General features: G+C 42.0%; 32 protein-coding genes (2 of these 32 running past the window's edge). 1 reads left to right on the top strand and 31 read right to left on the bottom strand.

Annotated features, from left to right (window positions below; genetic code table 11):
- The 10 genes from B3C94_RS07750 to B3C94_RS07705 all read right to left on the bottom strand — a co-directional run.
- Nucleotides 1–3015, bottom strand: the 5' portion of a protein-coding gene (locus B3C94_RS07750; RefSeq protein ID WP_293901507.1) for a SusC/RagA family TonB-linked outer membrane protein. It extends 159 nt beyond the left edge of the window; the window shows 3015 of its 3174 coding nt (coding positions 1–3015); its start codon is at nucleotides 3013–3015; the stop codon falls past the left edge of the window.
- Between the two features lie 279 nt (nucleotides 3016–3294).
- On the bottom strand, nucleotides 3295–6036 hold the full coding sequence (locus tag B3C94_RS07745; protein ID WP_293901504.1) for a glycosyl hydrolase: 2742 nt from the start codon (nucleotides 6034–6036) through the stop codon (nucleotides 3295–3297).
- A 12-nt stretch (nucleotides 6037–6048) separates the two neighbouring features.
- The gene (rhaM, locus tag B3C94_RS07740) at nucleotides 6049–6360 is read right to left on the bottom strand and encodes an L-rhamnose mutarotase (protein ID WP_293901501.1); all 312 of its coding nucleotides are present in this window, start codon (nucleotides 6358–6360) and stop codon (nucleotides 6049–6051) included.
- Nucleotides 6361–6401: 41 nt separating this feature from the next.
- The gene (locus B3C94_RS07735) at nucleotides 6402–9359 is read right to left on the bottom strand and encodes a sugar-binding domain-containing protein (RefSeq protein ID WP_293901498.1); all 2958 of its coding nucleotides are present in this window, start codon (nucleotides 9357–9359) and stop codon (nucleotides 6402–6404) included.
- Between the two features lies 1 nt (nucleotide 9360).
- Nucleotides 9361–10515, bottom strand: a complete 1155-nt coding sequence (locus B3C94_RS07730; protein WP_293901495.1) for a glycoside hydrolase family 88 protein — start codon at nucleotides 10513–10515, stop codon at nucleotides 9361–9363.
- 16 nt (nucleotides 10516–10531) lie between these two features.
- Nucleotides 10532–12142, bottom strand: a complete 1611-nt coding sequence (locus B3C94_RS07725; RefSeq protein WP_293901492.1) for an arylsulfatase — start codon at nucleotides 12140–12142, stop codon at nucleotides 10532–10534.
- A 1-nt stretch (nucleotide 12143) separates the two neighbouring features.
- The gene (locus tag B3C94_RS07720; protein WP_293901489.1) at nucleotides 12144–12923 is read right to left on the bottom strand and encodes a rhamnogalacturonan acetylesterase; all 780 of its coding nucleotides are present in this window, start codon (nucleotides 12921–12923) and stop codon (nucleotides 12144–12146) included.
- 8 nt (nucleotides 12924–12931) lie between these two features.
- The gene (locus tag B3C94_RS07715; RefSeq protein WP_293901486.1) at nucleotides 12932–13702 is read right to left on the bottom strand and encodes a rhamnogalacturonan acetylesterase; all 771 of its coding nucleotides are present in this window, start codon (nucleotides 13700–13702) and stop codon (nucleotides 12932–12934) included.
- A 57-nt stretch (nucleotides 13703–13759) separates the two neighbouring features.
- The gene (locus tag B3C94_RS07710; protein WP_293901483.1) at nucleotides 13760–15610 is read right to left on the bottom strand and encodes a rhamnogalacturonan lyase; all 1851 of its coding nucleotides are present in this window, start codon (nucleotides 15608–15610) and stop codon (nucleotides 13760–13762) included.
- Between the two features lie 36 nt (nucleotides 15611–15646).
- Nucleotides 15647–16969: a rhamnogalacturonidase gene (locus tag B3C94_RS07705; protein ID WP_293901480.1), complete on the bottom strand. Its 1323-nt coding sequence runs from the start codon at nucleotides 16967–16969 to the stop codon at nucleotides 15647–15649.
- 696 nt (nucleotides 16970–17665) lie between these two features.
- Here B3C94_RS07705 and B3C94_RS07700 point away from each other — a divergent pair.
- The gene (locus B3C94_RS07700; RefSeq protein WP_293901477.1) at nucleotides 17666–19006 is read left to right on the top strand and encodes a glycoside hydrolase family 28 protein; all 1341 of its coding nucleotides are present in this window, start codon (nucleotides 17666–17668) and stop codon (nucleotides 19004–19006) included.
- Between the two features lie 163 nt (nucleotides 19007–19169).
- Here the strand turns inward: B3C94_RS07700 and B3C94_RS07695 are convergent, their stop codons facing one another.
- The 21 genes from B3C94_RS07695 to B3C94_RS07595 all read right to left on the bottom strand — a co-directional run.
- A complete protein-coding gene (locus B3C94_RS07695; protein WP_293901475.1) occupies nucleotides 19170–21986 on the bottom strand; it encodes a glycoside hydrolase family 2 protein in 2817 nt (938 codons plus the stop codon).
- Nucleotides 21987–22396: 410 nt separating this feature from the next.
- Nucleotides 22397–23821, bottom strand: a complete 1425-nt coding sequence (locus tag B3C94_RS07690; protein WP_293901473.1) for a sialate O-acetylesterase — start codon at nucleotides 23819–23821, stop codon at nucleotides 22397–22399.
- Nucleotides 23822–23834: 13 nt separating this feature from the next.
- Nucleotides 23835–24773: a glycoside hydrolase family 43 protein gene (locus tag B3C94_RS07685; RefSeq protein ID WP_293901470.1), complete on the bottom strand. Its 939-nt coding sequence runs from the start codon at nucleotides 24771–24773 to the stop codon at nucleotides 23835–23837.
- Between the two features lie 61 nt (nucleotides 24774–24834).
- Nucleotides 24835–27249, bottom strand: coding sequence for a glycosyl hydrolase 115 family protein (locus B3C94_RS07680; RefSeq protein WP_293901467.1), 2415 nt, complete (start codon nucleotides 27247–27249; stop codon nucleotides 24835–24837).
- 15 nt (nucleotides 27250–27264) lie between these two features.
- Nucleotides 27265–29793, bottom strand: a complete 2529-nt coding sequence (locus tag B3C94_RS07675) for an alpha-L-arabinofuranosidase C-terminal domain-containing protein (protein ID WP_293901464.1) — start codon at nucleotides 29791–29793, stop codon at nucleotides 27265–27267.
- 439 nt (nucleotides 29794–30232) lie between these two features.
- Nucleotides 30233–31543, bottom strand: coding sequence for a rhamnogalacturonan acetylesterase (locus B3C94_RS07670; protein ID WP_293901461.1), 1311 nt, complete (start codon nucleotides 31541–31543; stop codon nucleotides 30233–30235).
- Nucleotides 31544–31887: 344 nt separating this feature from the next.
- Nucleotides 31888–33258 (bottom strand): FGGY-family carbohydrate kinase, encoded by a 1371-nt coding sequence (locus tag B3C94_RS07665; protein WP_293901458.1) that lies wholly within the window; start codon nucleotides 33256–33258, stop codon nucleotides 31888–31890.
- A gap of 14 nt (nucleotides 33259–33272) precedes the next feature.
- Entirely contained in the window at nucleotides 33273–34547 is a 1275-nt protein-coding gene (locus B3C94_RS07660; RefSeq protein ID WP_293901455.1) for a sugar isomerase, read from the bottom strand.
- A gap of 80 nt (nucleotides 34548–34627) precedes the next feature.
- Entirely contained in the window at nucleotides 34628–36736 is a 2109-nt protein-coding gene (locus B3C94_RS07655) for a bifunctional aldolase/short-chain dehydrogenase (protein ID WP_293901452.1), read from the bottom strand.
- Between the two features lie 23 nt (nucleotides 36737–36759).
- Nucleotides 36760–37836 carry an L-rhamnose/proton symporter RhaT gene (rhaT, locus tag B3C94_RS07650; RefSeq protein WP_293901449.1) on the bottom strand — a complete coding sequence of 359 codons (1077 nt, stop codon included), beginning with the start codon at nucleotides 37834–37836 and terminating at the stop codon, nucleotides 36760–36762.
- Nucleotides 37837–38106: 270 nt separating this feature from the next.
- Complete coding sequence (locus B3C94_RS07645) at nucleotides 38107–40431, bottom strand: DUF5703 domain-containing protein (protein ID WP_293901446.1); 2325 nt, start codon at nucleotides 40429–40431, stop codon at nucleotides 38107–38109.
- A 6-nt stretch (nucleotides 40432–40437) separates the two neighbouring features.
- Nucleotides 40438–41859 carry a sialate O-acetylesterase gene (locus B3C94_RS07640; protein ID WP_293901443.1) on the bottom strand — a complete coding sequence of 474 codons (1422 nt, stop codon included), beginning with the start codon at nucleotides 41857–41859 and terminating at the stop codon, nucleotides 40438–40440.
- 18 nt (nucleotides 41860–41877) lie between these two features.
- Nucleotides 41878–43896 carry an aceric acid hydrolase gene (locus B3C94_RS07635; RefSeq protein WP_293901440.1) on the bottom strand — a complete coding sequence of 673 codons (2019 nt, stop codon included), beginning with the start codon at nucleotides 43894–43896 and terminating at the stop codon, nucleotides 41878–41880.
- A 7-nt stretch (nucleotides 43897–43903) separates the two neighbouring features.
- A complete protein-coding gene (locus B3C94_RS07630; RefSeq protein WP_293901437.1) occupies nucleotides 43904–47305 on the bottom strand; it encodes a glycosyl hydrolase in 3402 nt (1133 codons plus the stop codon).
- Between the two features lie 153 nt (nucleotides 47306–47458).
- On the bottom strand, nucleotides 47459–50737 hold the full coding sequence (locus B3C94_RS07625) for a glycoside hydrolase family 2 TIM barrel-domain containing protein (RefSeq protein WP_293901434.1): 3279 nt from the start codon (nucleotides 50735–50737) through the stop codon (nucleotides 47459–47461).
- Between the two features lie 19 nt (nucleotides 50738–50756).
- On the bottom strand, nucleotides 50757–52916 hold the full coding sequence (locus tag B3C94_RS07620; RefSeq protein ID WP_293901431.1) for a trehalase family glycosidase: 2160 nt from the start codon (nucleotides 52914–52916) through the stop codon (nucleotides 50757–50759).
- A 132-nt stretch (nucleotides 52917–53048) separates the two neighbouring features.
- Nucleotides 53049–54344, bottom strand: coding sequence for an L-fucose:H+ symporter permease (gene fucP / locus B3C94_RS07615; RefSeq protein ID WP_293901428.1), 1296 nt, complete (start codon nucleotides 54342–54344; stop codon nucleotides 53049–53051).
- Between the two features lie 11 nt (nucleotides 54345–54355).
- On the bottom strand, nucleotides 54356–54808 hold the full coding sequence (locus tag B3C94_RS07610) for a MaoC/PaaZ C-terminal domain-containing protein (RefSeq protein ID WP_288809038.1): 453 nt from the start codon (nucleotides 54806–54808) through the stop codon (nucleotides 54356–54358).
- Nucleotides 54809–54861: 53 nt separating this feature from the next.
- Nucleotides 54862–55947 (bottom strand): Gfo/Idh/MocA family protein, encoded by a 1086-nt coding sequence (locus B3C94_RS07605; RefSeq protein WP_293901421.1) that lies wholly within the window; start codon nucleotides 55945–55947, stop codon nucleotides 54862–54864.
- On the bottom strand, nucleotides 55935–57161 hold the full coding sequence (locus B3C94_RS07600; protein WP_293901418.1) for an extracellular solute-binding protein: 1227 nt from the start codon (nucleotides 57159–57161) through the stop codon (nucleotides 55935–55937). The genes B3C94_RS07605 and B3C94_RS07600 overlap by 13 nt, the downstream gene beginning before the upstream one ends.
- Nucleotides 57154–57671 carry the final stretch of a CaiB/BaiF CoA transferase family protein gene (locus tag B3C94_RS07595; protein WP_293901415.1) on the bottom strand. It continues 625 nt past the right edge of the window, so 518 of the gene's 1143 nt are visible here — the last part of the coding sequence; its start codon lies beyond the right edge, outside the window — the gene reads right to left on this strand; it ends in the stop codon at nucleotides 57154–57156. The genes B3C94_RS07600 and B3C94_RS07595 overlap by 8 nt, the downstream gene beginning before the upstream one ends.

The raw sequence follows: 57671 nt of genomic DNA, 5'->3' as shown, positions 1-57671 counted from the left end.
CGTCATAAACAGGCGAACCATGCTGAGTTTGGATTGGCTGCCCAACTTCATATCCTTAATATTATATCCTAAGGTTATATTACGCAATCTCCAATAGTCTGATGAATACAACCAATCAGTATTTTTAATCCGTCCGAACGTAGAATAGGCTTTTCCAACACGACCATCGCCCGGATCTTCTGCTGACCGCCAACGATCCCGATAGAAACCCAACGCATTGTCAGAGGCCCCTTGTCCCGTACGCCCCAATGCCCGACCTAACAAAGAATAGATATGCCCACCATTTTGTCCTTGGAACATAAAGCTCAAATCAAAGTTTTTATACTTAAAATTGTTGGTTATTCCCCAGACATAGTCCGGATTGGGGTGCCCGACAATAACACGGTCATTGGCATCAATCACACCATCACCATTGGCATCGACATAACGTGGATCTCCAGCTTTCTCATTACCAAATAATGCAGCTCCATTGTCAATATCTTGCTGGCTTAATATGCCATTCTGTTGAACCACATAAATACTATACATGGGCTCACCGACACGCAATAGACTATGTTGTATATCAAAAGACGAAGGGATCAAAATTTCTCTTTGATCACCTTCCAATTTGGTCACTCTATTGGCACTATGGCTAATATTGAAGGATGTTGACCAAGTAAAATCCGATTTTTTGATATTATGTGAGGTAACTTCCAAATCCCAACCATTACTTTTCAGCTCACCAGCGTTATCTAAATATGATCCAAATCCGGTTACATACATGGAGGGAACATTTAATAAAAGGTCACTGCTTTTTCTTGTATACCAATCAAACGATCCGGTGATCCGTGAGCCGATCAATCCAAAATCCAACCCAACATCGTAGGTACGTGACTTTTCCCATTTTAGGTCGGGGTTAATAATATTTTTGGGCGCTTGCCCAGAAGCAGAGTTACCATTTGCAGAATAGTTATAAATTCCCAATACCGAAATACTGCTATAATCACCAATATTATTGTTACCTGCTGTACCAAAACTACCCCTTAGTTTTAAATCGTTGATAAAGCTCAACGATTTCATAAAATTTTCATCCGACACACGCCAACCAAATGAAAGTGAAGGGAATAATCCCCATTTCGTATTGTTTCCAAAACGGGAAGAACCGTCTCGCCTAAGACTTGCCGAAAACAAATACTTTCCGTCAAAGGCATATTGAACACGACCAAAATAGGACAACAGAATACTCTGTGTTGCCCCTGTTGATGCAACTGTAGCTACTGCTCCATTTAACGTTTTAATGGAACTGTTAATATAGCCGTCTTTAGAAGTAATCGATGAGGTTTCCAATTTATCAAAATTATACGCCTGCCCTACCAAAGCTGTAAGGTCGTGCTTCCCGATAGTGACCGTGTAGTTTAATGTATTTTCGTTGACAAAAGTCTGTCTACGGTATACACTGTTGGACCCATACGTCGCTTGATTTGGATTTGTGAGTCTATTTGCTAAGGATCCAGCGATCGTATAGGGCTCAAATCTATTGCTCCGACTATCGGTTTGATCCAAATTGACTGTTGTCTTAAAAGTCAAATGATCCAGGATATGATATTGCCCATAGATAGTTCCAAGCAAACGCGAGATTTTATTTTCGCCCAAATAGTTTCTCAATTTAGCAATCGGATCATTAGTCGATGTACTCCAAGGATACTTATCATTCTCAAGTACATTGACCGTCCCAGCAGGATTATCTTGCACAGGCGACATCGAGTAAATCTGGTGCATAATATTATCTTTCCCCTCAACACCGGGATCATTGCCAATGGAATAAGAAGGCGCTAAGTTCAAACCAAAACTTAGCTTTTTATTGGCCTTCAACTCTACATTTGCCCGTGCGGTATAATTTTTATAATTCAGGCCATGCACAATCCCCTGCTGGTTCATGTAATTCCCCGATACATAATAATTTATATATTCTGTCCCTCCAGAACCCGTGACTTGATAATTTTGTGTGATTCCTTTACGATAAGCCTCATCTTGCCAATCGATCATATAAAGTCCTGGATGTCCAGGCTCCAGCCAACGATCATCGTACATATAAGAGGTATTGTATGTCCCATCAGCAAGGCCCAATATCTTTCGACGCTCTTCATTACTTTGACTTGCCAGCCTATCCTTCCCGGACGCTACCCATTGGGCATTGATCATTTCAATCTGACGATCGATCCATTCTTCTCCGTTAAGCATATCTAGTTTACGATAAGGGGACGAAATGCCCACATAAGAGTTTAAACTTAGCTTTGCTTCACCGGTACGTCCGCGTTTGGTTGTAATCAAAACAACCCCATTACCCGCACGGGATCCGTAGATTGCAGCGGCCGCTGCATCTTTCAATACTTCCACTGATTCTATATCATTTGGATTCATATTATCCAATGGATTTCCGGAGGAATAACCTCCAGATGTATTTGTCTTTGCATTTTGCAAAGGAAAGCCGTCCACCACGTACAATGGCTCCGTACCTGCGGAGATGGAACCCGAACCACGAACTTGTACACTTAGACCTTTACCTGGGACACCCGTAGATTGTTTGACTCGTACCCCGGCAATTTGTCCAATCAAAGCTTGGTCAACACGAGCTATCGGTCGTTCATCCAAATTTTCAGCTTTAAATTTAGAAACCGGAGCAGTCAGATTCTTTTGTTTTTGCGTACCATAGCCAATGACAACAACTTCATCGAGCGATTCTTGCTTTCGTACCAAGTTCACCTGTAAAAAAGAGAGGTTAACGACATTTAGGCTTTTAGCAAGATATTCTATCGAAGTAAAGGTAATTTTATCCCCGGATTTGGCAATAATACCAAATTCGCCATTCTGATTCGTTGTTCCGCTACCTTTGCCATTGACATGGATAGTCACTCCGCTGATAGGCTGACTTTTGTCGTCAACAACTTTCCCCTTCAGCAGCTCTTGAGCATATAATACCTGAGTCAATGCCAACTGGGTCATTATGACGGTACCATATCGTAAGATATTTTTCATGGATTGAAGTTTAAATTGTTACTTGTGATTTATACTGGTAACAGGAAATTATAGTATCCCTTTAAACTAACTATCCTGAACTTACAGGCTCTTAAGTATCCAGTCTGTTACAGAAACCAAAAAGCCCCATAAATGGGGCTTTTGGTAAATATTATTTTTTTTAGTGTAACAGATTCATTTTCTTTTAAATGCCAACTACAGCTCAATATAAACTCTTGCTATGGCGAAAAATTGACCAGCCAAGTAAGATGTACAGTAAATGCATTCCATCGCATTCTTTTAATAACTCCAAATGGTCACGGGTCCAATCAGCCCACTTTCCATGGGCTTCCAGTCACTGGCATCAAAATCTTTATAATTGATATTGACAAAATTGATTTCGTGATAATTACGCCAGGCAATTTTTTTGCGGTCCAAATAACTGATCCGGTTTGCCATTAAATTGGCGACCTCTATACGAATCTTGTTTTCTCCGTTTACCAACATATTGGTAATATCCAGCTGAAACGGGATAGACCATAACAAACCCGCCTCTTTTCCATTGATGTAGACCTTTGCACTTTCAGCAACACGCCCCAACTTCAGTAGGTAGGATTTTGATTGATCTTTATGGATAGAAATTGTTTTTTCATAAGCCCCTGCGCCGGAAAAATTGATCGCATCTTTGTCACCCCATTCTGTCCAGGAGGAAAGTTGATCAAGCTTTTTAGCCTTTGGTAAAACAGGTCCTCCAGCAATAAAACTCACTTTCCAATCGCGGTCCAATTGGGCCACTTGGTGTAACTCATCCTGATAGCGGAAAGGTTCGCTCGCTTGTTGCGCTGACGCTAAGATTATCCAGGAATAACCCGATGGAATCTGCACCCGTATTTTGCCGTCAGATAATGGCAACTGATAGGTCCGGCCGGTCTGGGGATCCAATAAAGAATAATGTGCTGTCTGTGCATTTAGTGTAATGCTACGATCAATAGTCTGTCCACTATGATTGACCAAATAATAATACCTATCCTTACCAGCGGCTCTTCGCGAAAACTTCAGCCCCGTTTGGTTTATCCGTTCTGGTGTGATCTCTTCTGTTTCGAGGGCCGAACTGACATCGGCTGTAAGATAGATTTTGCCTCTTCCAAAAGCTGTATACTGATTCGCTTTATCTTTTTCGAAACCTAGCGATGCAATTAATTTATTGAACAGTGTACGCCGTTTCTCTAATTGGCTATATCCAGGAACCTCTTTCGGTAATTGCTGGAAGATGACAGTTGCTCCTTGGTTGGCCATTTCCAGTATTTTCTGCAATGTCTCTTCAGAAAAATAATGACAGGCAGGTATATAAATTGCTCGATACGGGATCGCATCCTTTGAAGTTTGTAATTTCCCGTCGTTTACTGTAGTTCCCGCCAAAATTTTATCAGTTGCAAAATCAAAGCTATACCCCCGTTTCTGCAGCTGAACACTTTGTTTATAAAATTGCGTTGGATGTAACCACTCGTCAACATCATGAACCTTTAGTGCCTTATCCATTCCTTTGGCATTATTCCAAATATCATAAATGGGCCAATATACCAGCAGTTCATTGTCGGCCCGGCTGGATTGAAGGATGGATTGCACACGCGTAATATATTGATTCAAACCAGTAAGGTGGTCCCAGAACGAGTTTTGCGGAACAAAATTAACGGAAGCATAGAACAACCATCCCGGAAAAGGTACATTTTTCGGAGAATAGGTTGTCCCGTGATAGAATACATGATTCACTCCAGCGAGGAATAGTTGTTCGACTTCAGGTTTCGTTTGTGACAAGGAGGTTTTAAAATGTTCCGTAAGCCAGGTGAATGTTTCCGAAGAAGTATATTTTTTACCGTATACATTTGTCGCCGATGTCGCAAATTTTGCCATCATGGGATCTGGGTCCACATTACGGATATCAGCAGTATCCCGTCTTAATCCGGGAATATCGAAACTGCTGGATCCAAAGGTTTCACACTCCGCAATATCGGTATCCGCATACAAGTCAATCAGATTTCCTGGAGATCCATGGGCTTGATTTTTTGAAATCGCACTATAGCGATGGGCAAAATCCGTAAATGGGATCAGGAAATTCTGGGCAAGTAGTGCATTCACAACTTCACGATAATCCGATTTAAGGCCTGCTGTTTTAACTTCATCCTTACCTTTACCCGCAAAATCTAGAAGGTTATCTTGTAGTTTGTATCCTTTTATCCGTTCGAATGATTGCAAAAAATCATCCGTCCAATTTGCCCCATATACTTCGTAGCTATCGTTAAAAAAAGCACGCACATGCAATGGTTTATCCTTAAAAGCTTCGGTAAATCTATTGAAATAAGATACGACAGATTGCTGCCCAAGGTGATCGAGCGTATACCCCGCTCCCCCCGGTGCGGCACGTTTGACTTTCTGCCCCGTTCTACCAGAAAATACCGCTAATAGACGAATATCGGCAGGCGCTTCCCATGTTCCAGTTGTCTTTGAAATATAATCATCCAGTTTAATCTCACTATTGTCGGATCTAAATGCCCGTAAAGCCTGCAGAAAGAAATAATTTTGTTTAGGATCTTTAGGTTTTAGGGGAAACGTGATCCTTTCCCCTTTTTTCAGTTCAAATTCATCCAGGATTAATTTGGTAGCGGCATCCTTTTCTTTGATTTGGGGTCCCCCGAATGGCCACCCCGTACCCAAATTAATGTCTACCCCCATTCCCAAGGCATTGGCCTTATCCGTTGTTACACCCAACATATTCATCCATTGTGGTGAAAGAAAGGTCAGGTAGTTGGATTCAAATCCTTTAGCACCATAAATCGGTGTTACCTCTACGCCCCCAAATCCACTTTTGTCAAATAAGGTTAATTCACGTTCGAGATTAGGCCGGTCCACAGCTGACCCCAGCCACCACCAACGCGTCCAAGGCCTCATTTCTTTGGTAACTGCTGGCCATAGATCCTGCGCTATCGTTCGACCGACAGCCAAAAGATTACAGGCAAGCACTAATGATATATAGATTTTCTTCATGTTAAAATTAACCTAATCCATGTGAAACACCTTTTTCAAATTTATCGACACTGGGGAGTGGTCTGGATTTACGTCCATGATATCATGCATATAATCCCACCATTGCTGAACAATAACTTCCTTACCCAGCTCTTGTGACGAATGTCCTGCTAAATATTGAACCGCAAATAAAGTATCCGTCTCCTCATCCAAAAAAATGCTATAATCAGACACCCCGCTTTCGCGCAATAAGGTTATTAATTCTGGCCAGATCGCATCATGTCGCCGTTTGTATTCCGCAGACATGCCCGGTTTCAATTTCATTTTAAATGCTATTTTCTCCATTTCGTTTATGTACTGAACTATTTTATGATCGCCAAATATTCTTAATTAGCCAATACCTGATGTATGTCAGCTTCGATAATGCTCAAGGTACCTTTCGCGTTAGCGTCATTGCGTGCGACGCCATCATCAAGTTTCTTACCGCCCATTTCTACCTGATTATTTTCTTTCGCGGTAAAAGGTGCATTTTTAAGCTTTATAGTCACCCTTTCACCCTTTGTACGTGGGAAAGAAAGTGTGCAGTAACCTAGCGTAATATCTGTATTTCCATCAAAAACAAGTTTGTCGTCTACGAAAACCTGTAGCGGATAGGATCTCGACCTAAAATTGTTCAATTTCAAATCAATCTCATCAATATCAGATTTTTCCTGTAAAGTATATGTAATCCATGCCGTACCTAGCTGGCCATCATTGACCCAATCCGACAGCTCATTATCATCGTAGGATTGTCCCACTTTCTCTAGGTTAGCTCCAGCTGTCGCTGTGCGGATTTTAAGACTTTTTTTCAGCTGGACCAAAGTCGCTTTCGCTGGACTCGGCCCCCGTTCTAAGAATGATGGTAAATTTTCATTAGATTCTTTTACAAAATAATTACCCACCGTTTTGATAGGTTGCACCGTCCACACGGCTGAATCTGATAAAAGTCCATTAGATATCGCCTTCAACACCACCCGCCCAGATTTATCGTACTGCGTACGAAGTAATACGCGATTTATCCCAGCCTCTACCGGCAGCGATCGAGCTAAAATATAGTTATCAGGTCCCTGAGCAATACCACCGCGCCAATCCATCGGTCCATCTAAGTTGAAATCTATTCTGTTTGATGCCAATGGGCAGCGTACCCCATTCTTGTCGAGCACTTCAACTTCTGCTAATACCATATCATTTCCATCCGCAAATAGGCCATTTTTACCATGTTGTGCCGTTAAACGGATTTTATACGGTTCACCTGCGGTTCTAAGCTCCTTTGTATTCAATAATTTCCCTTCTTTGGTGAATGATTTCGCAGACAAGACCCCAGCCTCAAAATCAACAGCTGGAAAACGGTATAGGAAATTATATAGCTTTTCGGCTTTTCCCTGTACCTTACCGTTCACAGCTAATTCGACCCGATCAGCTGCAGAAACGACCAATACATCTTTTTTTGTCCCGGGAGCATAATTCCAGTGCCCTACCAGATACAATCCTTTTGGATCTGGAGCAATCCAGCCATCCCACATAACCTGATGAGCATAATAAGCGTCTTTGGGAATACGCATGGCATCTACTTCGCCACTTCTTCTGTAGTTCTCCTTTCCCCTAAAATGGGTATTGGAATCCGAAAAGATAATATTGACGCCGCCTGAATTTACGCGATCACCAGTACCGGGACGCATTTTCCAATATTCCCACCAACGATGTACAGCTTCAATGACATAACGATCTTGATTCCTATTATAATCACTGGCATCTACGCCTTTATAAAGTGGCCCTTCACCATCCTTGTGAAATGGATAACTCAATTCATCCCAATATTTACGTAAGGCTTCGTCCCGCATATATTCGGTTGCAATCATGGGGTGGCGTGCACTTTTATTGATATATAGCATTTCACCGCCATATTCAGCAATCTTACTATCCAACATTTCGCGAGAGCCAATGGCGCGCCCACCAGCTGGATCGTATTGATCGCGGATAGCTTTCATCTCAGCCATATGCTCTTCCGAAATAGACTCGTTTCCACATTCATAAAACAGAACACTGGGATTGTTCCTATAATAAATAATTGCATCACGCATCAGCTCCGTTCGCTGCTCCCAACGTCTACCTTGCGTATCTTTTTCGGCATCTCCTGCGGGTAGCATTTGCATCAATCCCACACGATCACAGGATTCAACATCCTGTTTCCAAGGTGTTACGTGCATCCAACGAACCAAATTGGCATTGCTCCTGACCATCAGCCCATTGCTAAAATCACTTAACCAAGGCGCTACAGACAAACCAACAGCAGGCCATTCATTACTTGTACGCTGTGCATAGCCCTTCATCATCAATACTTGATCATTCAGATATACCATCCCATCTTTAAAAGCCGTTTTTCGAAACCCTGTTTTCGTTTGTACAGCGTCTAAAGTTTTGTTGTCCTGTACAATTTTTGTCGTAATCGTATAGAGATAGCCGTAGCCCCAGCTCCAAAAATTAACCTGATTCATGGCTGAGTTCATGGTCAATTGCTGCGTTTGATTGGCAGGAAGATTGAACGTTTTTGAAAACGTTTTTATTAATTTTCCTTCGGTATTACGTACTTCTGCAACAAAATCTACCGAGCTCGATTTATCGGTTTCATTTTTCACCTCGGAAGAAACAAAAAGATCCAATGTCTTTTTAGGAATGTTCATATTTTTCGCATACACGTAAACACCCGTAGTTTTTAAATTGGAATACAATGGTAGGGTCTGATAAATTTTGGAAGCAAAGTGGATCCACACATTTTTGGGAATTCCGCCATAGTTTGCATTAAAGTTTTTATCGTTCCATTGATAAGTGCTATTTGTTGCCTTTTCACGATAGCTCCAACTATTGTCTATACGTATGGCCAAAATATTTTCGCCATCTCTATTCATCAGATCCGATAGATCAAATCCGGCGGCCATGACGCCATTTTCATGACGCCCTATAAATTTCCCGTTAAGATAAAATTCTCCACCGAAGCGAATCCCCTCAAATTCCAAAAAGACCTTATCAGAAGTAACTCTCTTGGGAATAGTAAACTTTTTTCGATACCAAACAATAGTTGCCGAAAGGTCATGTATCGCTTTTGCGAAAGCTTCATCTTCATTCCAAGCTTGAGGCAAGGCAACCTGTTTCCATGTACGATCATCGAAGCCTACAGCAGAGGCATCGCTTACATCGCCGATGTGATAACGCCAGTCAGCGTTAAAACTAAAAGTCGTCCTCCCTACTTGAGCATAGGTACCGAATGAAAGCAGCAGGCAACAAAAAATAAAGCATAACCTTTTCATCTTATCTTGACAACATTTTATAGACTTCTGTTCCTCCTAATAAGAAACAACCCAAACCGTAGTCTTCAAAATCCGGTTGACTTGAAAAACTGACCGGCTGACCATCCTTAGGTTCCTTTCCCGTTCCTTGTAAATAGCCCAAAAAACCAGAAGGGTGAACCGCTTCTGCTGTCATTGCTTTCCACGCCTTTTCTACAACAGGTCGATATATTTTAGCATCTAGGAAACCATTATTGATGCCCCAGGCCATGCCATAAACAAACAGTGCAGTGCCTGAAGTTTCACGCCCACCAAAATTAGTCGGATCATGTAAACTGACATTCCAGAATCCATCCGGTCTTTGAATAGGAACAAGTGCTTCCATCATAGCTTTATAATCCGACATGTACTCGGCACGATGTGCTTCGTTCTCCGGAATTAAATCAAGTACCCTAACCAAAGCTGCCACAACCCATCCATTGCCACGTGACCAATAGCAATCCGCACCATTCGGCTCCTTGTAAGGAGGAACAAAATCCTTATCGCGCCACCAAAATTTATCGGCCTTGTTATAAAGGCCTCCACCTTCTTGCGTTTTTGAATGATGATACATTTTATACATGTACTCAAAGTAAACTTGATCCTTCGTCATTACCCCCAGTTTAGCATAAATTGGCATAGCCATTTGTATGGCATCAATCCAGGTCCAATCGTCTACTTTTCCAGATTTGATAATGTAATCTATATTGGCTTTAATCTTTTGGATACGCTCAGGCTTCGCTTCAATCTCATAGAGATCCAGGTAAGTCTGCCCACAAGCTTGGTCATCGGCATTTCGAGTTTCCAAACCGTTGCGCATACCCCAGTCATGTTTATTTCCCCAATCCACAGCATAATTGTAGTATTCGTTGTTTTGATCAATCTGATAAAGTGCCATGAGCCCTTCGTAATAAACGGCCCGGGTCCAGATATTGCTCGGCCGCCAACGGTTGGTATAGATCGGTTTACCGGTGTCTGTCCATTTGTTCATAAAATAACGATTGGTCAGCTGCAACGACTGAAGTACATCTACAGCGGTTAATTCCTGCTTCTGTTCGACAACCTTCTTCGTCGATGAACATGCTGAAAGGAAAAACGCAATCATCAAAGTGGCCGTATAAGAATTAAATATTTTCATGTTTTGCTTTATATAATTATTCATAACGGGAATTCCCTTTTTTTTGAGCGAGCTGCTCGTAAGGTATCACACCAACCCTTTTTGCCCAGTTTTCATAGAGCTTAACCATTTCACTGTATATTTTCGGGAAAGAGGCTGATAAGTCTACTGTTTCACTTCTATCTTTTTCTATATCATATAAATACCACTTATTTTCAGGATAGGAAGAGACAAGTTTCCATTTTCCCTTACGCACACCTTTATTGCCCTCATGTTCAAAACAAATTTCCCGATCAATATCCTTTTGTTGCGCTGTCCATAGCGGAAGCAAGGATATTCCTTCCATCGGTTGAATCGTATTGCCCGCATAGTCCTTAGGATAGCTCGCTCCCGACCATTGTGCTAAAGTTGGCATGATATCGATCAAATGGGCTGGCCTATCAAACTGTTTCCCTCTTGGTAGGAATTTCGGTCCATAAGCGATAAATCCGGTGGCATTCCCACCCTCAAACTCCCAATGCTTGAACTTTTTGAAAGGCGTATTGCTCACCGCAGCACCTTCGACTCCATAAGCTGTAAAAGAACGCGGATGACTGGCAGGAAATTCATTAGCAGCTCTAATTTCTGGTGTAAATCCCGCATTAGTTATAGTCTCATTGCTCGCTCCGTTATCAGAGAGAAAGATGAAAACAGTGTTGTCCAATTGTCCTTTCGATTGGAGATAATCAACCAGTCTACCAACGTTCTGATCCAATTCATCTACCATCGCCGCGTAGACAGCCATCTTTTCATCCCATTTTACTTTTTCTTCCCAACTGCAATCATTCCAATTTCGCAATGTCGTATCAATTGGTGACAATTTGGTCGTTGGCGGCAATATCCCTAACTGCTGCTGTTTTTGAAAACGCTTTTCACGAATAGCCTCCCAGCCTTCCATATATTTACCACGATACTTTGCAATATCCTGCGGTTTGGCATGTATAGGCCAATGGGGAGCCTGAAAAGCGAGGTATAGAAAAAAAGGATCCTCTTTTTTAGTTTCTAAATGCTCACCAATGAAAGTCATTGCATAATCTGTATAGGCATCCGAGCTATAGTAATCTTTTGGCGGAACGATCGCCTCATTGTCCAAGGCTATCGTTAATGTTTGATTGGGGCGATAAGGCCGGTTTTCAAAGTAGCTGTTTGCTCCATCAATTAGCCCATAGTAGCGCTGAAACCCACGCTGCCGGGGCCAATTTTCCTTTTCCTGTCCAACATGCCATTTCCCTGCCATAAAGGTTCCATAACCTGCGCTTTTCAATAGTTCGGCCAATGTGACCGAATTTCTATTCAAATAACCCTGATAGGCTGGAAAAGGACGCTTATTCATCATATCACCGACTCCTGCCTGATGCGGATATAATCCGGTCAATAGGGAAGCACGCGATGGACAACAACGAGAAGCATTGTAAAAATTAGTCATCTTAATCCCTTCCTTTGCCATTTTATCGAGATTTGGAGTCTGAATTTCGGAACCAAAGCAACCCAAATCAGCATAGCCCATATCATCGGCCAGAATCAATACAATATTGGGTCGTTGCTGTGCATGCACTTTAAATAGTGTCAACAGAAAAAAGATCGCCAGAGGAAAGGTAGATTTCTTCATACTACATAAATTTCTTTAATCCGATTTTGGTTTGTTTTTTCAATTGCTCAGCAACGAGTTTAGCATTCAGCAAAGCACCGGCTTTAATTGTATGGGTCGCATCTTTAGGATCAAAAAATTCCGTTTCTACTTTCTTTTTTCCCAATGTTTCATACTGTGCAATCACTTGATCCTGTAATGGGATAAAAAATGCATTGGCCTGTTCAGCTGCCTCTTTCGCCCATATTGCATAATCCGATTTACGAACCTGATTTCCATCCCAAGCATTGCGTGGAATGGGTGAACAGATAATTGCTATCGCTCCCTTATCCTGAATATTCTTTACAAACCTACGCAAGTAAAAACCATAGCTATAGACTACTTCATGCTGCTTCAGCAATGGATTATACACTTCTTGGTAATCATCACCATTTCCTTTTATCGTTCCGCGAGCGCGTAACGTGTCCACAATGGGACTTGAATCATTATGCCCAAATTGCATAAGGACAAAATCTCCAGGCTGTATGCTATCCAGTACCTTCTGCCAAAGCTTTGGATTGTTATAAAATGTCCGGGTACTTGTTCCCCCCAAAGCACGATTCTTAACATTAATTTTATCCGATTTAAAATACTGACCAATCAAACTTCCCCAGCCCCACTGTCCGTTCGAGCCATTTCCCTGTCCGTTTTTTACCGTAGAGTCACCAATAATAAACAAGCTCGGTTTGTGCTGCTTTTCCAAAAAAGACATGCTAATTACAGCGAAAAGGACCGCAGCCCAAGGCAACAATTTCAATTTCATCTTCGTTACTATTTAATATATTGTACTAACTGACTTTTAATCCTACGGAATCCTTCGATAACAGACCATGCATTTTCTCGCGCTCCGTCTTTATTCGTATGGGTATGGTCACCGGGGAAAAAACTGGTTTTTACCAGCTCTGGTCCAAGGCGATCATATTTATCTGCAGTAATACTGTTCAGATCCAGAAAAGGAACGCCTTGTTCTTCGGCAATCTGCTTAGCCCACAAGCCAAAGTCTTTGTCGGCCCGCTTCACCTTACCTTGATCATCCCATTGGTTGCGCGGAATCATGGATAACAAAATCGGTGTTACCCCCTTTTTCTTTGCTTCAATCACAAAACGACGCAGGTTTTCACCATAAGTGTGCACGGTTTCCTTCTTTCCATTCCCCCAGTCCAACACAATAGAATCTTGACCGATACCCCTTAGCACACCTCGATAGCCTTGTTTGCTTGTATCAGGCTTACTTCCCTCGTTATGACCAAACTGAATCAATAAAAAATCTCCAGGCTTGAACAAAGAATCAACTTTTCTCCATCTTCCCTCTTTGACAAATGTACGTGTACTCCGACCTGCCATCGCATGATTGTCCACACGGACTCGTGTCGTATCTAATAATTCAGGAAGCAAGGTACCCCAGCCCCAATATTCCTTATTGCTGTTCTTAACTGTCGAATCACCGATAAGATAAATCGTGGGTCTATTTTGCTGCTTTGCAAAGGATATTAAAACAACCGCTACCAATGTCATCCCTATCCATTTTATTGTATGCTTCATTTGCTAACTTATCTATTTCTTTTAATCAAACAATTCCAATCGTACACGTCTAAATTTCTATTTTGTGCGGGCAGGCTTCACCAACTGAATATTGGGTTTAGCCGGACGATCCATACCTACACCAAGGTAATATCCCGTATGCGGCGGTTGATTATAGGCCACATTCTGCCATGCTATACTCAAGCGATATTGTGGATCATGCATGAGTGTATATACACGCTTTTCCGTCGGGATCGTTGTTGTATAGATACGCAGATATTGATTATCATCTGAGCGTAAGATCAATTCTTCACGCCAATCCCCCAAGATATCCGCACTTAGGTTGGGCGTACTTTTAGTTCCATTAATCGATGATGCTCCCACCGCCGTAAAGATTCGTTCTGTTTTCCCCTTTTTATATTTTTCAATATAGTTGCTGTTTAAAAGCTCCCGGCTCAAATCAGCATCCCACCAAATCAAAAAATTGGTCGATATCGGAGCCGGTCCTACAGGATTACCTTTAGTATCGTACATATCTCTAGATCCAAGCCACCACAGATACGCCCCTTTATGATCGGGATCAATATTTGCAGCAACACCGCGAGGAATATCTTGGTCTATTGCACTTTTAAACAATATTTCCCCAGTTTTGGCATCCAACAAAGCCACACCTGTCCCTTTCCGCCCTCCTTTCAGTTCATGAATTCCAAAGATCTCCAAGCCCGGCCTATCCGGATCCAAATCGCTAACATGTAATGCATCGCCATGTCCCAGTCCGGTACTGTATAGCCCTTTGCCATTATCGTCAACAACCATCGAACCAAAGACAATTTCATCTTTACCATCTTGATCTACGTCCGCAACCGTGAGATTGTGATATCCCTGACCAGAATAAGGATCTTTACGAACTTTGCTATCAAATACCCAACGGCTTACTAATTTTTTATCCTTGAAATCCCATGCTGCCAGTGCCGTACGCTCATAATATCCCCGAGTCATCACAACACTCGGGTGTACACCATCCAAATAGGCTACACAAGCTAAAAATCGATCACTGCGATTGGCATTGCTATCCCCCCATGAACTTAGCTCTCCACGTTGTGGCAGATAGTCCACAGTGCTCAGGGCTTTTCCCGTCAATCCATCAAATACCGTTAAGTATTCAGGACCTTTCAATATGCGACCAACTGTCCGCGAATTTAATACGGTATCACGCCAATCGGCCTGTGCATCACCAATAACATTTCCCAGTCCATCTTTAGTACCGTCGGCCGTTTTACAGACTAACTCCGCACGACCATCACTATCGAGGTCATAAACCATAAATTGGGTATAATGTGCTCCCTCTCGGATATTTTTACCCAAATTGATTTCCCAGAGAAAAGTACCATCTAGTTTATATGCTTGAAAAATAGGTTCCGAAGTAATCCCATTGTGTGCATTGTCATGTCCAACACCAGTCTGGTGAACAATAAGTTCATAAGTCCCATCGCCATCCAGATCGCCCACAGAAACATCCCCAGGCATATATCCTGCAGGAGTGCGTAATGGAATATTTAAGTACTGCTGTACTTTTTGATCTTTCGATAAGGTCAGTTTGGCAACTTCTTTTTCTTTACCTCCGGTTACTATATCTAAAATGTATGTCACATCTTGATTCAAAGCGACATGATCATCCAAAAAATTAGTCCCTTTGGTCAATGGTGAAGTATTCAGTTTTTTCTGCTTGCCATTCCCTTCCTTTCTATAAATTGCAAAGGCCGTATCAAAATCGTCGGTACCAAGCAAACGCCAACTTAAAAAAACGGAGTTATCCGTTGTTTTTACGCCGACCATACCCCGATCCAAAAACTCCATTTTACGTTGGCCTGAAACAGCAAGAGAACCGATCAGTGCTCCTGTCAAAAGAATAAGTTTTGTCTTCATCATTCAAAGGTGTAAATCATAGCAATAGACTGGTCCATATTATTGCTTTTTATTATTAACGGTTACATCATTTAGGACAAAGTTTTTAATATATTCCTTGTGAATCACTGGGTCTTTGGCCACACGGACGTGCATATTTTGAAATGTAAAATCCGACAGTACATATTGTTCAGAATTGAGCACATCAAATACGATGTCGCAATCCAGATCTATATTGCGCAGGACAATATTTCTTGCATACGACATTTTTATACCTTTCTCACCCTTCAAATCAAAAAATTGGGTCCAAGGCTTGATAAACAACATACTATTGACATTCCCCTTTACATTTTCGATCAAAATGTTTTCATATTCCTGTGGCGTATCCGGGCGCATCTTTAACTGCAGCAGCTTGCGTGCTTTATCTAAGGTATTGTTCCTAAAAATCACGTTATAGCTATGGATAGATTCACTGCCACAGGTCAGTGCACTATGACAAAATCCAAAAAAACAGTTCTCAATAATAATATTTGAATTAGGGCCGTTGTTAGGATCCTTATCGGACTTCGGTCCTTTACCGCCTTTTAGTGCAATCGCATCATCGTTAACGGATAAGTAACAATCTTTAATCAATACATTACGACAGACATCCAAATCGATCGCATCGGAACTAGGTGCTTTCACTGGTTCCTTTGGTGCTGAAATATGTAAACCGATCAATTTGAGATTTTCACATTTATAATAATGCGAGGTCCAAAAAGGTGAATTGATCAAGCGAATGCCTGAAATCTGTACATCTTTGCTATTGGACACATAAAGTAAACGTGGACGCATTTCGTCCATATTTGTACACTGTGGATTAAACTGCCTTCTCAGCCAAAATGATCGCCAATAACGTAACCCGTTTCCATCGAGTGTACCTTTGCCCGAAATTGTAAATCCATCCATCTGGTCTGCATTGACAAGCGCCAAAAAATACTTCACTGTTTGACCTTCCATACGAGTCTCCGCTAGCGCAAAATCTGCAATGTCATCACTTCCTTTCAGTACAGCCCCTTCTTCTAAGTGTAAATGTGTCTTCGGTTTAAAAAATAATGATCCACTCAGATAGACACCTTTAGGTACTATGACTACACCTCCACCGCTGGTATAGGCCTTATCAATAGCCTGTTGAATTTTGGCCGTTTGCACGATGGTGCTATCTGCGACCACACCAAAATCTGTGATGAGAAATTTCTTTCCGAGCGTTTCGATCTCAGTCGATTTTACAGTCTCGAACCATTTTGAAATTGCTGTTCCGTCCGGAAACTTTCCTTGCGCATGTGCATTGGACAAAATCGCAATTGATGTGAGCAGAAGTAAAAATCGAGAGAATTTTTTCATAATATTAAGTTTTATTAAGTCTTGTGTCCCTGCTCGTCTACAGCTTATTTAAAACGCGCAGACAATACCGTCAAATTGATTAGCGTATTTAAGGATACCTAAATAAGTAGCTAGTTTTAAAAGTATCAACATTTTTAACAAAAGCCGTCCTGTAGTATCCTGAACAAACTCGATTACACAGTCAATACATCTTCATTTTCATTGATAGTAAACCCAACAACAAGGATTTAAAGCTGCTCGTAATATATTTGTTATAGAATTCCCGACACCACCTCCATACCAACTGATGACCAACTCTTGACTGTAACCACAATGAGTCCACGTTGAGTCCACCTTTTAAGAGTGCATTCACTATGTAGACATCGTTTTAACAATCCGCCTGCAGTCAGGAATTCGTATGAATTTGGTGAGAACTTATCCTCAAGAAAATATATCCACAACCACCTTGTACTGTCCTGCTTGGTAAAATTAGGTTCCCCCTTGATTGTTCCTTATTTTTAGGAATTATTCTTTTAATCAATTGCTTAGGATTTCCTTCGAAACACTGTACTGATCAATTATGAAATGTCCACGATTGTATAACACAAACACCGATGAAAAATAAACTAGATATTCCATATGGCCTTAAAAAAACAAACCGAGCTTGCGAGCTCATGAATAATTATTAACATGAAATATAAATCAATTTTCACCTTTATGTTACTATCAATCGCCTTTACTCGATTGAGCTTCGCGCAGATCAGCAAGATCAACCAAGACGATATTAACATCAAAGCTCCTTTTAAAATTCCAGTATTTAAAGTTCCAAATTTCGAGCATTGTAAAAATTACGATATCCGCGATTTTGGTGCACGTCAGGGCGACAAAGAAAGTACTACCACAGCAATCGCGACTGCAATTGCTCTAGCGACAACATCAGGTGGCAATATCATCATTCCTCCAGGTGAATGGTCAACAAAGGCAATACATTTAAAGAGCAATGTCAACTTACATGTCAGTGCAGGGGCGACCTTATTATTTTCGGGCGACCCGAAAGACTATTTACCTGCTGTTCACAGTAGCTGGGAAGGACTAGAATGCTATAACTACTCCCCACTGATCTACGCATATGAAGCAACAAATGTTGCCATTACTGGTAAAGGAACCATAAAAGCAGATCTGACTGTTTGGGAAAAATGGTTTCCAAGACCAAAACCGCATATGGAAAGCATCAAAAATCTCTATAACTGGGCGCAAGAAGGGGTACCTGTCGAACAACGCCTTATGGTCAATGACACGTCCAACCTTAGACCGCAATTTATTCAATTTAACCGCTGCCAACATGTTAGGGTCGAAGATATTAAGATCCGTAACAGTCCTTTCTGGACCTTACATCTCTACTTAACGAAAGATGCGCTTATACGCGGAATCGACATCTACGCCCATGGCCATAACAATGATGGAATTGACCCTGAAATGAGTCAGAATGTATTGATTGAAAATTGCGTGTTTGACCAAGGGGACGATGCCATCGCACTGAAGTCTGGCAGAAATCCCGAAGGCTGGCGACTGAAAACGCCAACAAAAAATATTGTGATCCGCAATTGCGAGATCCGTGACGGGCACCAACTCCTGGCTGTTGGGAGCGAACTCTCTGGTGGAATCGAGAATATCTATGTGGACAATTGCACTGTACTGCCCAATGAGAAACTCATGCATCTACTCTTCATCAAAACCAACGAACGTATGGGCGGTTACGTAAAAAACATTTATTTTTCAAATATCAAAGCCCAAAACATAAAAGAGGGTATACTTGGAATTGATACTGATGTCCTCTATCAATGGCGAAGTTTGGTACCTACCAAGGTAAAAAAACTAACGCCAATAACGAATGTCTATCTTTCTCACATTCAAGCGGAAGTAGGTCAGTTTATCTCAAAGATCAACGGTAATCCGGAACTTCCCATTCACACAGTTCAATTGAAGGATGTACAACTTAAGAACGTTACCTCAACGGCAATCCAAAATCAAAATGTCAAAGACTTTATCATCAAATAATAATACGCAGCTTAATTGAAAAAAGCTCCTTCCCGTTATAGAAACTTGGCTTATAAGCATTTGAACAGCATCAAAAAAACAGCATCTCACTCAAAAAATAGGCTTTTCAATTGAATTGAAAAGCCTATTTTTCGTTTAACCAATTTATATATAAAGCATCCGATTAATCTGTCAATACATTTACTTTAGGCATCACAAATTGCGTATTTTCTTTTTCGCCCTTCGGGGTACCAAAGTAAAAATAGAGTGTCCGATTAATCTTTTTATCCATTTGATTAAGCTCACCTGCGGGTCCATTCACCGCAGCATTTCCATTGATTCCCAACGCCAGTTTTGTTCCAATAGGAGGAATAGCATCCAAAAAGGAAATATCCCCCGTCGGCAACTGCGGATAACCTTTGGGACCGGAAATTCCGTAGAACTCGAATAATCGCACAAATAACTCTTCCTGATCTGTTGCAACCAAAAACTTCCCTTGCACTGTATTGAATTGTATCCAACTAACATCCGAGAAGTAGCCTTTAAACTCAGGAAATGTCCATGGCCCAATACCTGCTTTTCCGTCATTATACATTTTTTCCCATGTATTTAGTGTGACACCTTGCATCCTATTCTTCCATACGCGATAAGGGCCATTACCAAGCCATTTGGCCCCAATAATATAGTTTTCAGGAAAGTTGAAGCTTACTCCGGCATAAGGCACCGTTTTTGCCATATTATAAGCATAATCAAGTTTTAACCACCCGTCTGGGCGCATCATCCAACGGATAAAACTTAGGTTACCATCAAACATAAACTCAACAGCTTCATTTTTTCCGTCTTTCCAACGTTTAGCACTTTTCAGCTCCGCCTGTCCATCGATAAGCACCGGACCATTATTGAAAGCCAATTTCATGCTATAATCATTGGCCAGATCAACCAATAATCCTGTTTTTTTGGAAATCATAGCTGTTATTCCGTTTGCCTTAAGGATATAATTCGCACTGTCTTCTTTCACTTCAACATCGGTAGAAGATTTCAACGGCAGAATTTCCGCAGTAAGCATTTGATTGGATTTTACACGCCAGGTCCAAGTATAAATTTCCTCCCCATGTGGATCAATCGCAGTCAATATCAGCGCATCATATTGTTTCCAGTCGCTCGGTAAATTCAACTGCAAGTTTCCTTTTTGTGTTGGAGGCAATATGGGACTATCGACGTGTAGATGTAGCACTGAATCCACACCCGATTCATCCGCATAGGGTTGTTGATACGTAATCAGTTTACCCTCAAATCGACAGTTTTTCAGATCGGTAAAATGATAACGATTTTCCACCGAAATAGTTCCGTTGAAGTCAACAGGTAATTTCTTCATCGTAATATGTACAGGTGCATAGATCTCCCGAATGGCATAGAAACTGCCCTCTTTTTCGCGATGTGGCCCAAGAATTCCATCAGGGGCATTTACGCGGTTGACATCAATCACATTATTGAAATCTGTACGTACGATACCTTCATCTGCAAAATCCCAAATAAATCCGCCGGCACCTAATTTGGCATTCCAGTGCAGCTCCCATATATCCGCCAATCCTGCCGCAGCACCGCCATCATCCTGTGCGTGGAGAAATTCGGTTGGCATATAAATATTTGGTCCTTCCAGAATTTTTTTTGTCGAATAAAAATCTTCATAATGGTTACAGTCGATTCCATTGATTGCATTTCCCGGTCTATGATGTGCATGAATTACTGTTCTCGCCGAAAGATCATATTTCTTGTACTCGTCTACAAGTTCTTTATTATGTCCACCTTCGTTGCCGTTGCTCCAAAGTATAATGGAAGGATGGTTAGCATCTCGAATAACCATTTCTCGCACCAACTTTTTACCCACAACGGTACTGTATGCTTTTTGCCAGCCAGCCAATTCATCCAAAACATATAAGCCCAATGAATCGCAATATGCCAAAAAAGATCTATCTGGAGGATAATGCGAACAGCGGACCGCATTCATATTCATTTCTTTGATCAATTTAACATCGTTCAGATCCAATTGCGCGTTTACCGACCGTCCGGTTTCGGGCCACCATACATGACGATTAACACCTTTCATCTTCACTTTTACACCATTGACATAAATGCCGTCTCCTTCGCGAACTTCAATTGTTCTGAAACCAAAGCGATCTTGATATTGATATTCTTTATTCTTCCCATTCCACAAGGTATAGATGGCCTGATATAGGTTTGGTGTCTCGGCGGTCCATAATAAAGGGTTTTCTACTTTCATTTCGACCAATTTCACTGAGTCTTTCGCAGTAATTGGAAACTGTTGAATAGCGATCACATTACCCTTCAGATCTTTGATCTCTACCGATAGTTTATTGGCCTTAGAGAGCCCCTCTAAGTGCACATTGCTTCGAAAAGTTCCGTCTGCCTTTGCATCAATAGCCGTCCAGCTGATATGTTCCTGTGCTGTCGCCTCAAGGTATACGGGTCTATAAATACCGCCTAAAATCCAATAATCCGCCAGACGCTCCGCATTGTTAACGGATTTATCGGAAGACATTTTTGACACAGTAGCCTCCAATATATTGGCCTTGCCAAAGGTGATCTTGTCGGTAACATCGTATTTAAACTGATAAAAAGCACCCTGATGGATATCTCCGGCCAGCTTTCCATTGATCTTAACTTCGGTGTCCGTCATCGAACCTTCAAACACAAGACTTATTTTTTTACCTTTCCAGTTTTTTGGAACAGTAAATTGATGCCGATACAAACCTTTCTCATCATGAAAGATGAAATTCTTACCGTAGGTCACATAATCCCGACCATAGTTGTAAGCCCCAAAACCCTGTTGTTCCCAATGACTGGGAACTGCGATCTTATCCCATTTTCCAGCCTTGCGTCCACCAGTCACCCAGAAGTCCCAATTGACCGTATGAACATTGTCCGTTCCCGAGAGATAGTGTATTTCTTTCACCACCTGCGCTGAAGCAATATGTACCATGATAGTGTATATCAAAGCAAAGAAGACAATTCGAATTTGAAGCATAGGTTTATTCATTGTATTAGCAAACCTCTAAAATAAAAAGTTCAGGACACTTAAGCATCCTGAACTTACCTGAATAGCTTTGGTCTTCAACATCTATACCCAGGCAGACCATCCCGTTGTTACAGAACAGCACAGGATGACAAATCAATTCGGTATACTTAAACTTGTCTTACTAAATTGGCTATTCCCCAATTTAAATGGTAAGTACGTAAATTATAATTTAGATAAAACCAGATGAGGTTTATCAAAGGAACACCCATAAAATAGCATCATATTTTTTATCATAAATTTAGGATTAATTGGTTATTTTAAAGGTTTTCATTCTCTCCGTTTGAAAACCTTTTTTTATAACACTCAAAAACATACTACTCCGTTCTAAAAGGTAATGCAGGTAGTCCTTCCTGATTAAAAAAATTGGGACGCGCTGTTTCATGCCAACCAAAGCGAACCTGTTTTGGAGACCTTACCGATGCTGCAGATACAATAACACGATCACCCTCGATCTTCGCTTCAGCAGATACAAACCTGCCATCTGCCCCAGCAATCTCAAACCAGGTCAATTGATCGCCTCTACATTGCAATCCGCTGCCAATATACTTAAAGTTCAGGACCACGCTATTTCCGACTATCTTTTTACTTTTATATTGTGGGCCTGAAAAAACAATATTCTTTTGACCATAATCAAATGCCAGTGGCCATAATGCCAAACGACGTCCTACTTCCCATTTATAGGATGGGTGTATGTCAGAAAGGTCGTCGACCAAATCTGTGACGACAGCCATTCCCGAATTTTTAATGTCCATGCATTTTGTCTGAATCTCCCAAAACCACGGCAACGCCTCTACATTATGCTGTGTTTTATCCTTTCTTTTACTATAATAATAAGGGGCAATCTGTACATAGTAAAAAGGCATATTTTTGTCCTTCCAGTTTTTACGCCAGGTATCAATCAGCAATTTTTGTTTTGCATAGTAACGTGCATCCTCAAACATAAGATTGCTTTCACCTTGATACCAGATAAATCCTTTCATCGCAAAAGGCGCTAATGGACGAATCATGGCTTCATACATTTCCCCCGCGACAGCATTTTCAATTTTCGTTTCACCATTTCGGGTTTCCTGTTTAAAAGTGCTGGAGTTTTGATAGGCTTCCAAAGGTGTCCATGGCTCTATCCTACTGCCACCCCAGGATGAACTGATCAATCCCACGGGAACATTCAGCTGCTGTTGCAGGGTCTTTCCAAAGAAATAACCCGGAGCCGAAAATTGCGCGAGTGAATTCGGATCGGCTACTTCCCATCCCTTCGTTTCCACATCGTCCTGCTGCCCTTTCTTTTTGGCAACAAGGAATAAGCGAATTTTTGGATTTTCAGGTTGTCGCAATTCTTCCTCCGCCCGATCAACGCCTACAGCAGGCTTCTTATAACCCTTACGTAACTGCATCGTATACTCCATATTAGACTGCCCCGAACATAGCCAAACTTCACCAACAACAACATTTTTCAGCAAAATTGTATTATCTCCCTTTACTTCCATAGTAAATGCATCGAAACTTGCTTTTTGAGCTGTAAAGGTAACGCTCCATGCTCCCTTTTGATTGGCCACTGTTTTTCTTGTCAAACCTTTCAATCTGACTTCAATCTTTTCCTGAGGATCCGCATGCCCCCATACCACCACTGGTTTTCCTTGCTGAAGTACCATATTCGATCCAAAAACATGTGGTAATGTGACTTTAGCCTGTGTGCTGAACGCAATGCCTGCCAAAATAAAGGAAAAGAGGATTTTCTTCATGTTAAAAAAGCTATCAGTTTACTTTTAATAAAGTTGATAAAACCGTTTGGTTGACCGTAAAAGCTGTTCCATGACGTACTCCCTTCGGAAAGCTCACCAGATCAGAAACATCTTCCCAGTTGATACCATCTTTGCTTCTTACAGCTCCATACTTATGGTCGCGGTATTTATCGAAATATACATATATATACTCCCCTACTTGCAGCGGAGCAGGACCCTCCGCCCAATAACCGCCTGTGATTGGTTGAGAGACAGTAGTCGGAAATCCTTTGGCTAAATTCTTTGTTGTCGTGATTCTAAGGTTTTTCTCCGGCGGATTAGAATTTTCATTTTTCAGCACCATCATATATTCCTTATTGGCCTGTTGTATAATGGCTGCATCGATGACACTAAATTCAGGGTCAAAAAATAACTTGGTTTTTGAAAAACGTTTAAAATCCTTTGTCGTCACACTATACATCCGGTGGTTTAAGCCTTTTTCACTATCGCTTGTCTGCACCTCTTTATGTCGACCAGGAATTGTCGTGGCCCAAATGATATAATATTCTTTTGTGTCTTTGTCGTAAAAAAGCTCCGGAGCCCATGCATTTTTAGCATCAGACTCATCTACCATGACAGGTATTGCTTTTTGATCGGTCCAATGCATCAAGTCTTTGGAAGAGGAATATCCGATAATTTTATCCCACCAGCCTGTTGTCCACACAAGGTGAAAGGTACCATCAGGACCCTGGCAAATACTAGGATCACGCATCAGTCTATCTTTTCCTACCGTTGGTACTAAGAAAGCTTTTCCCTGATTCAATGGTTCCCATTTCAAACCGTCTAAACTATAAGCAAGATGTAACCCGTCGGCGCCATTGCCCACAAAATAGGAGAAAAGGTATACCGGAGATTGTGCCTTAACGAGACAGGTCAAAATAACCAAGAGCGTGACTAGAAATTGTTTTTTCATTTATACAATCTTATGAATAAGTTTATAACGAGTTTCCATTACACAGTAGGAAACGAATACTTTAATCCAAATATAGTGTTACTTCATCAATCACTACGCCCTCATCAAGCGCTTTGATACGCAATATGTTCTGTTGCAATGAAGCTACCTTAAATTTAATCGTTCGAATAGCCTGGTTGCGCAAGACATTCTCTTTCCATTCTTCACTTCGTCCGATGGTTTTATAGGAAATGGCAGGCGAATGCTGTTGCCCCAAGGAAACTTCAAAACGTAAATCATCTGAAGAGACCGGGTGTGTAGGCAGCAAGTGGATGACAATGGTAACAGAATCGCCCTCTAATCCCTTGAGTCTATAACTAGCTTCTACGTCCAATGGGATCGCTGCGGCCTGCCCTTGATAGCCCAACCCTTCATATCCGATTGAGCCTTTTAAATCTTTACCAGGAATCCTCTTGGCGGGCTGATCATCATTGACCATAGGAACAACAGCGTTTTCTTCTACAATCTTATCGAAAACCGCAAGATTTCTTGGTTTATAATCCATCATACCCTTCCACTTACCTTTATTCAAGGCATTGTATTGCGCAGTTAAGGAAACGATTTTATCATAGGCATCGTGGCTTTTTTGCCATTCAGCTTTGCCATGACGAGCCAACTGTGCATAAAGGTGTTTTTCATTCATCTTTGCCGCTGCAACAACCGGATACAGGACTAATTCAAAATATGCATCCTTTCGCTCCAAAGGAACTGATGCCTCAATTGCGGTGACTGCATCTTGAATATGTTTATACTGTAATAATCGCTTTTGAATCTGCTGTTCGGACCAGGGTAGGTCTTTAACAATTTTATAGGCTGGATCTTTCTCTTCCGTACGTGTATTTCCCATAAACTCAGGCTTTCGAATATGAGCCAACCGATAATGTTCCTGCATAATCGGCACGATCTTCTTCGCCAAACGATGTCCAAACTCCCGTTGCAAAAATTGGCTCATATGCTGATAGATGCCTATTTTCTCTACCTGATCCATATTCCATGCCATATCCATCAGTAGTTCAATTTGGTATTCAGCAGGCTTAATATCCCCAACATTGACAATCCACATTTTTTTAACATCATGTTGATAAGCTGTATAAAGCTGCTGATAGATCAGCGCCGGACTCATCGTCGACAACCAAAGATAGTCATGCGGCCTACCCCAGTAGGAAACATGATAATAAAGTCCGTTACCGCCTGTTCTTTTTCTTTCTTTCTGATCTGGAAAATGAGTAATATAGCCATAATTATCGTCACACCACATCAATGTAGCATAGTCAGGAATAGCTATACCGGCGCGGTAGACGTCCAATACCTCCTTATAGGGTATAACGACTTGGGGAATTTTCGTTGGATCTAAATTGACATATTTTTTTAATAGATCCGTCTGATCCTTGAGGACCTCATTGAAGGCATCTTTATATGCGGCTATTGTTTTGACACCCTCCATTGCTCCATCGTGTTTCCCACGCATACCAAGTGTAAATATATGATGAGATTGACCGAGTGTTTTAAGCCGATTGGACCAATAATTAATAATTTCATTTTTATTTGTCAAATAGTTATAGGGGCCCTGACCTACAATATCCCATTCCGTCGCACTATTTCGAGCGAGGGGCTCACAATGCGATGAGCCGATATATATTCCATATTTTTCGGCCATTTCCCGATTTCCTTGGACAAAATAGAAAGGGACAGTTACTTCATGCATCGCTGGCCAGATCGAGTTGGCTCGAAGGCGTAACAATAATTCAAAAATACGGGCGTACGTCTTAGGCCCGACCGTAGCCATTTTTTTTGTTTTCGCTGGATCAATTCCTGCATCCAACTTTGCTTCGGGCTCATAGGTTTTACTGCTCCAAGGCGTCAATCCCCAGTCCTCGTCATTTATAAAAATCCCCCGGAATTGCACTTTAGGAAATTGCTTGTCTTCAAAATCGGCAGGCAAAGAAATCGTTGATTTTTTACGGGGAACCACATCTGCCCACCAACTCCATGGAGAAACACCTAATTTTCTGGAAATTTCCATCACACCGTATGCCGTACCTCTAGCATCAGACCCGATAATCAACAGAGTTGGTACTTTTTCCATTTGAATTACTTTCAGATAAAAAGCCTCCCATTTATCTTTGATATCTGAGAGAGAAATGGGATGATCCTTTATCAATTTGTCGATAATTGGATCATTTAACTCCCCAATTATAATTGCTCCGGCATCTGCATTGTCGATTCGTTTAAAAGCAGATTGGCCAACCTGCTGCGCGTCTGCAGCCAACAGTTCCAATGCGGTTTCAACCACAGGGCTACTGCCTCCATAATAGATATTCGCAGCCCGATTATTTTTGATCAGATTGAATCCTGAACTGGCAAACAACGGCGCAATTGCCAAACAGAGATTAATAAAAACTAAAATAGACTTTTTCTTCAAAGCTGGGTGTATCATATGAGTTGAATTGGGCTATTTTGCACCCGATTGAATTCGGATAATGGTTAACGAATAAGACGGCAATTGTTGTTTTTTTAGTTTTTCGACGGCCATGGTCTTTTCTTCAGGTTTTGCCGTTGTACTTTCCAGTTTTCCTGTCAACTGAGAAACAAGGGCCGTATCAGCTTTCAGATTAAGCTGATCTAATTCCAATTCGATGTTGATGGCAACAGGTAAGATATTAACCAGTTTTACAATGAGCGATTGATCTGTCGAATCTTTAACAATAGAAAATGCCACACGCTTCTGTACCTCACCGGCAGCATTAGAATAAACTGCTTCTACCGGAATATATTCTGTTCCGTTATTACGCCCAAATAATTGCTGCACATAATAGGATGGTGTTAAATTTACATCGGTATTGGAGAAATAAATAAGATCGGGACGCCATTGTGTATAGCCATCTTTGGCTAACAGTGGCGCATAAGAGGCCATCTTAACGACATCACCATTTCTTTCCAATGCTGTGAGATATGCCGCTTCAGCCAATGCCACTTCCAAGGTACTCGCACGTCCATGAATATGAGCAGCATATTCGCCCAAATACACCTGTGCTTTACTCCGATCATATTTATCATAGAAATCTTGATTATGAATAAACCAGCCTGGTGTCTGATAGTAGTGTTCGTCCATAATAGGTACGTTCAATTTATTAGCGATTTTCCAGCCCTCTACATAGTCGGTTCCTTCAAAAAATGGCCCTGCGGTTCCAATAACTTGTATTTCGGGATATTTTGCACGGATAGCATTGTAAATCATGGTAAAACGTTCCTCGAAAACATTCGATATTAAATCTTCGTTACCTACACCAATATATTTTAAATGAAATGGTTCGGGGTGCCCCGCTGCTGCACGTACCTTTCCCCAGGTACTATTTTTATCCCCATTGGCCCATTCAATCAGATTAAGTACTTCCTGGATATAGTCATCCATATCCTCCATTGGAATACCACATTGTTGTCCGCCCAATGGATGACCATGAGCGCCCGAATTTTGACAGGGTACCCCAGCCGCCACTACCGGGACAGCATAAGCACCTATATCTTCACAAAATTGAAAATACTCATAATATCCTAAACCAACAGTTTGGTGATATCCCCACATATTTCGTTGTGGCACACGGCTTTCTAAAGGCCCTACAGTATTGGACCAATGGTAGATATTTTCGATACCATCGCCATGTGTTAAACAGCCCCCCGGAAAACGGACAAAACGTGGATTCAAAGCCGCAATAGCCTCGGCCAGATCCTTCCGTAATCCATTCTTACGTCCTTTAAATGTATGCTGAGGGAATAAGGAAATCAGATCCAAATCCAATTGTTGTCGATCTGTAAATACAAATTCCAATACGGCATCCTTACAGGTTGCATTGGCTGTCAATACCAATTGATATTTTTTCCAGTTTTTACTGTCAACAATTAAGGATTTCTCATCGAGAACCTTTCCGTCTTTTGTACTTATCCGGATTTTTAGTTGACGCCCTTTAATTGCAGCGCCCCGTCCAAAAAATGAAAGATCATAGCGTTCGTTCTTATTCAAGGCAATCCCATCGTAGCCTCTATTTCTTAGAATACCTTCACCTTGCAGCCTGGCATAATGTTTATTATTTGGATGAATGGGATTTATACTGTCAACATGAAATTGTCCCGAGCCATCCATACTCCAAGCTGTTTTCTCGTTCCAATTTTTGTCATGCCCTTGTTTATCGCTCAATTTATATTCAAAATCTCTATTTTGAATCAATTCCGCATATAGACCTCCGTCTGCGGCATAATTAATATCTTCAAAAAACACGCCCACCAACATATCACTGATAGACTTACTATGGCCTATATTCGGTGTCAGTTTAACATCCAATGGTTTGAGACCCGGGAAACGGACCTCATCGTCAACACTTCGTTCGGACCATTGCTTTTGCTTAAGCAATGCGAGATCATAATGTTTGATTAATTCTTTAATAACAGACCATGAAACTTTCAGCTTTGTTCCATGTAAACTTTCGCCATTCATGGAAATATTCTCACGGCCCAACAAACTGTTTTTTACAAGCGCCTCTGTTGATTTATCCAAATCTTTTAATGAGACATAATAATCTTGCCGGCCCCAATTAAAAAAATCAGTGGTAAAGGTATATGCATAGGAACCATTACTTTCAGGACTTAATTGCCACGCACAGGACCAACCGCCACTATTTCGAGGAAACAATACAGGATTTATCATCCGTTTTTCTGATCCCCAACGACCATAATCTGACTTTACAAAGGCAAGATCTGTCCCGATGGAATTCCATTGTTTTCCGTCCAAACTCCAGGCATATAATAGCCCCTCTCTACCAGCATTCTTTTCTTTTGCATAAGCAAAAAAATAGGCCGAATCTGGTTCAGAAATCGTGCTGCTATAGGCATATGCAGGCGTACTGAAAATCCAAAATAGACAAAAAAAGCAAATTGCTTTTACAAGAAAAAAAGAGCAGGCTCTTAATGTGAATATAGCTCGTTCCATTGGTTATAATTAATCAGAAATATTTATAAATGTAAAAATTACAATTATAAAACACAAATGCATAATCAAAGAGTAAACTGTCATTGATATGTTACGTTTATTTATCCTTAAAAACTTCCAATGAGCGGTTTGTATCAAGTTATGCTTGTGAATGGTTTTATGTTGATTGCCTATAATCAGTGGTATCTATGATACAATTTTATTAAATATGCTGGCATCCACTGTCCTGTAGTATCATGGTTAGCAGATTCTTCTTCGCGCTGTCCTGATAAGGTCGTAAATAATTATCTGTATTTTACAACCTTGTCGACCAGAAACACAAAGTTTGTGAGCAAGCTTTTAAGATTTTGAGTTGAAAGCTCAAATTGAACAAACTATTCATGCATAAAAAAGGCCGAACAAATCTCTCGTTCGGCCCTCACATTATATCAATACAAAACTAATTGCCATCTGGTTTTACAACGCTATTAATTAGACTTGGTGGCCAATACCAAGATTTAAAATCGTCTGGCTGCTGTGGATCAAAGCCTTGAAAATCGACGATATGTCCCGCAATCGCCAATTGATTTTCTTTAATTCCAGTTAGTACCATCTTTGCAATTTCATAAGCACCGTAAGGATTAAAATGGGTATTATCAGCCAGTGCATTTTCCTGATTTAGGAAAGTATGCGCAGGATAGTGGACAAATGCCTGTTTGGATCCCTCAACTCCTAGTGCCATATAAAATAAACTTGTTTTCTTATTGAGATCTATCAAGGGGACTTGAAGTTCTGCCGCAACTTTACGAGCTGCATCAGGAAAGTCACCTAAAGTATGAACCAAATGTCCTTGTTCATCAAATGAACGTCGTGCTGTCGAAGTTAGAATTACCGGAATACCACCTTTCGCTCGAAATTCACGAACAAAATAACGCAATCGCTCACTGTATCCTTTATATGCACCTGCATTTTCTCCCTTTTCTTTTTGATCATTGTGCCCAAATTCGATAAATAAATAGTCTCCTGGTTTGGTGACAGAGAGAATTTTTTCCAATCTTTTTGAGGACAAAAACGAACTTAATGCTAAGCCAGATTCAGCATGATTAGCAATGGCTACACCTGCATCAAAAAAACGCGGGATCATTTGTCCCCAGGACGCCCAGGGCTCATCTTCTTGATTCACTACTGTGGAATTTCCTGCTAAGAATACCGTTGGAACATTGCTTATCGATTCAATACGAATCGCCGAAATACAATTTGTTTGTTGAAACTCCAAAGTCAGCTTATCATCCCAGTCCAACTTTTGCAACTCCCGCGGTTTCTTCAGCCCAACCCTTCCCCCGGAAGCAATCTTTGGATCCTTAATATGTACAACAAAAGTCCTATTTACGGATCTATTTGGCACAACTTCCTGATTTTCTACCTGTAATCTCCTTGATTCTGACCGTACTGTACTATAATAGGGTTTATCTTTTAAGCCACGATAAGTGATCGTAATTTTATAATTTCCTTCAGGAACTTTTACAGAGAAATAAAATGGTTTGTCACTTAACAGCATTTTATTCTTTTGATCAATAGTCACGTTCTTTTCCGTTGAAAACGCAAATCCATACCCCTGCGTGTCGCTATAAGCCTGTGCTTCTCTTAAAGAAATTGCAGTCTGGTCTTTTTTAACATCACCAAAGCGAAATTCCCAAACAATCTGTTCGGCAAATAAAATATGGCTACAGAGCTGTATAAAAAATCCAATCGTTAAGATTAATCTCTTCATCTTTAAGTTCTATTAATTTAGGACACTCAAATATAATTTTTCAAATTGATCAGACCACCCTGCGCTTTCCTGTCCTTTAAAAATACAAAGTACGCTATCAACAGTTCAGGACAGCCGAACCATTAAAATTTAACACTTTTACATATCATATAATAATTGGTATAATTATTCATAATTTTAGGTTTTTAATAAAGGTTTCCTTACTCCCGTTTGGAAACCTTTTATCTTATAAGTCCCAACGAGGTCTATATAATCCATCAAAAAAACAGGCCAGACAACAAGTTGCCTGACCTCTCACGATAACTAATAAAAAAAACTAGATTCTTATTTACACAAACTCTATTTTATACCTGCGGTTGCTGTTTGGTCCTAAAATAGCGCAACTCAATGATATCATTTGGCATTGCCTGCGTATTCCAGTGATCATGGATGACCAATGCAGCCCCCAATGCCGTAGCCTGGGCCATTGATGCTCCAAAAACTTCACTATTTGGAAAGGCTTGTGCCAATAACGTCATATAAATAACATTACGGCTAAAACCACCATCTACAAATATGCGTTGCACGCCCTTATTCTTTAAGACTAAAGAGGTCGCTTTTACCTGTGCTTTTACCAAATGCATCATGAAAACATGATAAGCTTCGGTATAATCATTAAAATGACTCAAATCAATGGATGAAAAAGCTGACAACTCATCCGAAATATCTAATGCTTGGTATTTTTCAATGATATTCCATTGCAAACCAATCTGTTTGAACCTGCCGGTTGAGACCTGAAAGAAATTTGCAATTCGTTTCACTTGTTCTTCATGCTCGTAGCCGGCAAATAGCCGCGAAGCTTTAACAGGTTTCCCTGTGTAAGTCATGTATTGCAGACAATCTTCATTCAGTTCATCTTTTGTCAATGGATCATCATTAAATGGATTGAATGAAATACACCAAGTCCCCGTTGAGATTAATATAAAGGGTTCATGAAAATTCAGTAAGTAAGGAATCAAAGCCGAAGAGCTGTCATGTAAACCGCTCCCTACAAGATAACCACTTCCAGGAAACGTTGCCCTGAACAACTGATCTCCTTGCATAATAGGCGCCATTTTTTGGATGATACCTGTATCATGCACCCATTGATGGTAATTATTTTGCTTAAAATCCCAAAGTGCAGTATGACAGCCTATACTTGTCATATCAGAATATGCTTGACCTGAAATCAGATAACTCAAATATTGTGGTAAATGTAGCGCCCACTTCACTTCCTTAAATATAGCTGGTTTAAGTTTTGACAAGCGGTAGACCTGTAGTCCTGAATTCAGACTCCCCAAGCTTGGAGAGGAGGTTTCTAATGCGAATTTATCCTTTCCACCATATTGTGCATAAAAAGATTCCAGCAATTTTTTAGGGTATTCTTTTAAATAATTATATAATGGCGTCAAAGGTCTACCATCTTTATCAATATAGACAAAACTTGCTCCATATGACGTGAAATTAATCGCTTTGATTTCAAACTCACCTTTTCGAAACACTTCATGCAACGAGTCAAAAACTGACAGACGTAAACTCTCCAAATTCTCACAATGATCGCCATCTTCATCTACAGTTTCCAAAAAACGAGCCGACCGTTCAAATACGATTTGGTACTGCTCGTTAAAGAGAAATAATTTCTTGTTCGTCTTCCCAACGTCGAATATGGCGACTACTGGTATTGGTTTCCCCTTCATTCTTTTTTCCCTAATTACAAACCTGTAGCTACAGAATTTACTCCGCGTTCCTCGATAAGTTTATTCCGTAAATTTTCTTCGTTGAATAATTGAACTGGATTTAAGGCCGCGCCGCTTCTCAGTCTTGCTTCTGCAACAAGCGGTCTAACATCGGTACGAAACGCATCCTGCAGGATTTCCTGTGCTTTGACGATATCGTTTGCTTGCTGTGCTTGTTTTAATGCTTCACGATCGACTAATAAAGCTTGTGCATACGCAATCTTTATTGCCTCAACAGATTGTAGAAGGTCTACCAATGGATCTTTCAGATTATGAGAGGCATCAATCATCCACCCTAGTCCGCTCGCATGGTCAATACCCTTTACATCCATACCGTCTATCAATTCATTGAAGATCAAGAACAATTGATATGGTTTGATACTTCCAGCTGTCAGATCGTCGTCAGCATACTTGCTATCATTGAAATGGAATCCACCTAGTTTTCCTTCCATCAACAATAAAGAAACAATTTGTTCAATATTTGCATTTGGCAAATGGTGTCCCAAATCAACCAATGTATATGCTTTGGGTCCTAGTTTATTTGCTAACAAAAGGGATTGTCCCCAGTCACCAATTGTCATGGAGTAGAAATAGGGTTCAAATGCTTTGTACTCAACAAAGAGTTTCCAATCTTCCGGCAGGTGCTTGTATACTTCTTGTAAACTTGATAACGTATTTTGGAAAGCTTCTCTAAAATTCAATTGCCCAGGAAAAGATGATCCATCGGCCAACCAAACGGTCAAAGCTTTAGAACCCACAGCTTTGCCATAGTTAATAACTTCAATATTATGATCCACCGCTTGCTGACGAACTTTTGGATCGACATGGTGCAATGAACCAAACTTATAACTGTGCGCCTGTCCCGCCTGATCTTGAAAAGTATTAGAATTTACGGCATCAAATCCAATTTCCAGGGAGGATGCCAATGTTTTAATTTTTTCCGCATCTGAAGGAATATCCCAAGGGATGTGCAAAGAAATTGCTCCGCTTGATTTGTTCAGTGCATGCAGCAACCCAACATCTTCGAGCTTTTGCTCTAAAGTGCCTGGTTCACCTGCACCAGAAAAACGGCCAAAGCGAGTTCCGCCCGTACCTAATGCCCAGCTTGGTATAGCAATTTGAAAATTTTGAAGTTTATTCAGAATTTCACCAACCTGTGGAACATCTGCCGAAACATAGTCAAACGACCTTTTATGCTTATCTTTTAATTGGTTATTGTGCTGATCTATAATTTTCTTATCTAGAATCATGATTTAATGGTTATCGTGTAAAAATGCTAGGTGTCGCGTACATTTTTCCCTTTCCGAACGCGACACCTAAGATATTAAAATTAGCGTACAAACGCCATAGCAACGCCACCATCAACGTTTAAAACGTTTCCAGTAGATTTATGCAATTGTCCGCCGACAAAAGCAAAACACGCGTTTGCAATGTCTTCTGGCAGGATGATCTGATTCAATAGCGTCCGTTTTGCATAGTAAGCAGGCAATTCGGCAACAGTGATGCCATAGGCTTTCGCACGACCTTCAGCCCATCCACCGGCCCAGATATTACTATCTGAAATAACTGCATCAGGGTTGACAACGTTTACACGTACTCCTGCCGGCCCTAGTTCTGCTGCACATAAACGACTTAAATGCAATTGTGCACCTTTTGCACTTCCGTATCCTGTATTGTTTGGACCGCTAACCAAGGCATTCTTGCTGACGATGTTGATGATATCGCCACCGATTGCCTGCCCTTTTAATATTGAAGTCGCTCCCTGAGTAACCAAGAACTGCCCCTTTACCAATACATCGTACAATAAATCCCAATCTTTCTCCGTATGATCTTCGATAGTTTTAGAAATCGATAGTCCAGCATTGTTTACAATAATATCAATACCGCCAAATGCTAAAGAAGCATCTTTCAAGGCATCCTTAATGGACTCGGCATTGGTTACATCGAGGATCGTAGCGATGACTGAATCTTTTCCAAACTCGGCAACAAATTCGGCTTTACTGGATTCCAATCGTTCCGTATTGATATCATTTAAGACAATAACAGCGCCTTCCTGAGCCATCTTCTTTGCGATCGCTTTCCCGATACCGCCACCGCTTCCAGTAACCAAAGCAATTTTTCCAGATAAAGCTTTTGGCTTTGGCATACGTTGAAGCTTAGCCTCTTCCAATAACCAATATTCAATATCGAATGCTTCCTGACGAGGTAAAGCAGTATATTCACTTACAGCTTCGGCTCCTTTCATTACATTGATTGCATTGGTATAGAATTCTGCCGCTACACGGGCCGTTTGTTTGTCTTTGGCAAAAGCAAACATACCAACACCTGGATACAAAACAATAACCGGGTTTTTGTCGCGTACAGCTGGACTGTTTTCATGTTTGCAGTTTTCGTAATATTGTGCATACATTTCACGGTACGCTTCAAACAATGGCGTCAATTTCGCTTTTAGCTCCTCCACGTTGTCCAAATCTTCTGATTTATCCAGATTCAATACCAACGGTTGAATTTTAGTTCTTAAGAAGTGGTCCGGACAGCTGGTACCAAGCGGGGCCAAACGTTCTAAATCATGTGAATTGATAAATTCCAATACACGCTCATCATCCGTGAAGTGTCCAATCATATGACGTTCACTGGAACAGAAACCCCTTAAAACAGGAGCGAGTTTGGCTGCCTGTGACGTTCTTTCCTCCTTGCTCAAGCTAGTTACTTTCTGCCCACCAAATACAGGTGCTTTTTTGCCATAGTTTTGCTCAAGATATTCCGCGCAAGCTTCGATTACATCCAAGGAATTGATATAACATTCGTATGCTGTATCGCCCCAAGTAAACAAGCCATGTGAGCCCAGCATGATACCACGGATACCTGGATTTTCTTCCAAGCAGGCACGCAATTGCAGCCCAAGATCGAATCCAGGACGTTGCCAATCAACCCAGCCTATGGTTCCATTAAACAATTCCTGTGTTATCTTTTTTCCATCTTTTGCCGCGGCAATCGCAATTGCAGCATCTGGATGTAAATGATCAATATGCTTAAATGGTAGGAACCCATGTAAAGGCGTATCGATAGAAGGGGCTTTTGACGCTAAATCATAGATACAATGGTTAAATAACTCAACCATTTCATCTTCATGTTCAAGACCACGATAAACATTTTCCAAATTGCGAAGACGTTGTAAATAAAGCGCCGCAAGACCTGATTTTTTCAATGTTCCAATATCTCCACCAGACCCTTTAATCCACATCACGTCAACTTCCTCGCCCGTCAAAGGATCTTTTTCCACAACTTTACAAGACGTATTACCACCGCCATAATTTGTGATTCTTAAATCTGCACCTAGAATATTTGAACGATATAACAACAAAGCTACCTCATCACCACGAAGTGCTTGAGCCTTCTGATCGTCCCATAAATAATTGACATGTTTGTACGTTTTCACTTCTTCTATATTTTGTTTTAATATTAATTTTCTAATGTTTTCGCAAATCCTACGATACAAATGGAAATGATGATTGTCACGATGCCAGCTATGATGGAACGGTAGGTAGGCCGATCTACTCCTTTCCATTCTTTGAGCGCAACACCCCAGGCATTTGATATCAAGATAATAAACGCCATATGCAATATCCAAGAACTGGCTCCGTTTCCAAGTCGGCTCTCTCCCATACCGTAAAAGAAAAATTGCAGATACCAGGTCGTTCCTGCTAAAGCACATAAAAGGAAATTCTTGGCTTTCGGTGTTTCTGATTTCGTATAATCCGAAAACGTTTTGTTTTTAATCAAGAGGTAAAGACACCATAGGAAATTGGTCGTAAAACCACCCCACAGGATCACGATATAGGTGACGTTATTTTGGTAAAGAAATTCGCCTTGATTAGGATTAACAGACTTCCACAATGTATTTGCAACATCAGCCATGGGCTTTCCTGCTTCAATACCGAAATTGAAACAAGCACTTAATATTCCTGAAACAATTGCCACAACGATCCCCAGCCCAAAATTATAATCGGATTTGCTTTCTGAGGATAATGAGGATAAGTGTTTTTCTTTTGAAACACCAGCTTTACCACAAAGATAGACACCAATCACACAGACCAAAAGTCCAAGAAGGATACAGATGCCAGATTGGGTGGTAAAAAAATAATCTATTCCATGTTTGCCCTCGGCCTTATTGAAAAAATAATAGATGCTGGGCATCAAAGAACCAAAGACCATGCTAAGCCCTAAAATGATGCTACTTCCCAACGAAACACCGAGGTAACGTACACCAAGCCCATATGTTAATCCACCTATCCCCCAAAGCAGCCCAAACAAAAATGTATAACCTAATATGGAGTTATCCGCGTTTTTAATAATCTCGACAAAATTGGGTATTGTTAACATCGCTGCTATAGGCGGAACAATAATCCACGAAAAAAGCCCCCCTAAAATCCACATGGATTCCCAGGACCATCCTTTTACTTTTTTGTACGGCACATAAAAACTTCCCGAGGCGAATCCGCCTATGAAATGAAATATAACTCCGAAAACTGCATTCATATAAACGTTATTTAGGTTCTTAGCAACTAAGTTAATTCTTTGGTTTTTTAGAACTGTTATGCACTGTTATGACCGACTCGATTTTTTGTACAAAAAAGTTAAAAGGGCTACCCATTCTTGTGGATAGCCCCGTTATTATTCTTTTTTGGCATCGTGTTTATTGGCCTCGAAGTCAAGCATTCAAGCTCCTAGGATGTTATATTCCAGCTCCAAATTTGATGCTTAAAATTCAATGATACGCCATGTTGTTTCGCTAACAATTTCAAATGGCTATTGCAATAGATTGACAATTGCAGCTTCCCTTTCTTTTGGAAAAACTTTTAGTTCCAATAATTTACCCTCTTTTAATCTGCCTTCGACCGTGGTCTGCCCAGGTGCATGCAACTTAAAATCCACATCCCAATCTTTGGGCCAGGCCGGAAAAAGGTAAATTTTATCATCCGCTACCTGCAAAAGCATTTCCTGTAAACCGATCATGCCCGAACCACCCCAGTTATGATCCGGAACCCAATCAAAGCCCGGCCCCCAAAAAGTCGGGAATCGCCGTTCCGCATTTTTGAGTTTCAAAATCGTCAATTGCTTCGCCTCGTCCGTTAATCCCAACCGTGCCGCAAAGATATTATGCTGCTTCCAGCCGATATGACTTTTGAATTTAAGCACATCGGGATCATATGTGTAGGTATTAATGGCAATATCTATATCGGGTTTACCAATACCGTAAATTCCCCAAGGATAGACGGGATAGAGCTGCGGCGATTCGGTGTTGTTGACCCGGGCCCACAGTTCCGCCGGAGCCAACATCTTCTTGCCCCCAAGTTCACGCTGCGGCAAAGGCGGGATTCTGTTCAAAAATCCCTGAAAATAACGACGCGATTCAGTATTGATATAGCCCTCAGGTAATGCCAACAATCCTTTAGTTACCTGCTGTAAAGCTGCAATTGTGCTAGCCGAATTATAGGCCATTTTATAGGTTTCCGCAGATGAACCCGGATATAAGACAAGGTGCCCGGCATCATCCAGCACTTTGCTACCCCGTTGACGTGCCCGGTATTGGTAATGCTCGTCAAAAAAACGTAGGCAGCTTTCTATCAGGGGTATATAAGTATGAATATCGAATTTATTATAACGTTCTGTCTCCAGCATCATCATGCAGAACTCCAGCACCGTATCCCATTCATATTCCAGCCATGCATTGTATTCTATGCCCTTATCAAAATCTTTTGGTCGTTTCCAATTGTATTCCGCCGGATTGGGTAAACCAAAATTTTCAATCTGCTCGGTAAAGCTTGCACCGGAATGCCCCCAATAAAATTTAGATCGCCATTCGGCATTCCCCAAAAGACGCTGGTAGAATTTAAACTGGGCCGGCAAGAGATCAAAATCGCCACTCTTTAATAATGGCCAGTAGACCAGGCGCTGATTTTGTGCCGTATGGGTACCTCCGCCCCAATTTCGAAAATCCGGTGTAAACATAAACGTACTGTCGATAGTAACAGGATCATAAGTGAATAAACCACCGTTAAATTTTGTCGGATAATCCCCATAGGCATTACAAGCTAACATAAACCGAAACAACTGATAGTTTCGGCCAACTTGCCAAGCTTCATTATTAGGATCTGTTAAGCCAGGCCGGATGACGATATGACTTCTATCCCAAAAAGCTTTCCACCAGGATTCTGTCGCTCGTTTGGGCGATACAAATGTAGCCTTGGGCATAGCCAGATTCTCCAGTGCTGTTTTCCAGTGTTGCAGGTTTGCTTGTTGCCCTACATGTAAAGTCACTTGAAGCGCATGATTGGTCTTTGCCACTTTACTTTTGAGTATCCAAGATTGGTACGGCGTATCCATATAAGTCCCTGCACGCTGGCCAACGTATTCAAAATCCTTACCTTTTAAAACACCACCTGAAATCCTGTTTTTCAATGGGTTGTACAACGAATCTTTAATGGTTGTCAGGCCTTGTTGATCGACGACAAGGTCAAACGCGGTAGTCACTTGATTTTGATGATAGAAAATAATATTGTTTGCTTCTGCCACAATCTGATCTTTATACGTCACCACCGGTTTTGGCGGTGCCCACTTCCAAGAATTCGAATTATTTTCCTTCTTCTTAGGAAACAGATCCTGAAAACGCCAGCTCTCGTAAGCTGCTTCCACTTTGATCTTCTGATTGGCACTTACTTCGAGATGTACATTCGGATTAAACACATCTACCCAAACCAGTACTTCGGCCTTGACGCCTTTGCTTTCGCCCCTCAGGACAATATGACCTTTGTCCAACTGCAATTCCTGATGGAATTTTCCATCGGCAAAGGGATTGGGATATAGATGGAGGCGAACGCGACCTAGCTTCAACAAGGTATTGTTCTCGTCAAATGCACCTGTCTTACCCAAGTACAAAAGTAATTCGCCATTTTCCACCCAAACATTCAGGCCAATATCTCCACCTCCTACAGGCATGGATTCAGATGAGTTTTTGCTCTGGGTTGTCCAAGAGACATTGTAGTCCTTCAAATTGAACTCCTGCGCCTCGACAGGGCTTAAGAAAGCAATTATCAGAATTAGAATACCTATAATACGTTTTTCAATCATCATTTCTTTTTACCAATCATCCGTACGGAAGGAGCTTAAGGGCAGGCCATTTGCACCGAACACCTCTCCGACGACGAAATCTTTAAATGCATAACGAACAGCCACCGGCTCCTCAACTTTGAGCGACGCGACAATAATGGTCTTTCCTTTCAAAACAGCATCTGCAGGATAAAAAACCTGATCTTTACCCGCAATTTCAAAAGTCTTTATTTCTTTACCATATGACGTCAGCCCCAGCGGAGCATCCTTAAAAGAAAGTATCGCTGTACTGCCTTTAATCTCTAATTTTTCATACAGGGGACTTTTGAGATTTAGTGTACTAAAACCGTAACTATCGTGTAACGCCAGGTAGGCCAACCGTTCACCACTTTGCTGTTTATGTGATGGGTGGATGCAATTCTGTTCGCCCAAATCCAAGGTAACAGCCATCCCAGAATACGGAATTTTATCCAATGATTTACGCTGTGCATCCCGTAAATAGGCCGAATTGTATTTTCCCCCTACATGATAAGGAGGCAATGAAGCGTAATCAAATGGCGCAATTTGCATAAAATAAAATGGAAGTTCATTATTTCCCCATAACGCACGGTACTTCTCGACCATCCGGGGGAATAAGACTTCATATTGATCTGGACGTTCGTAATTAGACTCACCTTGGTACCAAATGATACCACGAATGCCGTAACCGGCAATGGGATGGATCATACCATTGTATAACATAGTCGCAACACGGTTTTTGTCCTTCAAACCTTCCTCCTGTTTGGGGATCTTAAGATCTTTCTGATCCGCTAGCCAAGATGCCTCCATCCAGGCTTCGATATTTGAACCGCCATAGCTACTATGGATCAAACCGACAGGGACACCCAAAGTCTTGCGCAATTGCCGTCCAAAGTAATAGGCTGTTGCACTAAAACCGACTACTGACTGGGGCTCAGCTTTTTTCCAAACACTTGGTTTACTGTTAGCTGCGGGCTGTAACAGTGGATTTCGGGGGACAGTATAGATACGTAATTGATCGTCTTTGGAATTCATGATCGCTTCTGTACTACCCAAGATGGGTTGTCCTGGGTAGCCTTTCAAAGGCATTTCCATATTCGACTGGCCCGAACACAGCCAAACTTCACCGATTAAAATATCGTGCAGTTCAATCACATTTTTTTCTGAGATCTTGATCTGATAAGCTCCACCTGCTGCCGGTGTTTGCACTACAATTTTCCATTGGCCCAGCTTGTCCACTTTCGCTTGATATTTCTGCCCATTCCAGGAGGTCTGTAAAGTTACTGTTGTCTGGGGGTCTGCCCAGCCCCAAACAGGGACTTTACTTTTTTGCTGCAGCACCATTCCATCGGTAAAGAGCGCCGATAAACTTACATTCGCCTGGCTACTCAATTGGACCAACAGTAACACGATCGCAAAAAAACAAGTTTTCATCGTCATAAATTTATCGCTTTAAAAAACTGGCATCCAAACGCTCATATCACCAAATATACGGTTTCCCCAAGCAAAATAGGGTACTAGACGTACAGGGATAGTTTCAGGCTTTCCATCGGAAGTTTTACGGTATAGTGAATTCCATTTCGTGCTATTTGTACGATAGGCTTTTCCTTCCAGCAGGACAATATTCTGGCCCAGTATATTTTCATGTCTTGGCTCGAACTGTTCACCTTGTTTCATCTTCAGATCAAAGATATTGATATCCGCAGCCACATCCTGCTTTTCCAGACAATACACGATTGGTCCACGCATGACCGCAACCTGGTTACGCGTTTCTTCTACCAATGGATTTGACTCCATCAAAGAAACCTCCATCGGTAGTCTAATTTCGATACGATCACCTTTTTTAAGTGATCCTGCTAAAAGGGCATAGCCTTTCTCGATCGGTACTTCTACTTTTACCTTATTTTTCCATATTTCTGCCTTTCCAGCCCAACCCGGCACCCGTAGTTTCAACGTACAATCGGAAGGAAACTCTTTTAAGGTGAAGGTGGCGGCTCCTTCCCATGGATAGCTGGATTCTTGTACAATGTTGATATGTTTGCCTTGGTATGTTGTATTCAATTCATTTCCACCATACAGGTTGACCGTGACAGCCTCTTTGGATAGTCCGTAAGCATAGTTGGCTACTTCTGCAATCGTACGAACGATATTGGGTGGACAGCAGTTAGATAATGAGATATAAGGAACCCGCTTTTTCGACCAGCGCTGCTGGAATGGAAGATCGGAAGAGTAACTCAATGGATTGGTATACAAAAATTTGTCGCCATCCAAACTGATTCCCGACAGTACACTGTTATAGAGTGCCAGCTCCAATACATCGATGTATTTTGCTTCGCCCGTAAAATTAGCCATGCGCCAGTTCCACAACATATTGCCAATATTTGCACAGCTCTCATTGTGCGCAGTTAAGTTGGGCAATTGATAATCGCGCCCAAATGCCTGATGGATTTTCTGTACCTCGCTGGGATTATAGGAAGTTCCGTCGGGTGAGGTACCATCATACAGCGATCCCAGACCACCTGTAATGTACATCTTGTGCTTAGTGACATCATCCCAAATTTCAAAAAGACGATTGCTCAATGTCGTATCTGCAATCTCGGCACATAAATCTGCGACACCTGCATAAAGATAGCTTGCCCGTACGGCATGTCCTGTAGCCTTATGTTGCTGACGGAAAGGGATACGGTCTTGGTTGTCGTCTGTTCCGTCTTCTATTTCACCTTTAATTTCAATTAGATGCCTGGCCAATTCTAAATATTTCGGGTCTTTGGTCGTCCGATAAAGCTCGACCGTTCCCATATAATGGGAAGGACAAATAGCATTGCGCGCCAGGGTCGGATTGGATTTTTTATAAAATCCATACAGGTAGTCGGCTGCTTTGATTGCGATATCCAACAACTCACGTTGTCCGGTCGCCCGATAATGAATACATCCTGCAGTCATCAAATGCCCGATATTATAGGATTCAAAGCTCAGCCGATCTTGAAACTCGATATTTTGTCCCGATCGCTGCTGGTCAATTGTCGCCTTGGTATAAATATAGCCATCGGCACGTTGCGCTTTGCGGATAACGGGAATAACTTCATCCAGCATGTGAAGTAGCTTTTTATCTTTTGTCTGTGCATAAATTGCGCAGACAGCTTCCAATGTTTTGTAAAAATCGCCGTCATGAAAGGATGGTCCTGTATGTTCTCCTTTCTCCAAGCCAGCCGCAATTTCAAAATTCCGATAGGCGTGACTAATGGAAGCATCTGTATAAACGTGCCAGAGTTGTGGCACCATCTGCTCATAGCATGACTTTGTACGATCGGCCCAAAAACCTTTGGTCCATTGCACATCCCCCATATCGACCGCTTGCTGAACGGCATAAGGGCTTGCACCGGTATTTGTAATAGACTTTTCCTGGGCCTGGACCTGCCAGCCCGTCGCGAAGAAGAGCCCCAGGATCATTAGTTTGTGCTTGGTATTCATGATTTCTTTATTTTGCATCTAACCACAGTAAGTCAACTTTCCCTTGTAATCCGGAAGGTAATAAGCCTTTGAGGAACTTGTCTGACGCTGTTGTCTGTATTTTCTTTTCTACTGTTGTATTCTCTTTTTCATAAAGGAAACGGTTCCCCCATGTATTATAGACCTTGACCTGTACTTTATTATCACCTTGCCGGATAAAATCAGTTACATCGATCTGATAAGGTTTGGTCCAGACAACCCCGGCAGACTGTTCATTGACAAAAATTTCAGCCATGGATTCGATCTCCGAAAAATGCAAATAAGCACGCTGTTTTTTACCAATTTCATGAACACGCAACGTTGTCTCATAGCTTCCCGATCCAGCATGATATTTAATGTCATCGTCTGCACTGGCTGTCCAAAACTGAGGCTCTTGCTGTTTAATTGCTTGCTTGCCGGACAGCCCATCGGCCGTAAATGACCAGGGTCCTGTCAAAGCTGTTTTTCCAGAGTATTGATAGGTCGGTATATCGATTTTTTTATCGCTGGTCAATACAAAGCCAGATTGATAAGCATCAAACGATAGTTCAGCCACTGTCCTATCGTTGATCACTTTAAACGGTAAAACCGCTAGTTTGTCGCTTACAGGATCGTAACGGTAGGCATATTTTTCTTTTGTCCGTAAAGATAAAGTTGCGTTTTGCGCTAAACTATCTTGATTGGCTATAAAAAACAAATCACCACCATCGAAACGGCGATGGTTCCAGGAAATATGTGGATTGTGCCCTTCGTTGATCAGCACATCGGGAGCAATATTTAATGGACTAAAATCCTTGGCGTTATAGTTTCCCACAAGTACGCGCCCTTTGCCGAATTGCTTAACTTGTACTGTTGTATTTGTCAATGGTTTGAGGTCGCTGAATAAATCTGCGAGCAAAGCGCGATACTGTTGTGCTTTTTCGTCCGTCAGTTTGCCACGCCATGTCTGTGGGATATCTTGGAAGAGCACCGTAGCCCCCGCATGAACAAGTTTACACAAGCTTTCTAAGGTACGAAGGGAATATTGGCTGCCATTCGGATTCATCGCAGTTTTGCCTGGCATCACTAGAATAGAATAAGCAATATGATCCGCAAAAATCACCTTACCGTCTAGCACCCTAGTCTGGTTCCAAAGTGCATCGGGATTGAAGGAGTCGTAGGCATAGCCGCTTAGTGGATCGACCCAATCTTCGGGTCTATACATATTGGCTCCTGTGGTCACACCCGCAACTTTTTGTAAGGGTAGGCCGACATTGGCCAACAAAGAATCTGTCCGATGGACACGGCCATCACCGATAATACCAGGTAACACATCGACCAAAGCACTGGGGAGTACAGACCTTCGTGGAATCTCCTCACCAATAAACACAGCTATATCACGTACGGGTACCCCATATTGCAGTAGCTGTTGTGAACGGATTGCATAATTGACCCATTCCTTACTAGGTTTCCACCAGGTTTGATCGCGTTGAAAATAGGTGCCAATACCATCCATGGTCATGCCGGGTTTGCGGTCTATCCAGGGATTATGGACATACACATGGTAGACCAGGTTGTTGATCCCCAAGGCATAATTACGATCCTGAAGACTTTTCAGGAGCCGTGGATGTTCGTCCCATTGGGCCCGAATCTGGGTAAAGGCTTCGGACATAGTCACCTGTTTGCCATAAATATGGCTTCCGGAGATGGCATCCAAGATATCCGCAGGTTTATCGTGCGAAGGGCTTCTGAGCCAAAACTCACCCATTGGACGATCGGTTGAAGCAAAATGGGCTAGCCCGTCACCGACCATCACAGGAGCCGTGGCTTCGGCCGTAAATTCGACACCGTATTCATCCGCTTTCTGACGTAGTGTAGCATAGCCTTTCTCCTGCAACAGCTCACTGATGGTCTGTCTGTAATCTTGCAAAAAGGCTTCGGAATCTTCTACACTATTGACGAAACAACCCGCTAAAACTGGTAAATAGTCAGTCAGGTCATAACCCCGGCGTTTTAAAAACTCATCCGGAAAACTACGGGTCCAGTTTTGACTACCGCATTCCCAAGAATCAATATGAAATACCGTGAGGACTTCTTTAGATAACTGTGGATCCACATGCTTTTTGGCTGCTCCAAACCACTGATCAAATTGAAAAGCAACTGTAGTAGCGTCCAATTTATCACATTCCAGCCCCTTTCCAGCCCCAGCAGTTTCATTTTTATGACCTGTGGAAGTATGTCCAAGACGCAATATTTTCCACTTTCCTGCTGGTAATGTTAAGTCTACACGACCTGCTTGGTCTGGCCTAGGCAAACGGATAAGCTGCTGTTGTCCGAAAACAGCTTCCTTGGCAACAGCGCTTGGGTCGGATTTTTTCCCAACACGCCAGATCTCTCCTGTCTTGCCTTCGATCTGATTAACCTGCGCTTCTTCAAACAGACTGATTCCATTTAATTTTAGGGAAGGTTTCCATTTACCGGAATCAAGATCTTCGGCTCCCGGTTCACTTCCTGTAGGATCGTATACAAAGCGAAAATACTTTGCTTTGGTGTAGGGGATCAGATGTGTTACGCCATTATCCCAATCCAACCAGCCCATTCTTGGGGATTCTAATTGTGTAATCTTCCGAAAATTTAGGCCATCATCGCTGGCCCAAACTTGCAAACGGTTTGCTTGGTAATTGGATGCTGTCCATTCAATTTTCAATGAATTGCAAGGGAAAGGCTGCTCGAAAGCATATTGGATCCATCCTGCTGCAGCTGCTGCAAAATTTTGCTTGTTGCCTCTTTCAGCCAATCGTTTTAGATCTTCGCCATAGCTACTGGATACGTGGACCTTCTCCGTAAGGCTCTTTCGCGGCGAATGTGTCAGTGGCATTGCAAATAACGCAATATCCTCGTAATAGCCTTGTTGGGCTTGTGGTTGTGGCAACTGAATATTCCCCAACCGCTTCCCCTTGCTATCGATTATAGTATCGGCATACACGACTTTCTGCATCGACTTCTCGGGACTGATCCACGGTCCCCCCGCGGTTGCAAATCCATCATTGGGCAATAAAGCTATTTTTACTCCGTATTTTTTTGCTTCACGGACGATATATTTGAACATATCCCACCATGCTGGTGTCAACGTCTCTGTCGGCGGATCGAAAAGAGGCGGATTAGTTTTGCCCTTGATCGGTGCTAGATAGGCCCCTGCGATCTTATTTTCTGCCATCGCTTTCAGATCCGCAGTAATCCCTTCCTTGGAATAGCTGGCATGCATAAAGTACCAAAATACCCAAGGTTTTGCTCGTTCAAACGAATGTTGATCCAAAGGAACTAATTCCGTTGGAATACCTTTAATCTGCGCATTGCTGCTCAAACAGCCCAAAAGAAGACTTGTCCCTAATAGCAACTTAATCCTCGTCATATCTTATCTTGTTCTTTAAAGCTATCCAAAAAGGTTGGACAGCTTATTTCTTTCAATTTTGAATGTATCTCCCTTATCGCGTCATTTCAACTAGTCGACGCCTACAGGGGTTAACTTTACTTACTGGATATCTTCCTGCTAATCTTCATTTATTTAATTAGATCTTACAAAATCCTCGATCGGTTGTTTCAAATCTGTCGGAATCAAATAAAAGGAATAATTGTAGTCTTTTGCCGGAATTTGATATTTTCCCAATGGTTGCGATACATCTGTCCAAGTATCATTTCCGCCAACACCCATCTGTTTTAAGTCGACATTTAAGGTAATCTTATCTTCCTTTTTCAATTTAAACCAGTGTTTTGCTTCGACGATTGCTTTTTGTGAATAAGGCCATGCACTCATAAACAGCGGCTGCTCGCCGACAACCAAAAGACCTGCATTTTTATTTCGAAGGTGCATCCAACGAACATCCATCCGATTTCCATTCTCCTGCGGATAAAGATAGTGCTCCATGAATTGATCAATATTCATGTGATAAACACCGAGATCAAATCCATAAGCACGATCAGGGTAGTTTTCCATTGGCCCTAGGCCATAATATTGGATATCTTCAAATGTAGGATTGATCCCAATTTGAAGTCCTACTTTCGGGATATTAGGTAACCCAGCCTTCACCTGAAGCTGGTAGTTTACCGATACAATACCTGGATTTTTCACCGTATAGATCACTTTTACCTGTGCAGAATCAGCTGCAAGGGCATACAGTGTCTGTATTTCATACCCTTGATCTTTTTCCTGCGCGTTTACCGACACTACTTTTGGTGTGCCATACCAGTATTTTAGTTTTTTCTCCGGTTTCCAGCCCCGGCGGTCATTGTCCGTAGCCGGCCGCGTAAAGTTTGGGCGAATGGCATCTTTGATTATTTCCTGTCCCTTGTAATTAAACGCAGTCAAACTTCCAGTCGATTTGTCAAAGCTAACCTGAAAGTTTTTGCCTGCGATCTGATACTTATCGGCAGTTTCAGTTTTGATCAATTGACCTCCTTTGTATGATAAAGGTCGTAGGACATTGGATTGTTCCTGCAATCGAACCTGCGATGAAGAGACTACAAATCCTGCTGGTCCCCATGCTGTCGCTTCCCGTAAACGAAACTGAATATCGAGCTGATATTCCTGATCTGCGGCACGCTTGAAAGGTAAATATTTGGCAAAGCTTACCTGGGCAGAATCGCCTGCAGCCAGATTCATGGCCGATATCGGCACTTCTTTCACCAGCAGCCCATTTCTGCGGAATAATAAGACAGCATCATAATGATTTAGGTTGAGCTCCGCTGATCTATTTTTGACTTGTACCGTGGCCTTTTCTGGATCAACCAAATTGACCTCTGCAGGCTGATAGATTCGTTTATTCTCGTACATCGCCGCTTTTGGTCGCCCCCAGGCATCGGTGATACCATTCAAACTAAAAGCGCCATTGTGTACTTTTTCGCCAAAATCACCACCATAGGCCAATACTTTACCATAAACGGAATCTTTGCGAATCAAGGCCTGATCCTTATAGTCCCAGATAAAACCACCGATCAAACGGGGATGTGCACGAAAGATATCCCAGAAATCGCAAATGTTACCAGTCGAATTGCCCATGGAATGGGTATATTCAACAAAGAGAATCGGGCGATGGTCGCCATTGTCCTGATTTAAGAGTAATGAAGGAGTAAAAATACCGGGATAGAACCGCGATACCATATCAACATAATACTGATCCTTCACATTTTGAATCCGGTGCGAGTGATCGTTGGATTTTGGATAACGTGGGTCCGAAGGATCGATATAACCCGGTAGTTGGTGGCTTCCCATTGCCGGTTCGTAATGTACAGGACGTGTGATGTCGAAATCATGGATCCAGGCAGCCATCGCGGCTGTATTCGGACCTCTTCCAGATTCATTTCCCAACGACCAGATGATAATGGAAGGATGATTCTTGTCCCGTTCCACCATGCGTGTGACACGTTCCTGAAGTGCCGCCAGCCAGGAGGGATCGTTCATGAGTTTTCCACCAAGTCCATGGGTCTCCATATTAGCTTCATCCATCACCATAATACCATAACGGTCACAGAGCTCATAGATGTAGGGATCATTCGGATAATGAGAAGTCCGGATAGCATTAAAATTAAATTGTTTGATTTGGCGAATATCCGCTTCCATATCTTCCCGTGTCAGTGCCTTCCCGCGTTCAGGATGGTGATCATGACGGTTGACACCATAGAGGTAGGTCGTTTTACCATTGATCAGGAGTTTGCTATCGTTTGGAGAGAAAGCGATGCTCCGAAACCCTACTTGACAGGTCTTCGCTTCGAGCAAACGATTTTCTTTGTCGTAAAGCGTCAGTACCAAACGGTAGAGATTAGGTTCTTCCGGCGACCATTTCTTTGGATTTTTGATCGTCGTTTCCAATAGTCCAAACTTCACATTATCCAATCTCGGATAGATTTCATCAAAGATAACCGAAGCATCTTTTTCCAATGGTTTGTCGAGAATAGGCTTATTATTGCTATCATACAACTGTGCTTTTAGCGTAAAACCGTTGATACTGTCGCCTGAAAAATTATCAACTTTTGGACGAAGCGAGAATTTGGCATCTTGATAATCAGCACCTAAAGTTGCCTGCCAATGAAAATCAGCAATACGCACTTTTGGCTCGGCCATCAAAAACACCTCCCGGTGAATACCGCTCATGCGCCAATGATCCTGATCTTCTAGATAGGAAGCATCGCTCCAACGCAAGACTTGGATAGAGATGCGATTTTTACCTTTTTTAAGATAAGGTGTGGCATTAAATTCAGATGGCAAGCAGGAGTCTTCCGCATAACCTACGTATTTGTCATTAATCCACAACTGATAGGCAGAGATAACACCACCAAAATGTAAGGTAATATTCATTCCATCCCATGATTCGGGCAATTCGAATGTTTTTTGATAAGACCCTACACCATTGTAATCTTTGGGAATGCGCGGCGGATCAATTGGGCTAAATGGATAGACTGCTGAACGGTAAATGGGAATATCATAACCTTTCATCTCCCAATTGGAAGGCACCTGGATTTTGTCCCATCCCTTGACCTCGGACAAATGAAAATCTTGCGGTGCATCGGCCGGTTTGAAGGCAAATTTAAAATCCCATTCGCCATTCAAAAAGAGCATCCGTTTGTTTGTTTCTCTTTCATTCTTCAAGGCTTCTTCAAGTGTGGCATAGGAATATCCTGTCGCACGTGAGGGGTCTCTATTGATGGAAGTAATCATCGGATTTTCCCAAGGCGCGGCAATCTGACCATTTGGTACCGGTGGGATGACCGCTGGCTTACCGTCTACCGTTTGCGCCTGTACTGAAATCGCAGACATCGACAGCAACAAGGCAACACTCAGCTTGGACACAACTATTTTTTTATATAACCTAGTATTTGTAATCGACTTCATATGCTATTCCTTTTTCCAAAACGAGCTCATAGTCGTTTCCTGAGATATGTTTTACTTGACCGTGTTTCACGCGTGGAACAACCTTGCTCCGCAGTTTTAATGTCCCTGTTCCAACAGGTGATTTTACCTTGATCTTGTTTTTCGACACGTAAAGTTCAATCTCACCCTTTGGTGTTGGTATTTTTCCCTCCATCCACGCTAAGGATGCCAAATAGGGCTTGATTTCGTACTGCGAATAACCCGCAGCCGTTGGTTGTACACCAAGATAATACTTGCCCAGCAAATAGATCGGGCTTGCTCCCCACGAATGACAAAGGCTCTTACCAAAATCTCTTCCATACATCGCATAGTGCTCGGCTCCTTTTTTTGCTGGATTAAATTCTTCCCAGAAGGTCGTCGCACCAAGTTTTAGCATACCGCCCCAATAGTCTTTCATTTCTTTCATCACATAGTCCTTTTCACCAAGTGCACACAAAGCTTCAAGTTCGTAGTAACGCATATAAGGCGTGGTAATCTGTTGTACCTGATCATTTAACAAGACATTAGCCTTCACGCCTGCCTGTTGCTGTTCGTTCAGATAATTAAAGAAAATCGCAAACATATTGCTGTAGCGTGTCACGTTATCGGTTTGCTTACCATCAATACGGCTATGTGCAAAGGCTTTTTTCTGATCGTTCCAATAATAGGCAAATAGCTTATCTTTGAGTTGGTGAGCTTCTTGTTGATAGTGTTGGTTGTCTTTCGGCTCGCCAACCAAATCGGCACACATTGCCATGGTTTCGAGACTGCGGCACAGCAATAATTGTTCAAAGCTCACTTCCCCTTGCTTGCTGAGACCTTCGGCCCAGTCAATAAATACCCAATCGCCAGCTAAACCTTTCATCAAACCATCGCTATTTCTTCTATCCAAACAAAACTGCATCAGACTTTTCATACGTGGATAAATACCGGCTATAAACTCCTTATCACCGGTATAACGGTAATAATCGGCGATACTCAAAAACCAATAGAAGGTATAGTCCATAATGGTGTTGATATGGCTGATCGTCGGTTCTTTACCCCGTAACGCTAAAATAGTTCTCTTGACAGCTTCGGAATCAAAACCCAAATAGTAATTCATGGCATACGATTGATAGGCGTCACCACTCCAGATCCATCGATCACGTTTGATACCATCAATAAAAAACTCACGTGTGGTTAGTTCCATGGTATATTTGGCAACATCCCATATCTTGTTTAATTCATTATCGGAACTACGAAAGAATCCGCGATCTGCAACTGGTAAGTATTCATATTCCATGGATATTTGATCAAACTTTACCGATCCTTCGGGTTCTAAATAAACAAAGCGGAAAGCTTTGGATAGATCAAGTGTACTATCTTGTGGCTGTTGATTATGTACCTCAAGTAAATCGATGGTCTCACTGGTTTTCGTCGAAAGTGCCTCCTCTCGGGATTCGCCATAATAGATGTTCAGGCGACCTGTCCCCACCAGCTTATGCAGAGTAAGAAAACCAAATGTATTTTTTCCGAAATCGACCAAAATACCATTACCTTGTTTTTCTTGCGAAAGCGCTTGTTGTGGTTTCACGGGCAATTTAAACGTAGATGGTCGAGCTGTTGGTCCGTTAAAGTTCCATTTACCGGCCTTAACATAGCTTGTTCCAGATTGATCAGACGCTTTACCTGTCTCGTCAATCCATTCCTTATCTTCATAGGTTGCGTTCCAATCGCTATCTGTCGTTACGTTTTTTCCTGCAACATACAGCGCGGGAACATTTCCTTGATTGTAAACTTTAATATTGATTTTTTGCTTTCCCTTTTGAAGATGCACTTTAGCAGGTGTCCCTGGAAGCATTTTCCCGTTGATCTTGACATTATATTTGCCTTCGGCATAAATACTGATTTCTTCATCAGCAGGCAAATCAAATTCTTTACTGAACTCGACAAGAACATAGTGACTATCCATCTTCCAAAACGGTGGAAAGAAGGTTCCTCTGTCCGTACGGCGATTTTGCATGTTGTTGCTCAACCACACTTCATAATCTCCAGGATACCAGATCCAGGTACTTACCTGTTGTGCAAATGCTGTCGTTGTTGCAATTAAACAACCTATAATTAAAATAATTTTATTCATATTCGAATCATTATTAATCAATTCACTAACACCAAAACCAACGTTAACTTCGGCGTTATATGTGTTTTTCACTAGTAAAACACGCGCTATATTTTTTTCAGTTGCTCACTAAAATATACGATGAGACACAACTTAGCCTTTTGCCGTTTTATATCCTTTCAGTGCAAACCATAAAATAACAAGATAACAGACCAAAGGTACACTATAACCAATCTGCGTATTATCATCCAGCGCATCAATAATATTTCCGGTCACAAAAGGAAATACGGCTCCGCCGACAATTGACATAATCAACCAGGAAGAGGCTTGTTTCGTCTCGTCTCCGAGTCCAGCAATACCCAAAGAAAAAATCGTAGGAAACATAATTGACATAAAGAAACCAAGTCCACCTAGCGCATACAAGATGACCATACCTGTACCCGAAATGGCTACAGTTGCCAATATAGCGCAACAAACAGCATAAATAGCTAATAAACGCTGGGCTGTCGTATAACGCAACAATAGGGTACCGACGAAACGTCCGCCCATAAAGAGCAAACCATATACACCTAGAAAATACCCCGCAGTCTTCTCATCGACACCTGCTCCCTGCTGTGCCATACGAATAAAAAAACTGGTTACACAAACCTGTGCTCCAACATAGAAAAACTGCGCGATCACAGAAAAACTCAAATGCTTGTGTCGAAGTACAGCAAATAATCCCGACTTTTCACTCGTCTCTCTTTCTGCCTTTTCACTTTGAATTTCAGGAAGTTTTATAAACAAAAAGATAAATGCTACAACTAACAGGATTAAACCTAATATCAAATAAGGCATTTTTACGGAAGACGCTTCATGGAGCAGATATGCCAGGCGATTGCTTTCTGTCATAGCCGACAATTCCGTTTCTGAATAGCTCGTACCCGACAAAATAAAGGTCGTACCTACCACTGGAGCGACCATTGCCGCCAATCCATTAAAGGAGGCCGCCAAATTAAGGCGATGTGTTGCTGCTTCGGGCTTACCCAAAACTGCAGCATAAGGATTAGCCGCTGTTTCTAATAAAGCTAGTCCACAACCAATAATAAATAAAGCCAGTAAAAAGAGCTCATACATCCGGTGATCTGCCGCAGGGATAAATAAAAATGCGCCGACGGAAAAAGTCAGCAGTCCGAGAATAATAGACAACTTATATCCCCACTTGCGTAATATATAACCTGCGGGTAGTGCCATAATGAAGTAAGCGAAGAATACGGATGTATCAACCAGTGCCGATTGGCTGTTATTCAACTGACAGGCTTTTTTCAAATGCGGGATCAGCACACCATTTAAATTATGGGCCATACCCCATAAGAAAAACAGGCTGACAATCAGAATAAACGGAAGAAGATAGCCCTTATTAGACGATGCCTCTGTTAGCTTGATTGATGATTTTGTACCAATTTCCATGTGATGATAGGTTAAATTGAAACTTCCTTGCGTTTTGCTAGCAGGATATGGTCTGCGACCAACACCACTTCACCATGTTGATTGATAATTTCAACATGCTCCACTACAGTACCAAATTCAGGCTTTTTTGCATCGGATTTTTCAGAAATAGTCACCTCAGCGTGGATGGTATCGCCAATAAACACAGGCTTGACAAAACGAAGGCGATCGTAGCCTTTGGAAAATGCTTCCGGATTAATAACTGAGGCCGTCAGTCCGATACCAATCGCAAAGATCATTGTTCCGTGCGCGATGCGCTGTCCAAAAGGTTGGGTCTTGCACCATTCCGCATCGAGATGATGTGGAAAAAAGTCGCCTGTATGTCCAGCATGAACAACAAAATCTGTTTCGGTAATCGTACGGCCCAATGTCGTCCGTTTGTCGTTTAATATATAGTCTTCAAAAAAAATCGATTCAAAATGCATATTGTTTAATTTATGTTTATAACCTCTAGTTCCTACTCGCTGATCTCCAATCTTTATTTTCTAGTCTCTACGATAGGTACACCGCCCTGAGCACTGCTTTTATAAGCAGCCTCCACGACGGCCATGGTCTCGATCACATCCTCCACCGCCGCCGGTAACACAGCAATTTCGCCCAGTTTAAAGCGCATCAAGCTACCCATGCTACCGATAAAGGCATCGGGGAACCAAGTCCCTTCGATCGGGAATTGTACCCACTGCGGCTTACTACCGTCGGTCGGTTTGATGCAATATTCAAATACATCGGGCACGCCGTGCGGATAATCCATCAATAAGCCCATCGTAGCTTTGATCGCTCCTTTAGTCCCTTCCCATTTGATGTAACTTTCTTCGTTGTGCGATCCAAATTCATGGTCGTGATTGGTATTAACCACCGCGTGCATAGTATCCCCATAATCAAATAACAAGGTTGTCCGGCTCGAAGATAGTTCTTTGGCTGGATGCTTCAAGGTCTTGGCATAAACCGATGCCGGTGTACCCAAAAAAGAACGGATCAGGTCTATATAATGCACGCTATGGTACAGTATTTCCAAACGCGGATGCACCATCACGTGTGGAAAAAGCTGCCAAGGGGTATGCACAGCTACGCGCACCTCCATATCGTAGAGTTCGCCGATGTAGCCCTGATCGATCAGCCAACGAGCAGCATTGACAAAAGGCGCCTGACGCAACTGACAATTGATCGCAGCCACCAAACCCTTGCGCTTGCAGACCTCCAAGATTGCCTGGCTATCGACATAGTAATCGCCCATCGGCTTTTGGATCAATACCGCTGCTCCATCGGGTAAAGTCTCTAAGGTTTCGACATAGATATTCGGCATAGTCGTAATATCATACACCGCATTTTCGGGTGCCTGCGCAACGGCATCCGCCACCGTATCGTACACATTCGGAATACCGAACTCCTGTGCCAATGCTTCTGCTTTCGTCTTTGTACGATTGACAATACCATGCACATGAAAGCCTGCTTTACGATAAGCAGGGAGATGTGCATCTTTCACTATACCGCCCGCTCCGATAATAATAATGGGCAAAGACGTTTGGGATAATATGGTTTTATATTGAATATCTATCCTATCCATGTATTTAGTTTTTTCTGTGCTTTGGTCAATAATGAAAGACTACTCTCCTCGGAATTAATCGCTGCTATGACGGTCTCATCAATGATATGTGCAATCTGCGGCCAGTTGGCCAAGCGCGGTAATGTACGTGCATTATCATGCAATTCAGCCAATTTATTATAAAAGGGTATCATCTGATTGATTTCGGAATCATACCAGGTGGAGTAACGACAGCCTACTCCTCCTTCGACAGTAAGCAGCTTATCTTGTTGGCATCCGACTGCAAAACGTATAAAGTCATAAGCCAACTGCTTATGACGACTACCTTCTGGGATTGCATACAACCAATACACATTTAATGAAGGGGACATTCCCCCTTCTGCCGAAGGAATGGCTGCTACATCTACCTTACCTTGCACTGCCGACGCCGCATCAATTTGTGCCCAGGATGCAAATCCAAACCAATTGACCATCATGGCTACTTCTCCCCGCGCAAAGGCGGCACCGGCCTGCACGGATTCATAATTGGCCGATTCGGGGTGCAATCCCCTACTCTCTTTAAATAACCCTCTATAAAAATCCAATGCTTCTACAGCCAATGGCTGATCCAGCTTAACAGGTATCTCTCCTTGCTGCAAATCACCTCCACGGGACCAAAGTTGAATACAGAAATCGAATACCGCATTGTGTCCATCCGGATAACCGGCAAACACGGTTCCGTACAGGTTATCTTCCGGACGGGTAAAAAATGTGGCAACGGTTAAAAAATCAGTCCAGGTTGTCGGAACAGCCAAAGGCTTTCCGTAAAGCGCGTGAAAACGGCTCTGCTCCTGTGGATCATAGAACAGATCTTTCCGAAAGACCAAGCATTCGGGACCATCATGAAAAGGTAAACCAAACACTTGTCCATCAAAACGTTGTAAAGCCTGTAAACTTTCGGACCATGCACACTCCACTTCTTCGGGTGGATATTGATCGAGCATAAGATCGAGATTAGCTAAACCTTTCGTTTCGTAAGCACGTGCGATCCAATCGGTATTGATATGGACAATATCCCAATCACCATTATAAAGGCCTTGGTTTTCAAAGAAGGCTGCTGTCAATTCCTCTAAATCTAATGGAACAAACTCTATCTTCATATCCGATGGATATAGCTCCTGATAAGCCGCCCAACATTTCTCCATGGCACGCTCAAAAGGTTCAAATTTCCGCACAGCAAAACGTAATTTATCCATACAGTTCCCCCAGTATTTTAGCGGTGTGCTCACCTAGTTTGGGCGAGCCCTTTGTCGCGGTCAACCGCTCGCCATCGATGCGAATCGGACAACGGGTGGTCTCATAACGGAAGCCGTCGCCCATCGTTACTTCCTGTAGCATGTCTAGCACTTTAAAAGCATCGTGGTCGGTCAAACGGCGCCAATCCAATACATCTGCACACCAGATGTCAGCTGCTTCCAAGATCGCTAACCAATGCTCCGTAGATGCTGTTGCCAAGTGTACCGCTAATATCTCTTTAATGGTATCTCTTTCGCGGAAAGCCTGTTCACCGTCCGCGAAGCCTTCCAGCGCTGTGCAATCTAATAATTTGCTGAGAAAAGGAATAGAGCCCATAGCAAGCGCCAGAAAACCATTTTGGGTACGATACACGCCATATGGCGCCGCCAAATAAGCATGCGCATTGCTCACCTCGCTACGTTGGGGTAACAATTTACCATCACGAAAATAGGTTGTGACGGCCTCAAATT

The sequence above is a fragment of the Sphingobacterium sp. UBA5670 genome (assembly GCF_002420705.1).
GTDB lineage: Bacteria > Bacteroidota > Bacteroidia > Sphingobacteriales > Sphingobacteriaceae > Sphingobacterium.
This window is presented reverse-complemented; position numbering and strand designations above follow the sequence as displayed.

Excerpts from the sequence above, each read along its gene's own strand:
- B3C94_RS07745 (WP_293901504.1), bottom strand. The coding sequence starts at position 6,036 with ATGAAGAAAATCTATATATCATTAGTGCTTGCCTGTAATCTTTTGGCT.
- rhaM (WP_293901501.1), bottom strand. The coding sequence starts at position 6,360 with ATGGAGAAAATAGCATTTAAAATGAAATTGAAACCGGGCATGTCTGCG.
- B3C94_RS07735 (WP_293901498.1), bottom strand. The coding sequence starts at position 9,359 with ATGAAAAGGTTATGCTTTATTTTTTGTTGCCTGCTGCTTTCATTCGGT.
- B3C94_RS07730 (WP_293901495.1), bottom strand. The coding sequence starts at position 10,515 with ATGAAAATATTTAATTCTTATACGGCCACTTTGATGATTGCGTTTTTC.
- B3C94_RS07725 (WP_293901492.1), bottom strand. The coding sequence starts at position 12,142 with ATGAAGAAATCTACCTTTCCTCTGGCGATCTTTTTTCTGTTGACACTA.
- B3C94_RS07720 (WP_293901489.1), bottom strand. The coding sequence starts at position 12,923 with ATGAAATTGAAATTGTTGCCTTGGGCTGCGGTCCTTTTCGCTGTAATT.
- B3C94_RS07715 (WP_293901486.1), bottom strand. The coding sequence starts at position 13,702 with ATGAAGCATACAATAAAATGGATAGGGATGACATTGGTAGCGGTTGTT.
- B3C94_RS07710 (WP_293901483.1), bottom strand. The coding sequence starts at position 15,610 with ATGATGAAGACAAAACTTATTCTTTTGACAGGAGCACTGATCGGTTCT.
- B3C94_RS07705 (WP_293901480.1), bottom strand. The coding sequence starts at position 16,969 with ATGAAAAAATTCTCTCGATTTTTACTTCTGCTCACATCAATTGCGATT.
- B3C94_RS07700 (WP_293901477.1), top strand. The coding sequence starts at position 17,666 with ATGTTACTATCAATCGCCTTTACTCGATTGAGCTTCGCGCAGATCAGC.
- B3C94_RS07695 (WP_293901475.1), bottom strand. The coding sequence starts at position 21,986 with ATGGTACATATTGCTTCAGCGCAGGTGGTGAAAGAAATACACTATCTC.
- B3C94_RS07690 (WP_293901473.1), bottom strand. The coding sequence starts at position 23,821 with ATGAAGAAAATCCTCTTTTCCTTTATTTTGGCAGGCATTGCGTTCAGC.
- B3C94_RS07685 (WP_293901470.1), bottom strand. The coding sequence starts at position 24,773 with ATGAAAAAACAATTTCTAGTCACGCTCTTGGTTATTTTGACCTGTCTC.
- B3C94_RS07680 (WP_293901467.1), bottom strand. The coding sequence starts at position 27,249 with ATGATACACCCAGCTTTGAAGAAAAAGTCTATTTTAGTTTTTATTAAT.
- B3C94_RS07675 (WP_293901464.1), bottom strand. The coding sequence starts at position 29,793 with ATGGAACGAGCTATATTCACATTAAGAGCCTGCTCTTTTTTTCTTGTA.
- B3C94_RS07670 (WP_293901461.1), bottom strand. The coding sequence starts at position 31,543 with ATGAAGAGATTAATCTTAACGATTGGATTTTTTATACAGCTCTGTAGC.
- B3C94_RS07665 (WP_293901458.1), bottom strand. The coding sequence starts at position 33,258 with ATGAAGGGGAAACCAATACCAGTAGTCGCCATATTCGACGTTGGGAAG.
- B3C94_RS07660 (WP_293901455.1), bottom strand. The coding sequence starts at position 34,547 with ATGATTCTAGATAAGAAAATTATAGATCAGCACAATAACCAATTAAAA.
- rhaT (WP_293901449.1), bottom strand. The coding sequence starts at position 37,836 with ATGAATGCAGTTTTCGGAGTTATATTTCATTTCATAGGCGGATTCGCC.
- B3C94_RS07645 (WP_293901446.1), bottom strand. The coding sequence starts at position 40,431 with ATGATGATTGAAAAACGTATTATAGGTATTCTAATTCTGATAATTGCT.
- B3C94_RS07640 (WP_293901443.1), bottom strand. The coding sequence starts at position 41,859 with ATGAAAACTTGTTTTTTTGCGATCGTGTTACTGTTGGTCCAATTGAGT.
- B3C94_RS07635 (WP_293901440.1), bottom strand. The coding sequence starts at position 43,896 with ATGAATACCAAGCACAAACTAATGATCCTGGGGCTCTTCTTCGCGACG.
- B3C94_RS07630 (WP_293901437.1), bottom strand. The coding sequence starts at position 47,305 with ATGACGAGGATTAAGTTGCTATTAGGGACAAGTCTTCTTTTGGGCTGT.
- B3C94_RS07620 (WP_293901431.1), bottom strand. The coding sequence starts at position 52,916 with ATGAATAAAATTATTTTAATTATAGGTTGTTTAATTGCAACAACGACA.
- fucP (WP_293901428.1), bottom strand. The coding sequence starts at position 54,344 with ATGGAAATTGGTACAAAATCATCAATCAAGCTAACAGAGGCATCGTCT.
- B3C94_RS07610 (WP_288809038.1), bottom strand. The coding sequence starts at position 54,808 with ATGCATTTTGAATCGATTTTTTTTGAAGACTATATATTAAACGACAAA.
- B3C94_RS07605 (WP_293901421.1), bottom strand. The coding sequence starts at position 55,947 with ATGGATAGGATAGATATTCAATATAAAACCATATTATCCCAAACGTCT.
- B3C94_RS07600 (WP_293901418.1), bottom strand. The coding sequence starts at position 57,161 with ATGGATAAATTACGTTTTGCTGTGCGGAAATTTGAACCTTTTGAGCGT.